This window comes from Candidatus Binatia bacterium (assembly GCA_036563615.1).
Lineage (GTDB): Bacteria > Desulfobacterota > Binatia > UBA12015 > UBA12015 > DATCMB01.
In genome coordinates this window covers 115344-173014 of sequence record DATCMB010000004.1, presented here as the reverse complement: position 1 = coordinate 173014, position 57671 = coordinate 115344, and the positions used below count along the sequence as shown (strand labels likewise).

Here is a 57671-nt window from a genome sequence, read left to right as displayed (position 1 = left end):
GCACCTTGCCGATCGCGTCGTCCGCGACGGCGATCTCGGCGTCGTACTGCGAGACGAAGTGGGCGATCATCTCGTCGGTCGGCTTCGTTCCCTGCCAGACGAGCTCGCTCAGCATGACGCCATGCTCGGGGCGGCGTCCGGGGAACCTGGCGTCGAACGGCGGCGGCGGATCGTAGGGCTCGTGCGGATCGATCGCGTTCCACAGCACGAACGAGGGCTCGGGGTGCTTCGCGAGCCAGTCGACGATCCGACCGTAGACGTGGTTCGCGTGCCAGAAGTTGCCGGTGACGTACTCGCCGAAGCCGCGGTGGAAGCCGAACAGCGCGTCCAGATAGGTGCTGTTGCCGATGAAGGCGACGGTGTTCCAGCCGCGCGCCTGCAGGAGCTCCGCCAGCGTCGGCACCGACGGGTTGAGCGGCATCGCCAGGATCTTGTCGCCGGGGACGCGCTGCGCGCCGTGGTACGACGGCCAGCGTCCGGTGAGGATCGAGCCGTGCGAGGGCACCGTCCACGTGCCGGGCGAGATCGCGTTCTCGTAGACCACGGCGTCGCGCGCGAAGCGGGTCAGGTTCGGCGCCGTGTCGCGCTCGTAGCCCCAGAGCGGCAGGTGATCCGCGCGCAGCGTGTCGACGACGATCAGGACGACGTCCGGCTTCGCGTCGGGTGCGGGCTCCTTGCGCGTGCACGCGGGGCCCATGACCACCGCGACGCACAGCAGGGCGAGCAGGGCGAAGCCGCGCTCGCTGCGCACGCGGCGCGCGCAGCGCGGCGAAGCGGCGTCGCTCACTCGCCCTCCACGATCTCGAGCGTGCGGTCGACGGCGACGTCCTCGAGCACCTGCGCGCGACCCGACGGCCAGTGCACCACCAGCCTGTCGACGTTCTCGCACGCGGCGAGCCCGAAACGCGGCGGCGTCACGGATTGCGAGAAGTAGCTCGTGCCGCCGTTGTGGTACCGCATGCGCCGCTCGCCGCAGGCCTCGACCTCGATCCATGCACCGAGGCTGTCGCGGTTCGACTCCCGGCCATGCAGCACGAGCTCGATCCAGTGCCCCCCGGCGGTCGCGTTGCGTAGCAGACGGTACGGACCGCGATCAAAGGGCGGCGCGCCCCAGCCGTTCGTCAAGAACACGTCGACGCGTCCGTCGCCGTCGAAGTCCGCGAAGTGCGCCGCGACGCCGCGGCCGTCGCCGCTGTCGGGAGACGCGCCGGTCGAGCGCGGCATCGCGACGAAGCGCTCGCCGCGGTCGTTCATCAAGAGCACGTTGCGCGCGCCCGCGCCGTCGACGCCGGAATCGACCAGGTAGAGGTCGAGCCAGCCGTCGTCGTCGACGTCGACCCACTGCACCGCCTGGCCGTTCACCGACGCGGCCGACGGCAGGCCGCGGCCGACCTCGAGCGCGCGCTCGAAGACGCCGTCCTGGTTGCGCCACACGACCGCGCCGCGCGGCACGTCCGTGCGCAGCCCGACCGCACGCGGGCGGGAGGCGCCGTGCACGATGCCGCTCAGGTGGTGGTCGCCCGCGCCGCGCCAGCGCAGGCGCCAGACGTCGCGTTCGCCGCCGTCTTCCGCGGGCTCGCGCCAGAGGAGGAAGGTCGGAGCAACGTCCTCCGGAGCGCGCTGCATGGCCTGCGCCGCCGCGCAGGCGAAGCGTCCGGGCGCGCTCGGCGACGCGTCGCCGCAGCGGATCTTCTCCGGCGCCGCGGGCGAGCCGTTCTCGTAGAGCTCGATCTCGACGTCGCTGCCGGCCGTCGTCTCGAAGTCGAAGCCGACGGGCTCGTCGTGCGCGAAGAACGCGAAGCGCAGCGTGCCGTCGCCGACCTCGAGCGCGGTCTCGGTGAAGTCGACGCCGAAGCTGGTCGCGAGATCGAGGTCGCCATCGTTGTCGAAGTCGCCGAACGCCGCGCCCTGCACGGGCTCGGCGATCGGCTCGAGGCCCACCTCGCGCGTCACGTCGCGGAACACGGGACCTTCCTCGTTGCGCAGCAGCCGCAGGCCTTTCGGCGTGCCGGTGAGGAGGACGTCGGGATAGCCGTCGCCGTCGTAGTCGCCCCAGGTGATGCGCGTCGCGGAGTGCGCGGCCATGCCGGACGCGTCCGAGAGGTCCTCGAACGTGCCGTCGCCGAGGTTGCGGTAGAAGCGGTTCGGCGACGCGAAGTTGGCGAGCACGAGGTCGAGCTGGCCGTCGGCGTCGGCGTCGAGCCAGGCGAGCGACCGCGAGCGCCCGCGCGGGTCGATGACGCCGGCCTGCGTGGCGACGTCCTCGAAGGTGCCGTCGCCGCGGTTGCGGTAGAGGTGGTTCGCCTTGGTGCCGAGGCCGCGGTTGGCGCCGACCGAGACGTAGAGGTCGAGCCGTCCGTCGCCGTCGAAGTCGGCGAAGCCGGTGCCGTGCTGGTCGCCGCCCGGCGCGATGCCGGAGCCCGCGAGGACGTCGGTGAAGGTGCCGTCGCCGCGGTTGCGGAAGAGCACCGCGCCGGTGCCGTGGTTGCCGACGTAGAGGTCGAGGAAGCCGTCGCCGTCGACGTCGCCGACCGCCGCGTCGTAGGTCGGCGCGCTGCGCGCGAGGCCCGCCTCCTCGGTCACGTCGACGAAGCGCACGCTCGCGAGCCACGCCGCGCGGTCGCGTCCGTCGCCGCCGCGGCAGGCGACGAGCGCGGCGAGGCACAGGCAGGCAATGGAGCGCCGCATGGGCATCGCGCTGTGTAGTCGACATTCGGCGGCTCGGCCAACGTCCGCGCTCGTGAGGCCTTCTTGTGCACGCGACGCCGTCCGATGCGCGGCATGCACGGCGATCATGGTTTGCGGCGCGCGCGTTGCCTGCGCGAGGTGACGCGGCTACCGTCGCTGCGTGGCCCGGGTCGCGATCGACACGCTCGCGCTCGCGCAGAAGCTGCGCGACCGGGCGGGCTTCACGAGCGAGCACGCCGAGGAGACGGCGCGCGCGATCGCCGAGGCGCTCGACCCGGAGGTGGCGACGCGGTCGGACATCGAGGCGCTCGCAGCGGTGATGCGCTCGGAGATCGCGGAGCTGCGGGGGGAGCTGCGAGCCGAGATGAGTGCCCTCGCGGGTGAGCTCCGTGCGGAGATGAGTGCCCTCGGGGGTGAGCTCCGTGCGGAGATGAGTGCCCTCGTGGGTGAGCTCCGTGCGGAGAGGAATGCCCTCGCAGGCGAGCTGCGCGGCGATCGGGCGGCGCTCCGTGGTGAGCTCGAGAGCGACATCAGCGCGCTGCGTGGCGAGCTGAAGAGCGACATGGCGGCGATGAAGTCGGATCTGACGCGCCTCGTGCTCACCGTGGCGACCGGACAGATCGCGCTGCTGCTCGCGGCGATGTTCTCGCTGCAGCGTCTCGGCGGGTGAGGCGCACAGCGGCGGGCGCTCGCTCCCGAGCCGGCGGCCACGCGAGCGCAATCCTGCGCGCGCGAGCGCGACGCGCTCCGCAACGGCGCATTTGTGCGCGCGCGGACGCGACCGTATAACGCCGCCCCGTGACGCGGTGGACGCGGGGGCTGCTCGGCGCTTGGACCGGGCTCGTGCTGGTCTTCCTGTACCTCCCGCTCGCGGTGCTGATCGCGTACTCGTTCAACCGCTCGCGGCTCAACATCCTCTGGGAGGGATTCACCCTCGAGTGGTACGCCGCCGTCTGGCGCGACGCCGCGCTGGTGCGCTCGCTCGAGAACAGCCTGATCGTCGCGCTCATGACCACGCTCGCTTCCGTGGCGCTCGGGACCGCCGGCGCCTGGCTCCTCCACCGCCATCGCTTCCGTGGCGCGCGGCTCCTGCAGACGCTGCTGCTCGCACCGATGGTCGTGCCCGAGGTGATCCTCGGCATCAGCCTGCTGCTGCTCTTCGTCGCGCTGCGCTTCGAGCTCGGGTTCGCGACCGTCGTGATCTCGCACGTCACGTTCTGCGTGCCGTTCGTGATGGTCGCGGTGCAGGCGCGGCTCGCCGATCTCGATCCTGCGCTCGAGGAGGCGGCGCTCGACCTCGGCGCCACGCCCGCACGCGCGTTCGCGCGCGTCGTCGTGCCGCAGCTCGCGCCCGCGCTCGTCGCCGGCGCGCTGATGGCGTTCACGCTGTCGCTCGACGAGCTGATCGTCACCTGGTTCACGGCGAGCGCGTCCTCGCGCACGCTGCCGCTCGAGATCTTCGGCCGCGTGAGGAAGGGACTCGATCCGACGCTGAACGCGATCTCGACGGTGTTCGTCGTCGCGAGCATCGCGCTGGTCGCGGTGAGCGAGCTCGCGCGGCGCAGCCGGCCGGGGCGCCGCGGCGCGGTCGTCGTGCTGCTCGCCGCGCTGCTGACCGCGTCGGGGTGTACGAGAAGCAACGCGCCGCAGGAGCTGAACCTGTTCGCCTGGTCGGAGTACGTCCCGCAGCGCGTGCTCGACGCCTTCACCGACGAGACCGGCATCAAGGTCAACTACGAGTCGTACGCGTCGAACGAGGAGATGCTCGCCAAGCTGGTCTCGGGGGCGACGCAGTACGACCTCGTGCAGCCGTCGGATTATGCCGCGGAGGCGCTGATCGCGGAGGGCCGGCTGCAGCCGCTCGACTGGTCGAAGATCCCGAACTTCGAGAACATCGCGCCCGAGTACCGCAACCGGCCGTTCGACCCCGAGCAGAAGTACACCGTGCCGTGGATGGCGGGCACGGTCGGCATCGTGATCAACAGCGAGCGCGTGCCGGAGGACGTCGACAGCTACGCCGAGGTCTTCCAGGACAAGCACAAAGGACGCATCGTCGTGGTCGACGACCCGCGCGAGATGGTGAGCTGGGCGCTCGCGACGCAGGGCATCCCGATCAACGACATCAACCCGACGACGCTCGCCAAGGTGAAGCCGGTGCTCGCGCGCTGGCTGCCGCTCGTCAAGGTGTTCGACTCCGACAGCCCGAAGACCGCGCTGCTCAACGGCGACGTCGACCTCGGCATCGTCTGGTCGGGTGAGGCGGCGCTGCTCTACAACGAGCACCCGAAGTTCCGCTACGTACTGCCCGAAGAGGGCGCGCACGAGTTCGTCGACACGCTGGCGATCCCGGCGAACGCGCGGAACCCCGACGCCGCGCACGCCTTCCTGAACTACGTCCTGCGTCCCGAGGTGAGCCGCGAGATCTCGCTCGACTTCCCGTACACCAACCCGAACCTCGCGGCGCGCAAGCTCTTGACGCCGGAAGAGCTCGCCAACCCGGCGAGCTACCCGCCGGGCAACCCGAAGCTCGACGGCTTCCGCGACATCGGCGAGCAGGCGGTGGCGGTGGACCGGCTGGTCACCGACCTCAAGGCGGCGGGTAGCTGACGTGTCCGCGCCCGCGGACGTTGCGCTCGGCGGCGGCGTGCGCGGAGGGCGGCGTGCGACGTCGCGCGCGACCACGTGGCTCTTGCTCGCGCCGCTCGTCGTCTGGGTCGCGGCCTTCGTCGTCGCGCCGGCGGCGATCATGCTGCTCTACAGCTTCGCGCGCCGCGGCACGCTGGGCGGCGTCGTGCTCGAGCTCACGCTCGACAACTACGCGGCGGCGTTCCGCGGCGCGTACGCGGTCATCCTGCTGCGCTCGGTCTGGTACGCGGCGCTGACCACCGCGATCTGCCTCGTCGTCGGCTACCCGGTCGCGTGGACCATCGGGCGCGCGAGCGAGCGCTGGCGCGGACGGCTGCTCGCGCTGCTCATGATCCCGTTCTGGACGAGCTTCCTGATCCGCACCTACGCCTGGGTGACGCTGCTCAAGAGCGAGGGGCTGGTGAACGCGCTGCTCTTGCAGGTCGGCCTGATCGCGGCGCCGCTCGAGATGCTCTACACGCCGGGCGCGGTCGTGCTCGGGCTCGTCTACACGTTCCTGCCGTTCATGATCCTGCCGATCTACGCGAGCGTCGAGCGGCTCGACCGCTCGCTGGTGGAAGCTGCGTTCGACCTCGGCGCGCGTCCGCTCGCCGCCTTCGTGCGCGTCGTGCTGCCGCTCACGACGCCGGGCATCGCGGGCGGCGTGCTCTTGGTGTTCGTGCCGGCGCTCGGGCTCTACGCCGTCAACGACATCCTCGGCGGCGGCCGCGTCGACATGATCGGCAACGTGATCGAGAACCAGTTCCGCGGCACGGCGCGCAACTGGCCGTTCGGCGCGGCGCTCGGAACGCTCCTGCTCGCGCTGTTCGCGCTCGCGGCGTGGCTCACCCGCGCGTGGCGGTTTCTCGATCGAGACCGAGATCGAGCGCCAGCCGTCCGCGCCTGACCTTGCCGGTCGGCGAGTGCGGGATCTCGTCGACGCGGAAGATGCGCTTCGGCCGCTTGTAGGGCGCGAGCCGCTCGGCGAGCCACGGCGCGAGCTCGTCGGCGTCCGCGTCGCCGACGATGGCGGCGCAGACCATCTGGCCCCAGCGCTCGTCGGCGAGCGGGAAGACCGCCGCCTCGCGCACGCGCGGGTGCTCGAGCAGCACGCGCTCGACCTCGAGCGGGTAGACGTTGACGCCGCCCGAGATGATGAGGTCGTCGCGCCGGCCGTCGAGGTAGAGAAAGCCGTCCTCGTCGAGGCGGCCGAGGTCGAAGACGCTGAACGCGTCGCCGCGCCAGGCGCGCGCCGTCTTCTCCGGGTCGCGCCAGTACTCGAAGCGCGCGTGGCGCGGCACGGTGCACCAGATGGTGCCGTCGGGGTCGATCTCGATGCGACGTCCGCTGCGCGCGCGTCCGACGGTGCCGGGACGCGCGAGCCACTCGTCCGGCGAGCAGGCGGTGAACTGGCCCTCGGTCGAGCCGTAGAACTCCCACACCGAGCCCTTCGGGAAGCGGCGCAGCGCCTCGCGCTTGAGAGCGTCGGGGCAGGGCGCGCCCGCGTGCGCGAGCAGGCGGAACGACGACAGATCGGTGCGCGCCTCCGGGTCGGCCGCGAACAGACGCTGCAGGTGCGCCGGAACCATGAAGGCCGAGGTCGGCCGGTGCTCGTGGATCGCGCGCACCAGGCGCTCGACGTCGAAGCCGCCGAGCAGCACGACGTCGCCGCCGGCGAGGAGCGCGCCGGTCGAGAAGCGCAGCGGCGCCGAGTGGTAGAGCGGCGACACGACGAGGTGCACCTCGTCCCGCGAGAAGCCCCAGAGCTCGCGCTCTTCCAGGATCAGCGCGCGGGCGTCGTCGTCCGCGAGCACGCCCGACCAGACGCCCTTCGGCTTGCCGGTCGTGCCCGACGTGTAGAGCATCGGGCGCGCGAGCGGCACGTCGGCGATGTCGATCGGCGGACCTTCGAGCAGCGCCGGCAGGTCGGCGTCGCGCAGCACGAGCGAGGGCTGCGCGTCGTCGAGCAGCGCCTGCTGCTCGAGCGGCACGAGCGCGGGGTTCAGCAGCACCGGCACGACGCCGCTGCGCAGCGCGCCGAGCGCGGCCGCGAGGTAGGCGGACGACGAGTGCGCGATGATCGCGACGCGGTCGCCGCGCCGGAGCCCGCGCGCGCGCAGCGCGCCCGCGGCCCGGCGCTGCGCCGCCTCGGCGTCGCGCGCGGACACGCGCTCGACGCGCACGTTGCGATCGGTCGGCATGGGCTTGCGTCGTAACGCACGGCGACCAACGGCGCCCGCCGAGCCGCTTTCGTCCCCGGCCGATTTCTCCTTCAATCGGAGGTGGAGGACACGATGGGCACACGAGCGACGATCGATCTTCCCACCGGGCTCGCGATCGACGGCCAGTGGCGCGACGCCAGCGACGGTGCGCGCATCGAGGTGCGCGACCCCGCGACGGGCGAGCTGCTCGCCGAGGTCGCCGACGCGACCGTCGAGGACGGCCTCGCCGCGGTCGCGGCGGCGCACGCCGCGCAGCCGAAGTGGGCCGCGCGAGCGCCGCGCGAGCGCGCCGAGATCCTGCGCCGCACCTTCGAGCTCATGCTGCGCGACGCGGAGCGTATCGCGGAGCTGATCGTGCGCGAGAACGGCAAGCCGCTCGTGGAAGCGAAGGGCGAGGTCGGCTACGCGGCGGAGTTCTTCCGCTGGTTCTCGGAGGAGGCGGTGCGCAACCACGGCACGCTCGCCACCGCGCCGAGCGGTGCGAACCGCATCCTCGTCGTGCACCAGCCGATCGGCGTCGCGCTCTTGATCACGCCGTGGAACTTCCCGGCCGCGATGGCGACGCGCAAGATCGCGCCCGCGCTCGCGGCGGGCTGCGCGGTGATCCTGAAGCCCGCGACGCAGACGCCGCTCACCGCGCTCTACGTGCAGAAGCTGATGGAGGAGGCCGGCGTCCCGCCCGGCGTGGTCAACGTCATCCCGACCACGCGCACGTCGGAGGTGGTGAATGCGATCCTCGCCGACCCGCGCGTGCGCAAGCTGTCGTTCACGGGCTCGACCGCGGTCGGCAAGGTGCTGCTCGCCGAGGCCGCGAAGCGCGTCGTCAAGTGCTCGATGGAGCTCGGCGGCAACGCGCCGTTCGTCGTCTTCGCCGACGCCGACCTCGACGCCGCGATCGAGGGCGCGATGGTCGCGAAGATGCGCCACAACGCCGAGACCTGCACGGCGGCGAACCGCTTCTACGTCGAGCGTCCGATCGCCGAGGAGTTCGGACGGCGGCTCGCGCGCGCGATGTCGGCGGTGAAGGTCGGGCACGGGATGGAGGAGGGCGTGCAGCTCGGCCCGCTGATCGACCGCAAGTCGCGCGACAAGGTCGAGCGCCTCGTGCGGGCCGCGAAGGAGCACGGCGCGCGCGTCCTCACCGGCGGCGAGACGCCCGCGGGCGACGGCAACTTCTATCCGCCCACCGTGCTCGCCGACGTCGCACCGAACTCGCCGATCCTCGGCGAGGAGATCTTCGGCCCGGTCGCTCCGATCGTCGCCTTCGACACCGAGGAGGAGGCGATCCGGCTCGCGAACGCGAGCGAGCACGGGCTGATGGCCTACGTCTACACGCGCGACCTCGCGCGCGGGCTGCGGGTGTCCGAAGCGATCGAGTCCGGGATGGTCGGGCTCAACCGCGGGCTGGTGTCCGATCCGGCGGCGCCGTTCGGCGGCGTGAAGGAGAGCGGGGTGGGGCGCGAGGGCGGCCACCACGGGCTGCTCGAGTTCACCGAGACCAAGTACATCGCGACGTCGTGGTGACGCGCATGCGGTGACGCGCTTTGCCCCGGACGGCGCCTGGCGAAGCACGGGCGCTTGCGCCGGCGCGCGCGTTGCGCGATCGGGAGGGCGTGCTGCGGTGGCTGGGGCGCCTCCTGTTCGGGGCCTTGCTCGCGTCGGTCGCCGTCGTCGGGCTGTTTCGCTTCGTCGATCCGCCGCTCACGCCGCTGATGGTGATCCGCGCGGTGCAGGGCGCGCTCGACGGACGCTGGGTCGGCATCCAGCAGCGCTGGGTACCGCTCGAGGAGGTGAGCCCCGCGCTGCTGCGCGCGGTGATCGCGGCGGAGGACGCGCGCTTCTTCCAGCACCACGGCTTCGACTTCGAGGAGATCGAGCGCGCGCGCGCCTACAACGAGCGCCACGGCGGACGCCGCGTGCGCGGCGCGAGCACGATCAGCATGCAGACCGCGCGCAACGTCTTCCTGTGGCAGGACCGGACATGGGTCCGGAAGGGGCTCGAGGCGTACTTCACGCTGCTGATCGAGCTCCTGTGGAGCAAGCGGCGGATCCTCGAGGTGTACGTCAACGTCGCCGAGTGGGGCGACGGCGTGTACGGCGTCGAGGCGGCGGCGCAGAACGCGTTCGGCAAGCCGGCGGCGAAGCTCGGCGCGCGCGAGGCGTCGCTGCTCGCGGCCGTGCTGCCGTCGCCGCGGCGCTGGAGCGCGCGTACGCCGTCGAGCTACGTGCAGTCGCGCGCGGCGCGCATCGCGGCGCGCGCCGCACAGGTCGACCTGCGTCCGCTCGGCTAGCGGCCGCGGCGAGGGCAGCGGCGTTCCCTCGAGGACGCCGCGCCCACGCGCGCGTACGCGCTCGCGCGCGTCACCACACGCCGGTGTTTGGCATCGACTTCCACGGCTCGCGCGGCGGCAGCGCCTCGCCCTTCTGCAGGAGCTCGATCGAGATCTCGTCGGGCGAGCGGATGAACGCCATGCGGCCGTCGCGCGGCGGGCGGTTGATCGTCACGCCCGCGTCCATCAGCCGCTGACAGGTCGCGTAGATGTCGTCGACCTCGTACGCGATGTGGCCGAAGTTGCGCCCGCCGGTGAGCTTCTCGGGATCCCAGTTGTAGGTCAGCTCGATCTGCGCGGACTCGTCACCGGGCGCCGCGAGGAAGACCAGCGTGTAGCGCCCGGCCTCGTTCTCGTGGCGTCCGAGCTCCTTGAGCCCGAGCTTGTTGCAGTAGAAGTCGAGCGATTTCTCGAGGTCCGAGACTCGCACCATCGTGTGCAGGTACTTCATGTGCGACGTCTACCACGCACGGGCGACGAAGGGAGAGCGTCGGGCGTGGTGTCGGCGTGCAGGTGCGTTCGAGCGCGCGGCGCGCGCGCTCAAGGCGCGTTCGGCGGCAGCGTGACCTCGCTCGCGCGCTTGTCGTCGCGCAGCCCGAGGAACACCGGCTGACGCAGCTTCCGGTCCGCGGTCCACTCGGTGTAGGCGACCTGCGCGACCAGCTCCGGCCGCAGCCAGGTGATGCCGCGTCCGCGCGGCGGATCGGCGAATGCGGGCTTCGCGACGACGAGCGGCCGGAAGGCGCGCCACAGGCTCTCGAGGCGCGCCTCCGAGAAGCCGGTGCCGACCTTGCCGACGTACCATAGCTTGCCGTCGCGCCAGCCGCCGACGAGCAAGGCGCCGAAGCGCGAGCGCGCGCCCGACGGCTCGGTGTAGCCGCCGATCACGAACTCGTCCTCCTGCTTGACCTTGACCTTGAGCCAGCGCCGGCTGCGTCCCGAGACGTACGCCGAGCTCGCTTCCTTCGCGATCAGCCCTTCGAATCCCTTCTCCTTGGCGATGCGATGGGCGGTGAGACCGTTGGTCGCGAGACGACGCGCGGGAAAGATGCGCTCGCTGCCCTCGATCACCCGCTCGAGGATCTCGCGGCGCTCGGACAGCGGGCGATCGCGGAGGTCGTGCCCGTCGACGTAGAGGCAATCGAAGGCCGCGAAGACGACCGGCGCCTCGCCCTGCTGCAGGAGCTGGAAGCGTGACACGAGGTTCTCGTCGAACGCGACCGCTTCGCCGTCAAGCAAAAGCGTGCGCGGCCGGAGACGCGCGACGTCGTCGGCGATCGCACGGAACGACGCGGTGCGGTCGAGCCCGTTGCGCGACAGCAGAGTGACCTTCGCGCCCTCCTTGTAGGCGAGGATCCGGTAGCCGTCGTACTTCTCCTCGTAGACCCAGCCCGGCCGGTGGAAGGGCTCGTCGATCAGCGTCGCGAGCATCGGCTGCACGCGGAACGGGATCGTGTCGCCGTGCGACGCGTGCTCCTTGCTCGTCGCGGCGCGAGAGCGCGTCGATCGCGTCGTGCGGGCGCGTCCGGCGCCGCGTGGCTCGGGCGGCCCCTGCGAGCGACGCCGCGCGCGGGACCGGTCGACCGCCACGGTGCGCTCAGCCCGAGCGTCGCGAGCGCGCCGCGCGCGCCGACGTGGCGCGGCTCTTCGCTGCGCGTACCGGCGGCTTGCGCGTGCCGGCGCGCGTGGGCGTCGCGTCGTCGCCGCCCGCCACGGCCGCCGCGAGCGGCGCTTCGGCTTCCTCGCTGGCGGCGCGCGCGGGCGCGCGCTTCGGCGTCTTCGGCGCGGCGAGGCTCTGCTTGAGCGCCTCCATCAGGTCGATCACCTGCGCGCGCGGCTGCCGCTCGGGCACGGTGACGACCTCCTTGCCCTCGATCTTGCGCTCGATCATCTCGAGCGCCGCCTTGCGGTACTCGTCCTCGTACAGCTCGGGCTGGAACGCGTCGGTCGCGAGCTGATCGATGAGCTTGACGGCGAGGTCGACCTCGACGGGCTTGGTCACGACGTCCTCGCCCAGGTCGACGTCGTCGAAGCTGCGCACCTCGTCGGCGTAGAAGAGCGTGTGCAGCATGAGGCCGCGGTCGGTCTGGCGCAGCAGGACGAGCTGCTGCTTGCCACGCGTCGAGAAACGCGCCACGGCGCACTTGCCGCTTTCGCGCATCGCCGCGGTGAGCAGCTTGTACGGCTTGTTGCCGCCCTTGTCGGGACCGAGCAGGTACGCCTTGTCGAAGTACACTGGATCGACCTTCTCGATCGGCACGAACTGCTCGATCTCGATCGACTGGTCGCTCTTGATCTCAAGCGCGCGCAGCTCCTCGTCGGAGAGCACCGCGTACTCGCCCTTCGCGTACTCGTAGCCGCGCACCGTGTCGTCGCGATCGACGATCTCGCCGCACGCCGAGCAGACGTACTGCTGGCGCAGGCGCGCCTTGTCCTTCTTGTGCAGCATGTTGAAGGACAGCGACTTCGGACGCGTCGCGGGGTAGAGCTTCACCGGAACGGCGACGAGGCCGAAGCTGATGGTGCCCGATGCGATGGGCCTTGCGGCCATGGCTTCTCTCCTCACCCGTGGCTCGCAGCGTCAAACAACGGCATGCGCGACACGGCTCTCGCTTCCTCTTCTCGGTCGACCCGCGACGCGGGTTTACGACCGACGCAACCCGTCGAGCCTACTCCGATGCCTGTTTCGACGCCATCGTGCTGCACGTCGCGCGCTCGATGTGTATGCAGCGTCGCGCCGTTCGCGCCATGAGTTGTAAATGGATCTTATACATCGAATGCGTGAAAGGGGGCTTGTGCTTACGTTTCCTGAAGCTACAGTGGGCCAGGCATGGCGGCGGGAGCCCTCGGTCGATCGACGGCGCGTGGAGCGGTCGTGAAGTCCGTGCGGGCTTCGTGGAGAGCTGAGTAGCCGGAGCGAGGCGACGTGCAGGTCTTTCACCGCAGTACCAACGTCCTGGCGAGGTTCACCATCTTCGGTGGACTGTTCGTGGTCGGAGCGCTGGTCTACGCGCTCGCGCTCGTGAACCGCTCGCCATACGTCACTGGGCAAGGGATCCAGGTCGAGCAGCCGATCCAGTTCAGCCACAAGCACCACGTGGGCGAGCTCGGGATCGACTGTCGCTACTGTCACACCACGGTCGAGAAGCTCGCCTACGCGGGCATGCCGCCGACCAAGACCTGCATGAACTGCCACTCGCAGATCTGGGCGAACAGCGAGTACCTCGAGCCGGTTCGCGAGAGCTGGCGCACCAACGAGTCCCTCCGCTGGATCAAGGTCTACGACCTGCCCGAGTACGTCTACTTCGATCACAGCATCCACGTGAACAAGGGCGTCGGCTGTGCGTCGTGCCACGGACGCGTCGACCTGATGAACGCCGTCTCGCAGTACCCGACGCTGCAGATGGAGTGGTGCCTCGACTGCCACCGGGCGCCCGAGCGCCATCTGCGCCCACGCCAGTTCATTTTCAGCATGGACTATCAGCAGCCGCCGGACCAGCTCGCCCTCGGCGAGCAGCTCAAGAAGGAGTACGAGGTCGCGACGCGCGTCCAGTGCTCCGCGTGCCACCGGTGAGGAACGAAAGACGGTGTCCGTGATGGATGGACGGGATCCGGTGGCGCTGCAGCAGCGCCAGCAAGGCGGCCGCGCGTACTGGCGCGGTCTCGAGGAGCTCGCGCAGAGCGAGGAGTTCTTCGAGTGGCTGCGCGCCGAGTTCCCGCAGCAGGCGCAGGCTCTCGACCACGTCGACCGCCGACAGTTCCTGAAGCTGATGGGCGCGTCGATGGCGCTCGCGGGCCTCGGCGCCTGTACGCGGCAGCCGACCGAGGAAGTGGTGCCGTACGTCCGGCCGCCCGAGGAGCTCGTCCCCGGCGCGCCGGTGTACTTCGCGACCGCCATGCCGCTGCGCGGCACGGTGACGGGTCTCCTGGTCGAGAGCCACACGGGGCGTCCGACAAAGATCGAGGGGAATCCGCAGCACCCGGCGAGCCTCGGCGCGAGCGACCCGTGGTCGCAGGCCTCGGTGCTCCAGCTCTACGATCCGGACCGCGCGCAGGTCGTGCGCCGCGTCGACGAGATCCTGACCTGGGACGCGTTCGCGCAGGCGCTCACGACGGCGCTCGAGGCGCAGGCGGAGCGCGGCGGGGCAGGGCTGCGCATCCTCACCGAGACCGTCTCGTCGCCGACGCTCGCGGCCCAGCTCGAGGCGCTGCTCGAGCGCTTCCCGCAGGCGCGCTGGCACCAGTACGAGCCGCTCGCGGCGGACAACGAGGTCGCCGGCGCGCGACTCGCGTTCGGCACCGACGTCAACACGGTCTACAACTTCGATCGCGCGGACGTCGTGCTGTCGCTCGACGCGGACTTCCTGTCGTACGGCGGCGCCCACGTCCGCTACGCGCGTGACTTCATGACGAAGCGCCGCCTCACCGACGGCGCGCGCGACATGAACCGCCTCTACGTCGTGGAGAGCACGCCCTCGAACACCGGCGTCAAGGCGGATCAGCGTCTCACGCTGCGTCCGAGCCGGATCCCGGCGTTCGCGCGCGCGCTCGCTTCGGCGCTCGGCGTGCGGGTCGCGGCTCCGACCTTCGACGGCGAAGCGGCGACCTGGCTCGCGGCGGTGGTGCGCGACCTGCAGAGCCACCGCGGCCGCAGCATCGTGATCGCCGGCGACCAGCAGCCGCCCGAGGTGCACGCGCTGGCGCACGCGATCAACCACGCGCTCGGCAACGTCGGCAACACGGTGGTCTACACCGAGCCGGTCGTCGCGCGGCCCGAGCTGCAGCTCGCCTCGCTGCGCGAGCTGGTGAACGACATGAACGCCGGCAACGTCGAGCTGCTGCTGATCCTCGGCGGCAACCCGGTCTACGACGCGCCGGCCGATCTCGACTTCGCGGGCGCGCTCGACAAGGTGCCGATGCGCGTCCACCTCTCGCTCTACGACGACGAGACCTCGGCGCTCTGCCAGTGGCATCTGCCGGAGTCGCACTACCTCGAGTCGTGGAGCGACGGGCGCGCCTTCGACGGAACGGCGAGCATCATCCAGCCGCTGATCGCGCCGCTCTACGACACGCGCAGCGCGCACGAGGTGCTCGCGATGTGCCTCGGGCAGCGGCCGCGCGCGTACGACATCGTGCGCGACTACTGGAAGCGTCAGCGCGGCGGCCTCGACTTCGAGCGCTTCTGGACGCGCTCGCTGAACGACGGCCTGATCGCGGACAGCGCGGCGGCGCCGAAGCAGGTGTCGCTGCAGCCGTTCACCGCGTCGCTGCCGCCGCTTCCCGACGCGCAGGACGAGAACACGCTCGAGCTGCTGTTCCGTCCGGATCCGACGATCCTCGACGGTCGCTTCTCGAACATTGGCTGGCTGCAGGAGCTGCCGAAGCCGCTGACCAAGATCACCTGGGACAACGCCGTGCAGCTCGCGCCGCGCACGGCGCAGCGTCTCGGCGTCGAGAACGGCCAGGTCGTCGAGCTCGAGGTCGGCGGACGCAGCGTTCGCGGTCCGGTGTGGATCACGCCCGGGCAGGCGGACGGCGCCGTCTTGATCACCCTCGGCTACGGCCGCACGCGCGCCGGACGCGTCGGCAGCGGCTACGGCTTCAACGCCTACCTGCTGCGCACGACCGACGCGCCCGACATGGTGAGCGGCGTCGCCGTCAAGAAGACCGGCGACTGGTACCAGCTCGCCTGCACGCAGATGCACGGGCTGCTCGAAGGCCGTGACATCGTGCGCGTCGGGACGCTCGACGAGTACCGCGAGCACCCCGACTTCGCGCAGCACATGGGCGGTCACGTCCCCCCGCCGGACGAGACGATGTACGCCTGGGAGTACAAGGGCTACGCGTGGGGCATGGCCGTCGACATGCAGGCGTGCATCGGCTGCAACGCCTGCGTGGTGGCCTGCGTCGCCGAGAACAACATCGCGGTGGTGGGCAAGGAGCAGGTCGCGGTCGGACGCGAGATGCAGTGGATGCGCATCGACCGCTACTACGCGGGCAGCCCGGACGAGCCCGAGACCGTCTACCAGCCGATGTTCTGCCAGCACTGCGAGCTCGCGCCGTGCGAGGTCGTGTGCCCGGTGAACGCGACGGTGCACGACGACGAGGGGCTGAACGTGATGGTGTACAACCGTTGCGTCGGCACCCGCTACTGCTCGAACAACTGCCCCTACAAGGTTCGGCGCTTCAACTTCCTGCTTTACACGAATTACAGCGACCCGAGCCTCGCGCTGCAGCGCAACCCCGACGTCACGGTCCGCTCGCGCGGCGTGATGGAGAAGTGCACGTACTGCGTCCAGCGCATCAACTACGCGCGCATCCAGGCGAAGAAGGAAAACCGCAAGGTGCGTGACGGCGAGATCGTGACGGCGTGCCAGCAGGCGTGCCCGACCGATGCGCTGGTCTTCGGCGACGTCAACGACCCGAACAGCCGCGTCTCGAAGCTGAAGAAGGAAGGGCGCAACTACGCCGTGCTCGGCGACATCAACACCCGGCCGCGCACGACGTATCTCGCGGTGGTCCGCAACCCGAATCCCGAGCTCGCGGCGAAGCAGGAGACGGGCGCATGACGACGGAAACGCGTCCAAGCTACGGCGTCTCGCAGGTGCCGCCCGAGATCATCGGTCCGGGCCACACCTTCGAGTCGGTCACCGACAAGATCGCGTCGGTCGTCCTGACCAAGAAGACGCCGCGCGGCTGGATCATCGGCCTCGGGATCGCGTTCTCGCTGCTGATGCTCTTCCTGCTCTCCGTGAGCGTGCTGTTCGCTTACGGCACGGGCATCTGGGGCATCAACATCCCGGTCGGCTGGGGCTTCGCGATCGTCAACTTCGTCTGGTGGGTCGGTATCGCGCACGCCGGTACGCTGATCTCGGCGATCCTGCTGCTGCTCCGCCAGCCCTGGCGAACCTCGATCAACCGCTTCGCGGAGGCGATGACGCTGTTCGCCGTCGCTTGCGCGGGCATGTACCCGATCCTGCACCTCGGACGTCCGTGGCTCGCGTACTGGCTGCTGCCGTACCCGAACACGATGGGCATGTGGCCGAACTTTCGCAGCCCGCTGATGTTCGACGTGTTCGCGGTGTCGACCTACGCGACGGTGTCGTTCCTCTTCTGGTACACCGGCCTGATCCCCGACCTCGCGACGCTGCGTGATCGCTCGAAGAACTTCTTCGGGCAGCGGATCTACGGCCTCCTCGCGATGGGCTGGCGCGGCTCGGCGCGCCACTGGCAGCGCTACGAGACCGCGTACCTGCTGCTCGCGGGCCTCTCGACGCCGCTCGTCGTGTCCGTGCACACGATCGTCAGCTTCGACTTCGCGGTGTCGGTGATCCCCGGCTGGCACGCGACGATCTTCCCGCCGTACTTCGTCGCCGGCGCGATCTACTCCGGCTTCGCGATGGTGGTGACGCTCGCCATCCCGATCCGCCGCTACTACGGCCTCGAGGACTTCGTCACGCTGAAGCACCTCGACAACATGGGCCGCGTCATGCTCGCGACCGGTCTCATCGTGGCCTACGGCTACATGATGGAAGCGTTCATGGCCTGGTACAGCGGCAACGTCTACGAGCGCTACATGATCTGGGCCCGCCTCGGCGGACCGTTCGTGATCGCGTACTGGGCGCTGGTCGTCTGCAACGTCCTGATCCCGCAGCTGCTCTGGTTCAAGGGCATCCGCGCCAACCTGGCCGCGCTGTGGGTGATCTCGATCGTGGTCAACGTCGGCATGTGGCTCGAGCGCTACGTGATCGTCGTGACCAGCTTGTCGCGCGATTACCTGCCGTCGTCGTGGTTCTACTTCTCGCCGACGTTCTGGGATTGGTCGACCTACATCGGCACGCTCGGCCTGTTCTTCACGCTGCTCCTCCTCTTCATCCGTGTGCTGCCGATGATCTCGATCTTCGAGATGCGCACGCTCGTTCCTGCGGCTGAGCTGAAGGAGGAGCTGCACGACACCGTGGAGGGCTCGCGATGAAGGAACAGCATCCGTCGCGACCGCCGATCTACGGCCTGCTCGCGGAGTTCACGGATCCGAACGAGCTGATCGCCGCCATCCGTCAAGCACGCGGCGCGGGCTACCGCCGCATGGACGCCTACACGCCGTACCCGATCGAGGAGGTGGCGGAGGAGCTCGGCATCCACGGCAACCGTCTGCCGCTGATCGTGTTGATCGGCGGCCTCGCGGGCCTGGTCGGCGGCTACGCGCTGCAGTACTGGACGTCGGTCATCAACTACCCGCTGAACGTGGGTGGTCGACCGCTGAACAGCATCGTCTCCTTCATCCCGATCACGTTCGAGACGACCGTCCTCGCGGCGGCGATCTGCGCCGTCCTCGGCATGCTGGCGCTGAACGGGCTGCCGCAGCCCTACCATCCGGTGTTCAACGTGCCGCGATTCGCGCTCGCGAGCCGCGACCGCTTCTTCCTGTGCATCGAAGCGACCGACCCGATGTTCGATCGGGAGCTTACCCGTCGCTTCCTGGAGCGGCTCGTGCCGCGCTCGGTGTCCGAAGTTGAGCATTGACGCGAAAGCCGCGCTCGCTCGCCGCGGGCGCACGGCGCTGGTGCTGACCGTCGCGCTCGTCGCGCTCGCCGGCTGCCGCCAGGACATGCAAGACCAGCCGAAGCTCATGCCCGATGGCGCGAGCACGTTCTTCGCCGACGGGCGGGCCAACCGGCCGCGGGTTCCGGGAACGGTGGTGTACGGCTCGTTCCACGAGGATCCCGCGTACTACGAGGGCAAGGTCGACGGCCGTCCGGTGACCGAGATGCCGGTGCCCGTCACCCGCCAGCTCCTCGAGCGCGGGCGGGAGCGCTACGACATCTACTGCAGCCCCTGTCACGACCGTACCGGCGACGGCAACGGCATGATCGTGCAGCGTGGCTTCCGTCGTCCGCCGTCGTTCCACATCCCGCGTCTGCGCGAGGCGCCGGTCGGACACTTCTACGACGTCATCACGAATGGCTTCGGTGTGATGCTGAACTACAGCGCCCAGGTGCCGGTCGAGGACCGGTGGGCGATCGTCGCGTACATCCGCGCCCTGCAGCTGGCGCAGAACGCGACCGAGAACGACGTCCCGGCCGACGAGCGCGCGAAGCTCGCGGCGTCGACGGGGACGGGAGGCTGAGGTGGAGCTGCTTGCGAGCAAAGCCGCGCTCGATGCGGACCATCCCATCCATCGCATCCAGCGGACCGGGCTGGCGGTCGGCGTCATCGCGCTGGCCCTCAGCGTGATCGGCTGGTTCGTGACGCCCGAGCAGTTCTACCGCTCGTACCTGCTGGGCTACATGTTCTGGTTCGGGATCGCGCTCGGCTCGATGGCGATCCTGTTCATCCACCACATCGCGGGTGGCGCGTGGGGCGCGGTGATCCGCCGCGTCCTCGAGAGCTCGGTCGGCACGCTGCCGATCCTCGCGCTGTTCTTCCTGCCGATCGTCTTCGGCATGCACCACCTCTACGAGTGGACGCACGCCGCGGAGGTCGCGAAGGACCCCGTGCTGCAGGCGAAGTCGGCCTACCTGAACGAGCCGTTCTTCCTGATCCGTGCGGCGATCTACTTCGCCGTGTGGATCGCGCTCGCCACGTTCCTGCGCCGCTGGTCGATCGAGCAGGACACGAGCACGGATCCGCGGACGACGGTGCGGCTCGAGCTGCTGAGCCGTGGCGGTCTCGTGCTCTACGGCCTCACGGCGACCTTCGCCGCCGTCGACTGGATGATGTCGCTGCAGCCGCACTGGTTCTCGACCGTGTACGGGCTGCTCGTCATGGGCGGGCAGGGGCTCGCGGCGTTCGCGTTCGCGATCCCGCTCGCGGTGCTGCTGTCGCGCCAGCGCAATCTCTCGCCGTTCTTCGGCCCGGCGCAGTTCCACGATCTCGGCAACCTGATGCTCGCCTTCACGATGATCTGGGCGTACCTGAGCTTCTCGCAGCTCCTGATCATCTGGTCGGGCAATCTGCCGGAGGAGATCTCGTGGTACCTGCGGCGCTCGGAGCACGGCTGGCCGGTGGTCGGCTACGGGCTCGTCGTGTTCGGCTTCGTGCTGCCGTTCGCGATGCTGCTGTCGCGCCGCCGGAAGCGGACGGGCCAGAAGCTCGCGTTCGTCGCGCTGTGGGTGATCGCGATCCGCTTCGTCGACCTGTACTGGCTCGTCGTTCCTTCGTTTGACACCAGCGCGGTGCCGCACTGGCTCGACTTCGTCGTCGTGATCGGCATCGGCGGGATCTGGCTCTGGTACTTCGTGGGCCGCCTGCTGAGCCACCCGGTTCTGCCGCTGCGCGACCCGTCGCTCCCCGAGGTGGAGGCATGAGCACCGAGGCCACGCGGCGCGATCACCTGGAGATCGGGCGCGACCCCGAGGACCTGCAGGCTCTCGAGCAGGCCATCGCGGCCGGCCACGAGGAGGACGTCGTCCAGACGCGCCTGCTGAACCGCGCGTTGACCGTGGTCGTGGGACTGCTCGTGGTGGGCGGGGCGGTCGCGTACCTGATCCAGCCCTTGTTCACGGCGATGCAGGAGAAGGAGTACCCGCCGGCGAACCCGCTCGCCGCGACGTACGGCCGCAGCGAGCCGCCGGCGCCGCGCCTGCAGGTCGACCCGAAGCTCGACCTCTACGAGCATCGCCTCGCCGAGGAGCGGGTGCTGACCACCTACGGCTGGGTCGACCGCGAGAAGGGCATCGTTCGCATCCCGATCGAGCGCGCGATCGATCTGATCGTCGAGCGCGCGGCGCGGCCGGGGCCGCGGCCCGAGGGGCGCGCCGGCGTGGCGATCCAGGCGCAGCCGGAAGCACAGCCAGAGGCGCAGCCGGAGGCGGCTCCGGCGCCGGGCGAGGAGCCCGCTCCGCAGCCGGAGGAGAACGACGCGACCCGGCAGCCGGGAGGGACGCCGTGAGGCATGCGATGAGGCACAGCGAGCTGGTCGCTCTGGTTCTGCTCGCGTCCGTCGTCGCGGCCAGGCAGGCGAGCTCCGCCGAGTCGGCGCCGTTCGCGGGGCAGCCGTCGCGCGCGGTGCTGAAGCCGGGCGATGAGAGCTTTGGCTTGACGGCGAACGACCGTCCCGAGAGCCTGCGCGAGGTCGGCTTCGACCAGTATCTCGACGCCCAGGTGCCGCGCGACATCCGGCTGCGCGACGAGAACGGCCGCGAGGTGCGCCTCGGCGACTACCTTACCGACAAGCCGGTCATCCTGTCGCTCGCGTACTTCTCGTGCCCGATGCTGTGTGACCTCCACCAGCAGGGCCTCGCGAGCTCGCTCAAGCCGCTCTCGTTCTCCGCGGGCAAGGAGTTCGAGGTGCTGACGGTGAGCTTCGACCCGCGCGACACCCCCGAGGTGGCGCGCGAGAAGAAGCAGCACGTGCTCGCCCGTTACGACCGCGAGGGCGCGGCCGACGGCTGGCACTTCCTGACCGGCGACGCCGGCGAGATCGAGCGTCTCACGCGCGCCGTCGGCTTCCGCTACCAGTACGACGAGAAGCGTGGCGAGTTCGCGCACCCGGCCGGCCTGGTCATGCTCACTCCGGACGGGCGCATCGCACGCTACTTCTTCGGTCTCGAGTTCTCGCCGCGTGACCTGCGGCTCGGGCTGGTCGAGACCACGCAGCGCAAGATCGGCAACGTCGTCGATCAGGTGCTGCTGTTTTGCTTCCACTACGACCCCGCGATGGGGCGCTACTCCGCGGTCGCGCTGAACTCGGTGCGCGTCGCGGGCGCGCTGACCGTGCTCGCGTTGGTCGGATTGATCGGTGGCGCGCTGCTGCGCGAGGGCAGCCGGCGTCGCGCCGAGCGGCACGGGGCCTCCGCCTGATGATCGGCCGGTTTTCCCTGCTTCCCGAGCGCGCGTCGTCCCTGGCGGGCGACGTCGATGCTCTCTACTGGTTCCTCGTCGGCATCAGCCTGTTCTTCTCGGTGCTGATCGCCGTCGCGGTGGTGACGCTCGCGATCCGGTATCGCCGCAGCACCCAGCGTCAGGTCTTTCCGACCTGGGAGGGCATGCTGTGGCTCGAGATCACCTGGTCGGTGATCCCGCTCCTCATCGTGATGGGGGTCTTCTTCTGGAGCGCGCGCGTGTTCATCGCGCAGTACACGCCTCCGGACAACGCGCTCCAGGTCTACGTCGTCGGCAAGCAGTGGATGTGGAAGACGCAGCACGTCGAGGGCCGGCGCGAGATCAACGAGCTTCACGTCCCGGTCGGACGTCCGGTGCAGCTCATCATGACGTCCGAGGACGTCATCCACAGCTTCTTCATTCCGGCCTTCCGCGCGAAGCAGGACGTGGTGCCCGGCCGCTACACGACCATGTGGTTCGAGGCGACCAAGCCGGGCACCTACCACCTGTTCTGCGCCGAGTACTGCGGCAGCCAGCACTCGCGTATGATCGGCCAGGTGGTCGCGATGGATCCGGCCGAGTTCCAGATCTGGCTCTCCGGTGGCGGTGCGACGGCGGGCGACGCCGAGTCGATGGCGAGCGCGGGCAAGGCGCTGTTCGACCAGCTCGGCTGTGCGAGCTGCCACCAGCAGGCGAGCGGCTCCCGCGGCCCGAGCCTGGTCGGTCTCTTCAAGCGTGAGGTCGAGCTCGCCGACGGTCGCCGGGTGATCGCCGACGAGACCTACATTCGCGAGGCGATCGTCGATCCGCAGGCCTCGGTCGTCGCCGGCTACCAGCCGATCATGCCGACCTTCAAGGGTCTCGTCAGCGAGGAGGGCCTGCTGCAGATCATTGCCTACATCCGCTCGCTGCAGCCCGCGAGCGCCACGGAGCAGCCCGCCACGGGCGGCTCGCACGGCGCGGCGGAGGACAGCGAGGCGCGCGTCGACGACGCGGCGCCCGCGGCGGACGAAGTGCTCGCGGACGGCGCGCGCATCTCTGCGCCGGATCGGAGTGGCTCATGACGGAAGCAATCGTCGGCGACCGCCACGGCGGAAGCGCCGTCAATTACCTGAACGCGAACTACGGCATTCGCTCGTGGTTGCTCACCAAGGACCACAAGCGGATCGGCCTGCTGTACCTCGCGTCGGTCACCGCGTTGTTCGCGATCGGCGGCCTGGCCGCGCTGCTGGTCCGCCTCGAGCTGCTGACGCCAGCCGGCGACCTCGTCTCGGACGACACCTACAACAAGCTGTTCACGGCGCACGGCGTCGTGATGATCTTCTTCTTCCTCATCCCGGCGATCCCGGGCGTCATCGGCAACTTCCTGCTGCCGCTGATGATCGGGGCGCGTGACCTCGCATTCCCGCGCCTCAACTTGCTGAGCTGGTACGTCTTCAACGTCGCCGCGATCTTCGCCGCGTGGTCGCTGTTCACCGGCGGCGTCGACACCGGGTGGACGTTCTACACGCCGTACAGCACGATGTCGTCGAACACGAACGTGCTGTCGGCCGCGTTCGCGGGCTTCCTGAGCGGCTTCGCGTCGATCCTGACCGGTCTGAACTTCCTGGTCACGATCCACCGCATGCGCGCGCCCGGCCTCACCTGGGGCCGGCTGCCGCTGTTCGTCTGGGCGATGTACGCGACGAGCCTGATCATCATGCTCGGCACGCCGGTCATCGCCATCACGCTCGTGCTGATGATGGTCGAGCGCGCCTTCGGCCTCGGCATCTTCGACCCGGCGCTCGGCGGCGACCCGATCCTCTTCCAGCACCTGTTCTGGTTCTACTCGCACCCGGCGGTCTACATCATGATCCTGCCGGCGATGGGCGTGATCAGCGAGATCATCACCTGCTTCTCGCGCAACCGGATCTTCGGTTACTCGTTCATCGCGGGCTCGAGCATCGCGATCGCGCTGATCGGCTTCCTCGTGTGGGGCCATCACATGTTCGTCGCCGGGCAGTCGGTCAACGCGGGCCTGATCTTCTCGGTGCTGACCTTCCTGGTCGCGATCCCGTCGGCGGTGAAGGTCTTCAACTGGACCGCGACGCTCTACCGCGGCTCGGTGTGGCTGCAGGCGCCGATGCTGTACGCGCTCGGCTTCATCGGTCTGTTCACGATCGGCGGGCTCACGGGCGTGTTCCTCGGTGCGGCCGCCGTCGACGTCCACCTGCACGACACCTACTTCGTCGTCGCGCACTTCCACTACGTCATGGTGGGCGGCACGCTGATGGGCTACCTCGGCGCGCTCCACTACTGGTGGCCGAAGATCACCGGCAAGCTCTACTACGAGCCGCTCGCCAAGGTCGCTGCGGTGATCGTCTTCGTCGGCTTCAACCTGACGTTCTTCCCGCAGTTCCTGCTGGGCTACCTCGGGATGCCGCGGCGCTATCACGTGTATCCCGACGAGTTCCAGGTGCTGAACGTGTTCTCGACGGCCGGCGCGTCGATCCTCGGTCTCGGCTACCTGCTGCCGATCCTCTACTTGACGTGGTCGATGCGCTACGGGCGCAAGGCGGAGGACAACCACTGGGGTGCGGTCGGGCTCGAGTGGCAAGCTCCGTCTCCGCCGCCGACCGAGAACTTCCACGAGACTCCGGTCGTGACCGGCGAGCCGTACGACTACCGCGAGCCGGTGGAGGTACAGAAAGTTGCGTGACGCTGCCGTCGCGGCGACCGAGCCTTACGTCGCCCACCAGTTCGACGACGCGGAGCAGCAGTATGGCGCCGCGACGCTCGGAATGTGGTTCTTCATCGCGCAGGAGGTCGCGTTCTTCGGCGGCGCGCTCGCGGCCTTCGCGATCTACTTCTACATGTACCACGACGCCTTCGAGGCGGCGAGCAACCATCTCTCGCTCACCCTCGGGCTGGTCAACACCGTGGTGCTCATCTCGAGCAGCTTGACCATGGCGATGTCGGTGCACGCGGCGCAGATCGGCAGCGTGCGAGGGCAGATCGGCTGGCTGCTCGGCACGATCGTCCTGGGCTCGACCTTCCTCGGCATCAAGGCCTACGAGTACGCGCACAAGTTCCACGAGGGACTCGTTCCCGGCCCGATCTTCACCTACCAGGGACCGGACGCCGCGCAGCACGAGCTCTTCCTGTCGTTCTACTTCGTGCTGACCGGGCTGCACGCGATCCACATGATCATCGGCATCGGCATCCTCGCCGTGCTGGTCGTGCTCGCCTGGAAGCGTTGGTTCGGCCCGGGCTACTACACGCCGGTCGAGATCAGCGGCCTCTACTGGCACTTCGTCGACCTGGTGTGGATCTTCCTGTTCCCGCTGCTCTACCTGCTCGGACGGCACTGAGGGTCGCATGTCGCACGAAGCCGAGGTTTCGGTTCGCACCTACGTGATGGTCTTCCTCGCCCTGATGGGGTTGACCGTCGTCACGGTGCTGGTCGCGCACGTCGACCTGGGCGACGGCAACATCGTCGTGGCGCTCGCGGTCGCGATCACCAAGGCAGCGCTGGTCGTCGCGTACTTCATGCACTTGCGCTACGGCCAGAACATGTCGCGCGCCGCGCTCTTCGCGGGAATCGTCGCGGTCTTCATCTTGATCGCGATCTCGCTCGACGACGTCATGACGCGCACGACCAAGACCTTCCAGCCGTTCTACGGCGCCCTCGACGGCCGGCGGCCCCCCGGCGCTCCGGTTCCCCCGCCGCCGCCGATGGAGTAAACCAGCGGAATGGCCGAGCGAGACATCTGGGAGGACCGGCGGCGGTCCTACGAGGCGGAGTACTTCCAGCGCCGCGAGCGCGAGCTGATCGAGAAGATGCGCGAGCGCGCGCGCCGCGAGAAGGAGCGTCAAGAGCTCGCCGAGCGCGCCGGCGTCGCCGACGAGGAGATCCTGCGGCAGCTCGAGGAGCTGGGCTACACGCGCGACACCGTCACGCTGGTGCACCTCGTGCCGCTGCTGCACGTCGCCTGGATCGACGGCCGCGTCAGCGACGCGGAGCGCGAGCGCATCCTCGAGGTGGCGCGCATCCGCGGCGTCGAGCCGGGGAGCGAGGCGTACCGCCAGCTCGAGGGCTGGCTCGAGCGCCGTCCCGCGGAGGGCTTCTTCGAGGACACGCTGCGGCTGATCGGCGACCTGCTGCAGGCGCTGCCCGACGAGGAGCGTGAGCGCAGCCGCCAGGATCTGGTCGAGTACAGCGCGGCGATCGCGCGCGCCTCGGGCGGGATCCTCGGCATCGGCAGCAAGGTGTCGCGCGAGGAGCGCGAGCTGCTCGATCGCATCGCCCGCGAGATCGAGCAGGCGCACGGCGGCGCGACCAAGCAGGTGATCCGCTGAGCGGGCTTCGTCTCCTCGTCGTCCTGCTCGCGCTCGCAGCCCCGCTCGCGGGTTGCGCGCGCAACGGCGCCAGCGAGCTCCTCGAGACGGCGCGTCTCGAGGAGGTGCAGCGCAACCTGCCGCACGCGCGCAAGCTCTACGCCGAGATCCTCGAGCGCTACCCGGACTCGAAGGAAGCCGCCGAGGCGCGGGCGCGTCTCGCGGCGCTCGACGAGCAGCAGAAGTAGCGCGCACCGCTCGGCGCTAGAGCCCGAGCTCCTCGAGCAGGCGCAGCCAGATCTCGCTGACCGTCGGATAGGACGGCACCGCGTGGCGGAGTCGCTCGAGCGGCACCTCGCCCGCGATCGCGACGGTCGCGGCGTGCAGCAGCTCGCCGACCGCCGGTCCGACCAGCGTCGCGCCGACGAGCACCCGTCTGCTCTGGTCGACGACGACGCGCGCCCGCCCGGCGTAGCCGTCGGCATAGAGCGACGCGCCCGCGACGTGGCCGATGTCGTAGTCGGCGACCCGCACGTCGAAGCCGCGCTCGCGCGCCTGCGCTTCGGTGAGACCGACCGACGCGAGCTCGGGCTCGGTGAACACCACCTGTGGCGTGGCGAGGACGTCGGCGGTCGCGGCGAGCTGCGACCAGGCGCCACCGTCGGCGCCCGGATCGCGCACGCGCGCGTGGATCGCGTCGCCGCACACCCGCGCCTGGTACTTGCCCATGTGCGTCAGCAGCGCGCGGTGATTGACGTCGCCCGCGGCGTAGAGCCAGCCGCCGGCGATGCCGCGCACGCGCAGGCTGTCGTCGACGTCGAGCCAGCTCCCGGGCTCGAGGCCGACGGTCTCGAGCCCGATGTCGTCGGTGCGCGGCGCGCGTCCGGCCGCGACCAGGATCTGGTCGCACTCGACGGCATCGCCGTCGGGCAGCACGAGTCGGAATGCGTCGCCGCGCCGCTCGACCGCGGTCGCGCTCGTCTTGGTGCGCACGCGCACGCCGCGCGCTTCGAGTGCCGCGCGCAGGATCTCGCTCGCGAAGCGCTCGAAGCCCGGGACGAGGCGCTCCGCGCGTTGCAGGATCGTCACCTCGCGCGCGCCGAGCGCCCGCCACACGACCGCCATCTCGCACGCCACGACGCCGCCGCCGAGGATCGCGAGCCGCGCGGGCGCGGAGCGGGCGCTCGTCGCCTCGCGGCTCGTCCACGGCTTCGCCTCGGCGAGGCCCGGGACGTCGGGGATGGCGGCGCGGCTGCCCGTGCAGATCGCGACGGCGTGACGCGCCCGCAGCTCGGTGCGGCCTCCGTCCGCGTGCTCGACGACGACGCGGCGTTCGCCCGCGAGGCGCCCGCGTCCGCGCACCAGGTCGATGCCGGTGTCGACCAGCCACCGAACCTGTCCCGCGTCGTCCCACTCTGCGGCGAAGTCGTCGCGCCGCGCGAGGACGGCCGCCACGTCGAGCGCGCCGGTTGCGGCCTCGCGCGCACCCGCGACGGCGCGCGCGTGCTCGAGCGCGTGGATCGGGCGCAGCAGCGCCTTGCTCGGCATGCACGCCCAGTACGAGCACTCGCCGCCGACCAGCTCGGACTCGACGATCGCCGCCGACAGCCCGTGCCCACGGACGCGGCCGGCGACGTTCTCGCCGGTCGGCCCGGCGCCGAGCACCACGACGTCGTACTCGCGCGCCTCCACGTCAGGCCTCGCCGGACGTCGCGCGCGGGGCGCGGATCATGCTGGGTATGCTTGACGCGAGACCGGCAACGGCTGCGCGCGCGGGATGCGGCTTCGGGTGAACGAGCATCGCGACCTCCTGCGCCGGCTTCCCTCCAGCCGCCGACGCTGCCGGGGACGCGTCGAGCCTGCCACGCGCGGTACGCTGATGCAGCTCCCGTCGGAGCGTTGCTTGAGCGTTTGGCGTGCGGGAGCATGAGCGCACGGAACGTCCGCCGATCGCGTCGTGCGTCGCGGCGCCTCGCGCGGCGCCGCGGATGCGAGCGATGGACGGTCAGCAGGTGAGACGCGAACCGGTGTGGCTGGTGGCGGGCGTTCGCACGCCGTTCGTCCGTGTGGACGGCCCGTTCGCGGGCCGCGACGTGCTCGCGCTGTCGGTTCCGGTCGCGCGCGCGATGGCCGAGCGCGCGACCAAGGGCGGCATCGACCTCGGCGTGTGGGGCGCGGTGGTGCTGAACCTCGCCTACAACAATCTGGCGCGCGAGGTGTGGCTCGAGGCCGGTCTCGACCCGCACGTGCCGACGTTCACGACGAGCCTGCAGTGCAGCACGAGCATGGTCGGCGTGCTGCAGGCGGCCTCGATGCTGGGCAACGATCTGCAGCTCGCACTCGTGGGCGGCGCCGACAGCCTGAGCCGCGTGCAAGTCGGACTGGGGCAGGAGCTGTCCGACTGGCTGCGTCGCCTCGTGCAGGCGCGCGACCTGCGCGAGCGCATCGCCGTGGTCAGCGAGATCCGCCCCGGCGACATCCGCCTCTACGTGCCCGCGATCAAGAACCGCACGACCGGCAAGAGCATGGGCGAGCACTGCGAGGACATGGCGAAGCAGTGGCGCATCGGCCGTCGCGAGCAGGACGAGCTCGCGCTCGAGAGCCACCGGCGCGCCGTCGCGGGCTGGGAGCGCGGCTTCTTCGACGACCTCGTGATCGAGCTCGACGGCGTGCATCGCGACGGCTTCCCGCGCGCCGACACCTCGCTCGAGAAGCTCGCCAAGCTGCCGCCGGCCTTCGATCGGACGAGCGGGCAGGGCACGATCACCGCGGGCAACAGCTCGCCGCTCACCGACGGCGCGGCCGCGATCTGGGTCGCGACGGACGAGGGGCTCTCGCGCCTGCCGGGCGAGCTGCCGCGCGCGCGTCTCGTCGACTGGCAGGTGCAGGCGATCGACCTGCGGACGGAAGGCTTGCTGATGGCTCCGGTGGCCGCGATCCCGCGCCTCCTCGCGCGCAACGGGCTCACGTTCGGCGACGTCGCGCTGTGGGAGATCCACGAGGCGTTCTCGGCGCAGGTCGCTTGCCACCTGAAGGCGCTCGCCGACCGCGACTACGTGCGCACCAAGGCGGGCGTCGAGCACAATTTTGGCCCGTTCCCGGTCGAGCGGATGAATCCGAACGGCGGCAGCGTCGCGCTCGGCCACCCGTTCGGCGCGACCGGCGCGCGCATCCTGAGCCAGGCGGTGAAGGAGCTCGCCGCGATGCCGCGCGGCTCGCGCGCCGTGGTCAGCATCTGCGCCGACGGCGGGCAGGGGAGCGTCGCGTTGCTCGAGAGCGCCTGAGGGGCGAGACCGGCGCTCGCGCCGTGTGCGGCGTGGTCGCCGCGCAGGCGACGTCGCGTCACTCGCCTGGGTCACGCCGGCGCGGCGACGTCGCCCGTGCGCGCGGCCGTCGGCATCGCCGGCGTCGTGTGCGCGACGCCGATGCGCCCGCCCGGATCGATCAGGATCAGCCCGCCCTGGTGGCCCGTCCGCGCGCGCATCTCGTCGAGCGCGCGACGCGCGGCCTCGTCGACGCCGACGCCACGGGACACGTGCTCGAGCGCGCGGCGCACGAGCACGACGCGGATGATCGCCTCGCCGGTGCCGGTCGCCGAGCCAGCGCCGAGGCGATCGTCCGCGTAGGTGCCGGCGCCGATCACCGCCGAGTCGCCGATGCGTCCGGCGCGCTTGCCCATGAGGCCGCCGGTCGACGTCGCGGCGGCGAGCGTGCCGCGCGCGTCGCGCGCGACGGCGCCCACCGTGTCTCCGGACGCTGCGACACGCGCCCGCCAGCGCTCGCGGATCGGCTCGGTGACGAGATCGTCCGGCGCGCACAGCCGCACGCCGTGCCGGCGGGCGAGCTCGAGCGCGGTGTCGCCGACGAGCAGCACCTCGCGCGCCTCGCGGCGCACGGCGTCGGCGAGCAGCACGGGGTTGGCGACGCCGCGCACGGCGCCCACGGCGCCCGCGGAGAGGTCGGCGCCGCACATCACCGAAGCGTCGGTCTCGACCACGCCGCACGCGGTCAGCACCGAGCCGAGCCCGGCGTTGAAGAAGGGATCGTCCTCGAGGACGACCACCGCGGCGAGCACCGCGTCGAGCGCGGAGCCGCCGCGCGCCAGAACCTGCCAGCCTGCGTCGGCGGCGCGCTCGACCCCGCGCCGCCGCGGCTCGACCTCGTCGGGGCGCTCGACGCCGGCGCCGCCGTGCACCACGATCGCGGCCTGCACGCGTCGATTGTCGGGCGGCGGGCGGACGCTGTCCAGCGCGCGAGCGTTGCACGAAAGGCAGCGGGAGAGCTGACGCACGCTCGCGCGTGTTCGCCATGCGCCGCCGTTGGCCGTGCCGCGCCGGACGGGTAGGGTGGGCGGGTATGGCGGACGAGTCGAACGAGAGCGCCACCGAGCGCTACAAGCGTCAGCGTGCGGAGCGCCTGGCCGGGCCGCCGGACTACCTCGAGCCCGCGCCGCCGCTCACGCGCGACACCATGTGGCGCGGGCTCACGCGGGCCGGAGAGATCCGTCTGCTGGTCGCCCGCACGACGCAGACCACGGCGCACATCGCGGGCCGGCTGCACGCGAGCCGCGACGCGACGCGCATCCTCGGCGAGCTGATCTCGGCCGGGCTGCTCGTCCGCTCGACGCTCAATCCGTACGCGCAGTTCCAGATGCTGCTGCGCAACCCGGGCAGCGCCGGGCGTCTGGTCGTCGACGTGTGGGAAGGCGAGGAGGGCCTGCGCGCCGCGATCGCCCACCCGGGCGTCGTCGAGGAGCGCGACGGTCCGCTGATCCACGACGGGCTGCTCGAGGTCGTGCGCGTGACGCGCGACTCCGCGGCCTATCGCTCGAGCTTGCAGTACGCGGCCGGCGGAATCGGCGCCGCGGTCACCGAGTACCTGATGCGCAGCGAGCAGATCGTCGCGCTGGTCAACGTCGAGACCGCCTTCGACGGCGGCCGCCTGCTCGCGAGCGTCGGCTACCTGGTACAGCTCATGCCGGAAGGGACGCGGGCCGATCTCGACCGCCTGCTCGCCAACGTCGACGCCGCGGGGCCGCTGCACCTCGGCATGACCGAGGACGATCCCGACGGCCGCGCCTGGGCGTCGCGACTGCTCGACGGCTTCGGCTGGGATCAGGTGGCGCGCGAGACGCCGCGCTTCAAGTGCCGCTGCTCGCGCGAGCGGCTGCTCGCGGCGCTCGCGACGCTGCCGCGCGAGGACATCGAGGAGCTCGTCGAGTCCGGCGAGCCGACGGTGTCGACCTGCGAGTACTGCAACGAGACCTACACGCTGAGCGTGCCCGAGCTGCAGATGCTCTTGACGCCGCAGCAGTAGGCGGCGCGCTGCGCCGTCACTCGTCCTTGGGCGGACGCGCGGTGACGCCGATCGCGTTCGCGAGCGCGCGCTGGATGATGCCGACGCGCTCGACCTGGCCGCGCGCGGCGAAGCGCTCGTAGAAGCCTTCCTCGCGGAAGTCGGGGATCATCGCGCGCCACGGCTCGAGCAGGCCCTCGAACGCGCGCTGGCGCTCCGCAGCTTCGAACGTCCGCGGCCCGCGCGGGCTCTTCAGGTAGTCGCCGAGGACGCGCAGCATCGCCATCAAGGTGACGTCGGTCGTGATGCGGTAGCGCGGGTTGTCCCACGCCTCGCCGAGCACGCGGCGCGCGGCGCGCAGGAAGTCGCGCGTCACCTCGTACAGCGCCTTCGGCTTCGGCTCCTCGCCGAACAGCCGCGGGTTGCGCTCGGCGACGCGGCGCAGCTCGCGGAACAGGCTCGCCTGGCGAATCCAGCGCTCGGTGCGCCGGTGCCGGCCGAGCATGTCGACCTTGCGGTGCAGCGGCGAGTCGGTCTCGGTGTAGTGCATCTGCACCGCCTTCGCCGCCGCCTTGTCGAGCGGCGTTGCGCGCTGCAGGCGCTCGTAGAGGTCGATCAGGTGCGAGCGGTTGAGACGCGTCGGCGTCGAGTTGATGATGACGAACATCTCGACCGCGAAATCTTGCTGCGACTTGTCGAAGATCACGCACGGCACGTCGATCTTCTCGAGCGACGCCGGATCCTTGCGTCCGAGCACGTCGAGCCCGGCGAGGCGGTGCTGGCCGTCGATGATCAGGAACGGCTCGCGCGGGTCGTGCAGGTTGCCCATCAGCTCGGAGCCCGACGACGGATCGAACGCGAGGCGCTCCGGCGTGTAGAGCAGCACCGCGCCCGGGATCAGCGGCTGTCCCTTCGGGTCGGAATAAAATTCGACGATCTGTCGCACCTTGCGCGCGTACGGGCGACGCTGGAAGAAGCCGCTGCCCGACTGCACCTTGCGAAAGAACTCGAGCACCGCGTCGTCGGCGCCGCTGTCGGGTTCGACGTCGTCGGCGTAGGACTTGCCGGCGAACTGCACTTTGCGGAGCAAGTCCGACGCCCGGTAGGCCGCCAAGTAGAAAACGCTCTCCTTCTGCCGCAACCGGATGGCAAGCATGTCCGCCTCCTCCCTCCGTCCGACCTAGGGGCGCTTTTCCTTATCGCGAACCGCCACCCGGCTCCATCCCGCGGCGGACGTCCGGAGCCGCTTTTCTCCCCTCGGACTCTGTGCCAAGCAGCGCTCAGGGCCCGCAGCGAAAGGAGTGCTTGTGGCGCGCTACGCATACGAGCGGCTGTCCGCGCTCGACCAGTCGTTCCTGCTCTACGAGGACGGCTGCAGCCACATGCACGTCGGCTCGACGGCGATCTTCGACGCCGGCCCGCTCTCGACGCCCGACGGCGGCATCGACATCGAGCGCATCCGCGAGTTCGTCAACGTCCGGCTGCACCGCATTCCGCGCTACCGCCAGAAGCTCGCCTACGTGCCGCTTGAGCGGGCAGCCGGTGTGGGTCGACGACGACCGCTTCAACCTCGCGTACCACGTCCGCCACACGAGCCTGCCGCGCCCCGGCGACGAGCGGCAGCTCAAGCGGCTCTCGGCGCGCATCGCCTCGCAGCAGCTCGACCGCGGCAAGCCGCTCTGGGAGGTGTGGATCGTCGAGGGGCTCGCGGGTGGGCGCTTCGCGATGATCAGCAAGGTCCACCACTGCATGATCGACGGCGTCTCGGGCGTCGACCTGCTCGAGGTGCTGCTGTCGATCACGCCGGAGAGCGAGCTCGAGGAGCCGCCCGCGTACATCCCGCGCGGCGTGCCGGACAAGATCGAGCTCTGGCGCGACGACCTGCTCGACAAGCTCGGCGCGCCGCTGCAGCTCGCGGGACGGCTCGTGCGCGACCCGCTCGGCCTGGCGAGGTCGGCCAGCGAGGGCGCGCGGGCGCTCGCCGAGACCGTGCTCGCCGGCATGACGATGCCGTCCGAGACGCCGATCAACGAGGACATCGGTCCCTACCGGCGCTTCGACTGGCTGACGATCGACCTCGACCGGATGAAGGAGGTCAAGAACCAGCTCGGCGGCTCGCTCAACGACGTGGTCCTGGCGACGGTGGCGGGCGCGATGCGGCGCTTCCTCGGGCGCCGGCGCGTGAACCCGTCGAGCCTGCGCTTCCGCGTCATGGTGCCGGTGAGCGTGCGCACCAGCGACGAGCGCGGCACGCTCGGCAACAAGGTGTCGGCGTGGTTCGCCGACCTGCCGATCGCCGAGGGCGACCCGCTGCGGCGCTACGCGCTCGTGCAGGAGACCTGCGCGCGGCTCAAGCACTCGAAGCAGGCGATGGGCGCCGCGGTGCTGGCGGCGGTCACCGAGTGGACGCCGTCGACGCTGCTCTCGCTCGCGGTCCGGCTCGCGCACCGCGGGCTGCCCTTCAACATGGTGGTGACCAACGTGCCGGGGCCGCAGATCCCGCTCTACCTGCTGGGCTCGCGGATGCTCGAGATCTATCCGCTGGTGCCGCTCTTCGGGCGGCTCGGCCTCGGCGTCGCGCTGTTCAGCTACGCCGGACGGCTGCACTGGGGCTTCAACGCCGACTGGGACGTCGTGCCCGACCTGCACGACGTCGTCCGCTGCGTCGAGGACTCGTTCGCCGAGCTGCACGCCGCGGCGCGCGCGGACCGCGGAGCAGGGCGCGTCACCGGCGCGCCGTGGGAGCCGACGCCGCAGGTGGCGCGCGAAGCGGCTTCGCCGCCGACGTGACGCTCACCACGCCGGAGAGCGTCAGGTCGAGGAGGAGCTGCTCGCCGTCGGCGAGCTCGAACCGCTGCCGCAAGGGCCGCAGCGGACGGGAACCGCCGGCCGTCAAGCGATAGGCCCCCGCAGGCAGGTGCTCCGCACGGTAGCGGCCGTGCGCGTCGCTGCGAACGACGACGAAGGATCGATGCGGGGCGCCGCCGCTCAGCATGATCGTCGCGTCGGCGACCGGTGTCCCGAGCGCGTCGCGCACCATGCCGTACACGCGGCCCGTGCCCGGTGCCGCCTTCCCATTCGTCGCCGCGACCAGCGGCGTGTAGGTGCCGAGCGCGTGCAGGGGCAGGTCGAGCGGAACCTTGTACCAGAGCGGCCCCCAGCGCAGTCCCTTCGCCCCGCGCAGCGCGGTCAGCTGATAGCTGCCGTGCGGCACCGCGGCGAACACGAACTCGCCGCGCGGGGAGGTCTGCACGCGCAGGCGCACGGGCTTGCGGTCGTGCGTGCGGCCCCGGAGCTGCAGCGTGACGCCGCCGAGCGGACGGCCTTGCAGGTCGGTGACGCGACCGGCGGCCTCGAGGCGCTGCGGCCCGTGCGTGAGCGCGGCCTCCCAGGCGTCGATTCGACCGCGCATCTCCTCGAGCACGTCGGGACGCTCGCCCGCGATGTCGAGATCCTCGTACGGATCGGTCGCGATCGCGTACAGCTCCTCGCGCCCGTCATCGAAGCGGATGTAGCGCCAGGTCCGCGTGCGGACGAAGTGGCCGCGGTTCGCCGGCTGCGTGCCGTTGTAGCGTCCGACGATCGCGTCGCGCCCGACCGGGGTGCCGCTGGTGATCGCGTCGACCAGGCTCAGGCCAGGGCGGTCGTCGAGCGGTTCCGCGCCGGCGAACTCGAGGATCGTCGGCATGACGTCGAGCAGCGAGACGAGATCGTGGCGCACGACGCCCGCCGGCACGCGTCCCGGCCAGTTGAAGACCAGCGGCGTGCGGAAGCCGAGCTCGTACAGCGTCCCCTTGCCTTTGCCGGCGCCGGCGATCGGCTGCGTGATGCCCCAGCCGTTGTCCGAGAGATAGATCAGCAGCGTGTCGTCGCGCAGGCCGCGCGCGTCGAGCTCCGCGACCAGCTCGCCGACGAGCGCGTCGAGCCAGGTGACGTTGGCGTAGTAGGCGATCTCGGCCGCGCTGAGACCGAGCGCGACGTACGGCGCCCGCAGCTCGTCCGGCGCGTCGAACGGTGTGTGCGGCAGCTGCGGCGCGAACCAGAGGAAGAACGGCCGGTCGGAGGCCTCGTCGAGGAACTCGCGCAGCGGGTCGAGCGCCTTGCCTTCGGTGAAGCCCGTTCGTCCGAAATCGCTTCCCACCGCGGCGAGCAGCTCGCCCGGGCCGGTTGCGAGCCCGTGCGTGAAGCCGGCGTTCGCGTAAGTCGACTCCCACATCTTGCCGCCTTCCCACGACAGGTAGCCGTGCCGCGCGAGCTCGCGCGGCAGCGTGCGGACGTGCGTGACGCCCTGGCGGAAGCCGAACGGACCGATCCGCGCTTCGACCGCGGCGACCTCCGCGTCCCACTGCTGGGGATGAAGGCCCGCGAGCACCGAGCGCAGCGACGGCACGCAGGTGCTCGCCGTCGCGTGCGCGTTGTCGAACACCGTGCCGCCCGCAGCGAGCGCGTCGAGGTGCGGCGTCTGGACGTAGGGGTCGCCCATGAAGCCGGAGTACGGCCAGCCGTGGTCGTCGCCGATGATCAGCACGACGTTGGGCGGCCGCTCCTGGGAGGCTGCGGGCGCGACGACGCCGGCGAGCAGCGCGAGCGCGAGGAGCGCGAGCGCGAGCGCGCGCCGCAGCGGGCTCGGCGAGCGTCGGGGAAGGGAGGCTCGGTCGCTCGAGAAGTCGGGTTCCGGGTGGCGCACGTCGTGTATAAAACAGGAAAGACACGAGGCAGACAAGCCGTCGTGAAGAGATTTTGTAAGCCGAGACAATGCGCCAGATCGATTCGGCGCGCACAGCCGTCGTGGTCGCGGGCGAGAGGCGAACCCGAGCATGTGCTCGAGCGCAGGTGGCTCGGGCCAGAGACATCGCTCGCTGACGGAGGCGTCGCGCGCCGACGCCCGGATGCGATTCCGCGAGCGCGGGCGCCGACACTCCGATGCTGCGAGCGCGCGGTTGACGCTGCGCACCGCCGTCCTCCATGATCGCGCCGATGTCCCGGACGACCGACGCGCGCTGCAGGAGGGCGGACCGCCATTCGCGGTGACGACCTTCTCCGTCCGCGCGCTGGCGCGCGACGCCGACGCGACGACCATCGCGCCGGCGCGCCACGGGCAGAGCACTCGGCGCTCCGCGGCGATCGCGCGCACGGACGCGCGCACGCTCGCGCGACCAGGCTCCGCGCTCTGAGCGGCGTCGCGCTGGCGCTCGGCGTCCTCCTCGCGACGCCGCAGCCCGCGCCGGCCGAGGACCCGCCGCCCGCGGCGTCGTTCGCGGCGCTGGTCGCCGAGCTCGACGAGGCACTGGAGCACGCCGAGAAGGTCGCGCCCGCCCTCGGGATCGAGCCCAGCGTGCAGGCCGCCGTCCGCGCGTGCGCGCCGCTGCGCGCCGCACCGGACGCCTGCAAGCTGCCGGACGACGCCTGCGCGGCGGCGCTCGTCGAGATCTACCGTGCGCTGCGCGACGCGCGCGCGCGGCTCTCGCCGCGTCGCGCGGCGGCGGCGGACGTCGTGGTGAGCGACGTCGTCGCCGTGGCGACGCGGCTCGCCGACGCCCGCGCCGCGCTCGGACGCGGCGCCTGCGATCGCATCGCGCCGCCCGGCGCCGTCGCGACGCAGATGCTGCTCGGGGACGACGCGCGCACGGTCCTCGTCCGTCCGCTGGTCGCGCTGCGCGCGGGGCGAAAGTACGCGCTCGTCGCCTACGGCGCCGGCGAGCAGGAGATCGGGGCGCTGCGCGCGTCGGTCGTGCCGCGGCCGGAGGGCGAGGCGATCGCGATTCCGGAGGAGGCGTTCGCGGGCCCGGCGGCGTCGGCGTTCGCCGGCGACGTCGGCGGCGTTTCGGCGGCGCGCACCGAGCAGGTCGTCCACCGGCTCGAGCGCGAGGCCGCGGCGATGCCCGGGCTCGGGCCGTTCTCGGGCGTGCGCGTCACCTTGCCGGAGCCGCTGCGTCCCGAGCAGATCGGGCGGCTGCGCTTCGCGTTCGTTCCTGCCGACGAGGCACCCGCCGCGTCGATCGTTGCGGTCTACCGCGTGCTCGATGCGCGCCGGAGCCTGCTCGACTACCGCGCGCGGCTCGGCGCGCTCGAGTGCGCGGCGTCAACGGTCGAGGACCGCGACGTCAAGCAAACCCTCGGTGCGGGTCTGCCGCACGTGGCGCGGCTGCTGCGCGGCACCTACCGCTCGCTCGACCTCGGCGACGCGGAGGGCGGGGCGGCGCGCGCGCTCGGCCTGCCGGCGGGCGACGCGGCGCTCGTCGAGCGGCCGTATCTCCTGGCGCTGCCGGCGAACGTCGGGCCGGAGACGCCGCTCGTGATCGCGGTCGACGGCCACGCGGGCAGCGCGGCGCGCATCCTGAGCCGCCACGCCGACGCGCTCACCGAGCGCGGGATGGCGGTGCTCGCCGTCGAGCTGCCGTACCACGGCGAGCGTCGCGTCGAGGGACGCGCGTTCCTCGACGTCCTCGATCCGGCGGCGCTCGGCCGCAACATCCGTCAAGCAGCGGTCGACGTGCTCGCGGCCGTGCAGGCGGCGAGCCGCTGCGGGGTCGGCGAGAAAGACGGCGAGGCGCTGCGCTTCACCGATCTGCGCTACCTCGGCTACTCGCTGGGCGGCATGGTGGGCGCGATCGCGCGCTCGGTCGAGCCGCTGCTCGGCACAGCGGCTCTGGTCGCACCGGGCGGCGACATCCTCGGCTGGCTCGTCCTGCGCATCGGACCGGAGCTCGGCGCGCCGTACGTGACCTGCCTCGGCGGCGCGCAGGAAGGGCGGAGCTGCCTCGAGACCCGGCAGTGCGCGCCGCCCGGGGCGTGCATCCCGGACCCATACTTCGAGCGGCTCCTCGTCCTTCTCGCGCTGCCGTACGAGATGGCGGCCGCCGGCGGCGACCCGCTGAGCTACGTGACGCACCGGACCGGCAGCGCGAGCAAGGGGCGGTTGCTGCTGGTCACTGCCGGGGAGGACGCGGCGCTCTACCCGGCGCTCGCGACGCGGCTCGCCGACGCCTACGGGCTGCGTCCGACCGCGCCGCACCGCCGGCGCGGACCGCGCACGCAGATGGTGCAGTGGCCGCAGTACGCGCACGACCTGTTCGACTATCCGGGCGTGCGCGCGCAGGTCTACGAGTTCCTCGCCAGCGACGGGCGTCGGCTGATGGTCGCGCAGCCCGCGCCGAACGGGGCAGCGAGGTAGCTCGCCGTCGAGTGTTCGGGCCCGGCGCCGCCGGGTGTGGCGTCTGCGCGCTTCCACCCGCGCGTCGAACGTGGTTGGCTGAGCCGAAGCAAAGGAGCGGACGATGGAGATCCGCATCGAGGAGGATGCCGCGGCGGTGGCGCGCGCCGGCGCGGAGCTCGTGGCGCGGGCGGCGCGCGAGGCGATCGCGGCGCGGGGCGCGTTCCACTTCGCGGTGAGCGGCGGACGCACGCCGTGGGAGATGATGCGCGAGCTGGTCGGCGAGGACATCGCGTGGGACAAGGTGCACGTGTTCCAGGTCGACGAGCGCATCGCGCCCGAGGGCGACCCGGACCGCAACATGACGCACCTGCGCGCGAGCCTGCTCGCGTACGTTCGGATCCCACCGGGAAACGTGCACGCGATGCCGGTCGAGCGCGACGATCCGGAGGCCGCGGCCGCAGACTACGCGCGCACGCTCGCCGAAGTGGTCGGGTCGCCGCCCGTGCTCGACCTGGTGCACCTCGGCCTCGGACCCGACGGCCACACGGCGTCGCTCGTGCCCGGTGACGCGGTTCTCGAGGTCACCGACCGCGACGTCGCGGTGACGTCGAGCGTCTACCAGGGCCGGCGTCGGATGACGCTCACGTACCCCGTGCTCGAGCGCGCGCGCGAGGTGATGTGGCTGGTCGACGGCGCGGCCAAGGCGGAGATGCTCGCTCGCCTCGTCGCCGGCGACGAGACGATCCCCGCCGGTCGCGTGCACGCGGTCCATGCCACCGCGATCGTCGACACGCTCGCCGCGAGCCAGCTACGTCAGAGCTGAATCTGCTGGTCCGAGTGCGTGCCGCGAAACGCGCTTCACGCGCGGTCGCGGATGCTCGACTCGCCCATGCTCCGGGCGCAGCTCGCGCAGCAGAAGTAGTGTCCGCTCGCCTCGACGCCGTGGCCGAGGATCATGCAGCCGCAGTGCTGGCAGCGCGGCGCGAGCGCGTGCGCGGCGCACTCGAAGCTGTCGAAGACGTGCGTCGCGCCGGCGGCGATGACCTCGAACGACTTGTCGTAGTCGTTGTGGCACACCTCGCAGCGGGCCATCTCAAGCCCCCAACGCGAGCGCCGGCTCGGACACCGCCTCCATCACCTCGATGACGTGCTCCGCAGGGCCCTTGGTCGCGAGGTCGGCCTGCGCGAGCATGCCGCAGCACAGCCCGTCGTCGTCGACGACCGGCAGGCGGCGCACCTGGTGCTGCTCCATGAGCTCCGCGGCCTGATCGACCGTCATGTCGGGCCGCGCGGTGATCACCGGGCGCGACATGCAGCGCGATGCCGGCGTCCCGATCGGGTTCGTGCCCTGCGCGACCATGCGGCAGACGATGTCGCGGTCGGTGACGACGCCGATCGGCCGTCCCAGCTCGTCGCACACCGGGATCTCGCCACAGTCGAACTTCACCATCATGCGCGCGACCTCGCGCAGGTCGGTGTCCGGTCCGCAGTAGACCGGATCCGGGCTCATGATCTCCTCGACGAGCATGCTTCACCTCCCTCGTCAGACGAGCACCGTGGTTGAGGGTCGGTGCGTGAGCACCGAGCCACCCAGCTCGACGTGCAAGACGGCGGCCGCCGCGCGTCGCCCCGGCATTGCGCGCGGGATCGAGCCGTCGACCGGCGGAGCGAGGGCGTCTGCAACAATCGGCCGGCAGCTTTTGCAACGCGGACGTTTCGTGGGTGCGCCGGTCGGCGTCTTGACGGTGGCGGTCGCTCCGTCCGCGGGGCGTGGTTTGACTCGCCGCAGTGCGACCTGCATCCTCGCACGCGGGATGAGAGGCCGCGTCCTGCCGCTGCTGCTGATCGCGCTCGTCGCCGTCGGGCTGACCAGCGAGTCGTGCCCGCGCTGGCGCTGCGCCGAGCGCGCGGCGGACGTGGCCCTGGCGACGGCGCACGAGCACGCGGCGCACGCGCATCAGGGCTCGCAGCACGCGGACCACGCCGCGCAGCACGCTCGCCACGCTGGGCACGGCGCGCACCACGCGGCGCACGCCGACGCCACGACGGCCGAGGCGCCGCACCTCGCGCGCGCCATGGCGCACGACTGCTGTGCGCACGAGGGCCTGACGAATCCGCCCTGCTGCCCGACCATCCAGATCGGGCCCGAGCAGGCGCCGCCCGCGGCCGGACGCGCCGCCGACGCCGTCCAGCTCGCCGCCGCGCCGCCGCTGCCGCTCGTGCTCGCCGCGCCGAGCGCGACCTCCCATCCGTCGCCGCGCCGCTTCGACCCCGGAGCGCCGCCCCGCACGCTCTTCGCGCAGCAGACCTCGCTCCTCATCTGAGCCGCTTCGCGCTTCGCGAAGCCCGGTTCGGAGTTCACCCGGCCGACGTGCGTCCCGCGCACGCGGCCGTGCTGGAGGAGAGAGATGTCCCGACATACGAGCCTCGTCGCGGCGCTGCTGCTCGCCGGCTGCACGCTGACGACGCAGGAGGCCGCGCGCGAGCGCGCCCGCATGGAGAGCGCCGGCGCCGTCTACGAGCACGACGACGATGCGGCGCGGCGCAGCGCTCCCGAGCTGCCGCCGCGGCCCGACTGGCGCGACGTGCTGCGCCACGCCTTTCTCGCCAACGGCGAGCTCGAGGCCGCGTACTACGCGTGGCGCGCGGCCGTCGAGCGCATCGACGTCGCGGCCGGCTACCCGAACACCAACGTCGAGCTCGGCTTCGAGTACCTGTTCTCGGGCGGCAACCTGACCGGCTGGGATCGCACGTCGCTGTCGGTTGGCTTCGACCCGATGCAGAACCTGTCGTTCCCGACCAAGGTGATGGCGGCGGGGCGGGTCGCGACCGAGGAGGCGCGCGCCGCCGGCGAGCGCTTCGCGGCGGCGAAGTTCGCGCTGCAGCGCCAGGTGCTGACGGCGTGGCTCGACTACGCGCTGCTCGCCGAGCAGATCCGCGTGCAGCGCGAGCTGCGCGATCTGCTGGCGATCGCGGCCGAAGGCGCTGCGGCGCGCGTCGCGGGAGGACGCCCGCAGGACGAGCTGCTCGCCGCCGACGTCGCGCACGGCCACGCGGAGCACGAGCTGCTCGAGCTCGAATCACAGCTCCCCGCGGCGCGCGCGCGGCTCAACGCGCTGATCGGCCGCTCGCCGGACGCGCCGCTGCCGCCGCCGGACCTGCCCGAGCCGCGGCCGCTGCCCGACGACGCGCTCCTGCTCGCCGTCGGGACGCGCGCCAACCCAGAGCTCGCGGCGCTCGGGCGCGACGTCGCGGGACGGGCCGAGGCGCTCGATCTCGCGCGCCAGCAGTACCTGCCGGACATCAATCCGTTCGCCGGCATCACCGGCAGCATGGAGCAGGTGGTCGGCGCCGCGATCACGCTCGCGACGACGATCCCGCAGATCCAGGCCGGCATCCGCGAGGCGCGCGCCAACCTGCGCGCGAGCGAGGCGCTCGCGCGGCAAGGCGAGCTCGATCGCGAGGCGGCGTTCGTCGCGGCGCTGCTCGCGCTGCGCAGCGCCGAGCGCCAGCGCGCCGTCCTCGAGCGCCACGTGATGGCGTCGGCGCAGCAGGCGGCGGCCGCCGCCGAGCGCGCGTACGCGACCGGCAGCGGCGACTTCGCCACCTGGCTCGCGGCGCAGCGCACGCTGCTCGAGCTGCGCTTGACGATCGCCGAGACGCGGGTCGCGCGCGAGCGCCGCGTCGCCGAGCTCGAGCTGCTGGCCGGCGTCGACGCCGAGCGGCTCGCGGCGCTGGCGGAGAGCGAGGAGGGCAGGCTCGCGCTGGTCGGTGGTACGGAGGCGCTGGCGCTCACGTCGGCTGCGGGAGACGACGCCGCCACGCTCGCATCGGCGCACGGCGCGGCCGGGGAGGTGGCGCGATGAGCGCCGCGAGGTGGGCGCGGGGTGCCGTCGCGGCCGCGGCGACGTGTCTGCTCGTCCTCGGGACGCTCGCGGCGCGAACCGCCGCGCGCGCGGGCGAGACGCACGTGCACGACGCGGCGACGTCGCACGCGCACGAGGCGTCGCCGCCGAGCGCGCACGCCGCACAGACGCCGCACGCACACGAGGGCTCGTCGGCGCACGCGCCCGACGCCACGGCGGCGCACGCGCACGACGCGACACCCGCACACGCGCACGACGCGACATCTGCACATGCGCACGACGCGGCATCGCCGCACGCGCATGGCACCTCGTCCGCGGACTCCGCTGCGCCCGCCTCGCCGCCCGCGGCGCGGCGCCTCTACACCTGCGGCATGCACCCGCAGGTGATCCGCGACCAGCCGGGCAGCTGTCCGATCTGCGGCATGGAGCTGACGCCGATCGAGCGCGGCGCGCCCGCCGTGGTCGGCGAGGCGACGGACACGATCACCATCGATCCGGCGATCGTGCAGAACATGGGCGTGCGCACCGCCGAGGTGACGGTGGGACCGCTCGTGCGCACCGTGCGCGCGACCGGCGTCCTCGCCGAGGCGCAGCCGCGCCAGCACGACGTGAGCCTGCGCGTCTCGGGCTGGATCGAGAAGCTCTACGCCGACGTCGAGGGCATGGAGGTCCGCGCCGGCGATCCGCTGTTCGAGCTCTACAGCCCCGAGCTGCACGTCGCGATCGGCGAGCTGATCGCGGCGCGACGCGCGCGCGGGATGCAGGGCGGCGCGTCGCTGGTCGCGACCGCCACCCAGAAGCTCGAGCTGCTGGGCGTGCCGCGCGCCGAGATCGAGCGTCTCGCGCGTCTCGCGGAGCCGCCCCGGACGGTGACCTTCCGCAGCCCGATCTCCGGCCACGTCGTCGAGAAGCCGATCGTCGAGGGCGACGCGGTCGAGGCGGGGACGCGCGCGCTGCGCATCGTCGACCACAGCGAGCTCTGGCTCGACGTGCGCGTCTTCGAGCAGGACGTGCCGGCGCTGCGCCTCGGGCAGCGCGCGCGCGTGACGTTCGTGAGCCGGCCAGGACGGACGATCGAGGGCACGATCGACTTCGTCTACCCGCACGTCGACCCCAAGACGCGCACCACGGTCGCGCGCATGACGCTGCGCAACCCCGGCATGCAGATGCGCCCGGGGATGTATGCGACCGTCGAGATCGAGAGCGAGCTCGCGCCGTGGGCGCTGCTCGCGCCGCGCGAGGCGGTGATCGACACCGGCGACGAGCAGCTCGTGTTCCTCGCGCGCCCGGGCGGCCACTTCGAGCCGCGCCGGGTGACGCTCGGACCGAGCGGCCGCGACGGGCAGGTCCAGGTGCTCGACGGGCTCGCCGCCGGCGACGTCGTCGTCACCAGCGGGCAGTTTTTGCTCGACGCCGAGAGCAACGTGCGCGAGGCGCTGCAGCGCTTCCTCGGCGCGCCGGGCCACGTCCACTGAGCAGCCCGTCGAGGCGTCGCCATGATCGCGCGGATCATCGAGCTCTCCGCGGGCAACCGCATCCTCGTCCTGCTGCTGACCGCAGTCCTGGTCGGCCTCGGCGTCTGGGGCGCGTACGGCATCCGCCTCGACGCGATCCCCGACCTCTCCGACGTGCAGGTCATCATCGTCACCGACTACCCCGGCCAGAACCCCGAGGTGGTCGAGGACCAGGTCACGTACCCGCTCGCGAGCGCCATGCTCGCGGTGCCGGGCGCGACCGTGGTCCGCGGCTACAGCATGTTCGAGCTGTCGTTCGTCTACGTGCTGTTCGAGGACGGGACCGACATCTACTGGGCGCGCAGTCGCGTGCTCGAGTACCTGAACTTCGCGCGCGACCGCCTACCGGAAGGCGTGCAGCCGAAGCTCGGACCGGACGCGACCGGCGTCGGCTGGGTGCTGCAGTACGTGCTCTTCCCCGGCTGGTACTGTCCGGAGCAGCCGAACGGGCTGTGGCACGACGTCGAGCAGGACCGCTGGTACGCGCGCCCCGACGACGCGCCGGAGGAGCGCCGCGAGCGCCTCGCGCACGTGCGCGCGTTCCGCGAGCCCGGGCGCTGCCCGCTCGGCGGCGGCGAGCTCGCGTCGTCGAACCAAGACCTCGCGACGCTGCGCGGCCTGCAGGACTGGTACGTGCGCTATCCGCTCACCGCGGTGCCGGGCGTCGCCGAGGTCGCGTCGATCGGTGGCTTCGTCAAGCAATACCAGGTCGTCCTCGACCCGCAGAAGCTGCTCGCCTTCTCGCTGCCGCTCGCCGACGTCGTCGAGGCGATCCGGCGCTCGAACAACGACGTCGGCGGCTCGGTGATCGAGATGGCCGAGCACGAGTACATGGTGCGCAGCCGCGCCTACTTGAAGGGGCTCGAGGATCTCGGCGAGGTGGTGGTCGGGACGGATCAGGACGGCACGCCGATCCTGCTGCGCGACGTCGCCGTGCTGCAGATCGGCGGCGAGGCGCGGCGCGGCATCGGCGAGCTCGACGGCATCGGCGAGGCGGTCGGCGGCATCGTCGTCTCGCGCTTCGGCGAGAACGCCTTCCAGGTGATCCAGGACGCGAAGGCGAAGCTCGCCGAGCTCGAGAAGGGTCTGCCGCCGGGCGTGATGGTGCTCATCACCTACGACCGCTCGGCGCTGATCGAGCGCGCGGTCGGCACGCTGCGGCGCGCGGTGATCGAGGAGCTGGTCGTCGTCGCGATCATCTGCGTCGTGTTCCTCGCGCACCTGCGCAGCGCGCTGGTCGCGGTGTTCGTGCTGCCCGTCGGGCTGCTGATCTCGATCGTGGTCATGCAGGTGATGGGCATCAACGCCAACATCATGAGCCTCGGCGGGCTCGCGCTCGCGATCGGCGTGATGGTCGACTCTGCGGTCGTGATGATCGAGAACGCGCACAAGCACGTCGAGCGCGAGCGCTTGCGGGTCGCGCGCGGCGAGCCGCCGCGCGGTCAGGTGCGGGTGATCGTGGACGCGGCGGTCGAGGTCGGGCCGACGCTGTTCTTCTCGCTGCTCGTGATCACGGTCGCGTTCCTGCCGATCTTCGCGCTCGGCGAGGCGTCGGGAAGGCTCTTCAAGCCGCTCGCGTACACCAAGACGCTCGCGATCGCGGCCGGCGCCATCCTCGGCATCACGGTGGTGCCGGTGCTGATGGTCTACCTGATCCGCGGCCGCATCCCGGACGAGGAGCGCAACCCGGTCAACCGGCTGTCGATGCGCCTCTACGATCCGCTGTTCCGCCTGGTGCTGCGCCACCCGTGGGCGACGCTGGTCGTGACGCTGCTCCTCGGGCTGTCGGCGATCTATCCCGCGACGCGCCTCGGCTCGGAGTTCATGCCGCCGCTCGAGGAGGGCGACCTGCTGTACATGCCGACCACCGACCCGAGCATCAGCGTCGGCGCGAGCAAGGCGCTCTTGCAGCGCACCGACAAGCTGATCCGCACGTTCCCCGAGGTGGCGACCGTGCACGGCAAGATCGGGCGCGCGGAGACCGCGACCGATCCGGCGCCGCTCTCGATGATCGAGACCGTCGTGCAGCTGCACACCGATCCCGAGCGCTGGCGCACGCGCAAGGTGAGCTACCCGTGGAGCTTCCTGCCGGACTGGCTCAAGTGGCCGCTGACCTCGACCTTCTGGCCGGAGTCGCGGCGCATCACGACCGAGGAGCTGAAATTTGGCTGGACGGATCCCGACGGCACGCGGCACCCCGGGCTCAACGAGGTGGTGAATTTCCCCGGCGTCGCGAACGCCTGGCCGTACCCGATCGAGAACCGCATCAACATGCTCGCGACCGGCATCAAGACGCCGGTCGGGATCAAGATCATGGGTCCGGATCTGGCGGTGCTCGCCGACCTCGCGGCGCACACCGCGTCCGCGGTGCAGACGGTGCCGGGCACGCTGAGCGCGTACCCCGAGCGCACGGTCGGCGGCTACTACCTGGACGTCGACATCGACCGCACCGCCGCCGCGCGCTACGGGCTCACGACCGGCGACGTGCAGGACGTCATCCAGACGGCGATCGGCGGCATGAACATCACCACGACCGTCGAGGGCCTGCAGCGCTACCCGGTGAACGTCCGCTACCTGCGCGACTTCCGCGACGATCCGGACGCGCTGCGCGAGGTGCTGGTCGCGACGAAGGACGGCCTGCAGGTCCCGCTCGGTCAGCTCGCGTCAATCAAAATCACCCCCGGGCCGCCGATGATCCGCAGCGAGAACGCGCAGCGCACCGCGTGGATCTTCGTCGACATCGCCGGTCGCGACCTCGGCGGCTACGTCGCCGAGGCGCGGCGCGTGGTCGACGAGCAGGTGCCGCTGCCGCCGGGCTACACGCGCGTCTGGTCGGGGCAGTTCGAGTACCTCGAGCAGGCGAACCGGCGTCTCGCGGTCGTCATCCCGATCACCATCGTGCTGATCGTGTTCCTGCTCTACGTCGCGAACCGGAGCTGGTTCCGCGTCGCGGTGGTGATGCTCGCCGTGCCGTTCAGCCTGATCGGCGCGCTCTGGTTCCTGTGGGCGCTCGACTACAACATGAGCCTCGCGGTGTGGGTCGGCATCATCGCGCTGCTCGGCGTCGACGCCGAGACGGGGCAGGTGATGCTGCTCTACCTCGACGGCGCCTACGAGCGCTTCGTCGCCGAGGGACGCATGCGCACGCCGCAGGACCTGTTCGAGGCCGTGCACGAGGGGGCGGTGAAGCGCATCCGCCCGAAGACCATGACGGTCGCGACCGACATGATCGGGCTCCTGCCGCTGCTCTGGGCCACGGGGACGGGCGCCGACGTCACGCGGCGGCTGGTCGCGCCGCTCGTCGGGGGCATCGCGGTGAGCTTCGTGATGGAGCTGCTCGTCTACCCGGTGATCTTCTACCTGGTGAAGCGTCGCCGGCTGCCGGCGGCGGCGTGAGCTCGCGAGCGCGCCGCGGGCGGTGCAGCGCAGCGGCGCGCGTCCTTCTCAGCCGAAGGTGCGCTTGAACAGCCCCTCGATCGCGGCGCGGCCGTTGTCGGCGAGGAAGCGCGTGCCGGTGCCGGTGAAGTGCGGGTGCTGGATGACGGGATCCTGGATCGGCTCCCAGCGGTCGCCCGCCCAGCGGAACCAGCCGTCGCGCTCCTGGTCGAAGACGTAGAGCGGCTTGTTGCACAGCTTCGCGAACTCGGCGCCCCAGCCGGTGCCGCCCTTGACGGTGTCGTCGGGCAGGATCTTGCCGACGACGAAGATCTCCTGGCCGTTGTTCACCTGGTGCCAGATGCTCTGCAGCACCTTCTTGAACAGCGGCGTGTCGGGGTAGCGACGGTGCATCAGCTTGCTGACGTAGGCGAGGCTCACGTCGCCGTGCGCGAGCTCGCGCTGCGTGAGGACGCGGATGCCGCGCGTGCGCGCGTCGCTGTGGCCTTCGAACGTGAAGTTGACCTCCTCGATGCCGTACCGCTCGGCGGCGGCGCCGAACTCCGCCTCGGCTCCCTGGGCCGCGCCGCTGAAGAGTGTGCAGTCCTCGCGCTTCACCGTGTTCCCCTCCGCCGGTCTGTGCGTCGATTCTCTCCTAGATACGCTTTGCAGGCGGGCATTACGAGCGCTCCCGTAGCAGGGCGCGCGAGCGCCGCTCAGCCGTGCGCGGCCGGCGCGTCCGCGTCGCGCAGCGCCGCGAGGAACGCCGCCCCGTAGCGCGCGAGCTTGACCGCGCCGACGCCGGGGATCGCCAGCAGATCCTCCTCGCTCCTCGGCCGGCGCACGGCCATGGCGCGCAGCGCGGCGTCGGTGAACACGACGTAGGCCGGCACGCCGCTCGCCTCGGCGATCTCCTTGCGCAGCGCGCGGAGCCGTCCGAAGAGCTGCTGCGCCTCGTCGTCGAGCGCCTCCGTCGCGCCCGGCTTCGCGGCGCCGGCTGCGGCCGCGCTCGCGCGCCGGCCGGCCGTCGCGCTCTCGGCGCGCGCCGCGGCGCGCGCTTCCGCGACGACGTCGACCGCGAGGCAGGCGTCGCACGAGCCCCCGCAGTCCGCGACGTGCTCGCCGAAGTGGCGCACGAGCTCGCGGTGCCGGCAGCGCCCGGTGTCGGCGAGGTCGAACATCTGTCGTGCTTGACGCCGGGCGCGCGCCGCGACCTCCGGCTCGGCCTCGTCCGCGAAGCGGTCGTGGCTCACGACGTCGGCCCACGAGTAGAACAGGATGCAGTCGCTCGGGGCGCCGTCGCGTCCGGCGCGGCCGATCTCCTGGTAGTACGCGTCGATCGAGCCCGGCATGTCGCGGTGGATCACCCAGCGGATGTCCGGCTTGTCGATGCCCATGCCGAAGGCGATGGTCGCGACGATCGCCTCGACGTCGCCGCGGCGGAACGCCTCGTGCGCCGCGGTGCGCTCCTCCGGCTCCATGCCTGCGTGGTAGGCGAGGGCGCGCACGCCGCGCGAGACCAGGAATGCGGCGGTCGCCTCGACCGAGCGCCGCGACAGGCAGTACACGATGCCGCTCGTGCCGCGTCGCGCGTGGATGAGCGCCACGATCGCGTCGCGCAGCTTGCCGCCCGCGACCTTCTTGTGCGCGAAGAGCCGCAGGTTCGGACGGAAGAAGCTGCCGCGCCAGCGCGCCGGCGACTCCATCGCGAGCTGCTGCACGATGTCGTCCATCACCTGTGGCGTCGCGGTCGCGGTGAGCGCCAGCACCGGCGGTCCGCCGAAGCGCTGCTTGAGCCCGGCGAGCTTGCGGTACGCCGGGCGGAAGTCGTGGCCCCACTGGCTGATGCAGTGCGCCTCGTCGACCGCGATCAGGCGGAGGTCGGCGCGGGCGAGCGCGTGCCCAACCGCGCCCTCGATGCCCTCGGGCGCGGCGTAGACCAGCTCGTACTCGCCGCGTGCGAGCGCGGCGCTGCGCCGCGCGCGCTCCTCGGGCGCGAGGCTCGAGTTGAGGTAGGTCGCGCGCACGCCCTTCGCGGTGAGCGCGTCGACCTGGTCCTTCATCAGCGCGATCAGCGGCGAGACGACGAGCGTCGTGCCGCCGAGCACGCGCGCCGGGAGCTGGTAGGTGAGCGACTTGCCGGCGCCCGTCGGCATGACCGCGATGCAGTCGCGCCCGGCGAGCACCGCGGCGACGACCTCCTCCTGTCCGGGACGGAAGCTCGCGTAGCGGAACACCTTCTCGAGCACCTCGCGGGCGCGCGCGAGGACGTCGCCGCTCGGCTGTGGCGTCGGATGGCGCTCGAACGCCGTGTCGGCGGCATCGCTCGGCTGCGGTGCGGAACGACGCTCGAGCCGACGCGCGACCTCGCGCAGCGCGGCGATCGCCTGCGGCGAGAACGACGCCGGCGACGCGCGCCAGGCGTCGCGCAGCTCGGCGAGGCGTCGCGTGCAGCGGAGGTGCAGCGCCGGGTCGGCCTCGGCCCGCGTCGCGAGGTCCTGCAGCTCCGCGACCGCCGCCTCGACCTGCGCCGCGCTGCCGAGCTTCGCCGTCATCCCGCAGGCAGCCTCGACGACCGCGGCGCGCCGCGCAAGGGCACGCGGCGCATGCGTCGCACGCGCCGCTGGTGCAGCGTCACGCGCGCCCCGCACGCCGCGCCTGGTGCGCGCGCGCGGATCCCGGTATCGTGCCGCGGCGAAGGAGAGAGGATGGCGAACGACGCTGGCCAGCACGCCGCGGACGCGGCTTCCCCAGAGGCGCAGATCCCCGAGCCGCCCTTCGCCGAGCGCGCGCGCACGCTCGTGCACGTCGGACGCACCGGCACGCTGTCGACGCACTCGCGACGCGCGACCGGCTATCCGTTCGGCTCGGTCGCGCCGTACGGGGTCGACGCGCGCGGACGCCCGACGTTCCTCATCAGCGCGATGGCGGTGCACACGCAGAACCTGGCCGCCGACGCGCGCGCGAGCCTGCTGGTCACGCAGCCCGGCGCCGGCGACGATCCGCTCGCGCTCGGACGGGTGACGCTGCTCGGCGACGTCGCGCGCGTCGCCGACGACGAGGTCGCGGCGGTGCGCGAGGACTACCTCGCGCGTCACGAGAGCGCGCGCTCGTGGGTCGACTTCGGCGACTTCGCGTTCTATCGGATGGAGGTGCGCGACGTGTACTTCGTCGCGGGCTTCGGCGCGATGGGCTGGATCGACGCCGAGGCGTACGGCGCCGCCGAGCCCGATCCGCTGGCCGACGTCGCACCAGGCATCCTGAACCACATGAACGAGGACCACGCTGATGCGCTGCAGCTCTACGCGCGCGTGTTCGCGGGCGTCGAGGCGTCCGAGGCGACGATGACGAGCGTCGACCGCCTGGGCTTCCACGTCCGCGTGCGCGAAGGGGAGCGGCTGCGCGGAATCCGGATCAACTTCCCGCGCGAGGTGCGGAGCACGGGCGATGCACGCGCGGTTCTGGTCGAGATGGTGCGCGAGGCGCGCCAGCGCGTCGGAAATGCGGGCGCCTGAGCGGCGCGGGCCCGTGACGGGCCGCGCGCACGCGTCGCGCCGGCGCTTCCTCGCGCTCGGCGCCGCCTGCGCCGGTGCCGCGCTCGGGTCCCGCTTCGGCGTCTTCCGACCGCAGCACGCCTGGGCACAGGAGCCGAGCCCGAACCCGACGCTGCGTCCGGGCGAGGAGATGCTGCTCGTCGCGCGCCGCGAGGTGTCGCCCGCCGGCCAGCGGGTGAAGGGCATCGTCGCGAACCAGACGTTCCCCAGCTACGAGCTGCGCGCGCGTCAGGGCGAGCTGCTGCGCGTCACGGTGGAGAACGAGCTCGACCAGCCGACCGCCGTGCACTTCCACGGCGTGCTCGCGCCGAACGCGATGGACGGCGTTCCGGGTCTCACGCAGCCGCCGATCGAGCCGCGACAGAGCTACGTCTACGAGCTGCCGCTCGTCGAGCCGGGGACGTACTTCTACGAGTCGACCTGGAAGCTGCAGCGCCAGCTCGGTCTCGTCGGCGCGCTGGTGGTCGAGGCGCGCGACGAGCCGCACGAGGTGAAGCACGACCTGGTGCTGCTGCTCACGGACTGGACCAACTCCGATCCGGCGCGCATCGTCGGCGAGCTGCGCAACCCGCCGACCCCCGTGCCGGGCGAGGCGCAGGCGCAGCGGCTGATCAACCTCTTGCCGGGCGACGCGCCGTTTCCGATCGACGTGCGCTACAGCGCCTACCTCGTGAACGGGCGCAGCCATCGCGACGCGTGGACGCACCAGGTGTCGCCGGGCGAGCGCGTGCGGCTCCGTCTGATCAACGCCTCGTCGGCGACCTTCTTCCGCTTCATGGTGGAAGGTCATGCTCTGCAGGTGGTCGCCGCCGACGGGCGCGCCGTCGAGCCGGTCGAGGTCGACGACCTCGTGCTCGGCACGGGCGAGCGCTACGACGTGATCCTCACCATGGGCGCCGCGGGCAGCTACTCGCTGCGCGCCGCGGCGCTGGGCGCGCCGGGCGGCGCGATCGGCGTGCTGCACACGCCGGGCGTGCGTCCCGTGGTCAGCACGCGGCCGCCGCGCTGGGGCGAGCGCCACCTGACCTACGCGATGCTGCGCGCGCCGCAGGACACCGCGTTCTCCGGCGCGTCCAAGGCGAAGCGCATCCGCATGCGGATCGGCGGCGACGTCGCGCGCTACCTCTGGAACGTCGACGGCTTCACGTACCCCGGCGAGTTCGTGAGCGGCGAGCCGAAGAGCGAGCCGCTCGCGCTGTCCGCGGGCGAGCGCGTCGAGCTCGAGCTCGTCAACGAGACGACGCTCTGGCAGCCGCTGCACCTGCACGGCTACCGCTTCCGGCTCCTCGCGGGGCAGGGCGCGCGCGCGCCGTGGAAGGACACGGTCGCGGTCGCGCCCGGCAAGTCCGTCAAGATCGAATTCCTCGCCGACCGGCCCGGGCGCTGGCTGCTGACCTCGTGCAACGTCTACCGCGCGCAGTCCGGGCTCGCGCGGCTGCTCACGGTCGAGGGCTGAACGCAGGGGAGGGCGCGGTCGCACGTACGTCGGCCGCGCCCTCGACGTCCTCCGGCGTCAGTAGCCCGCGAGCTTGCGCAGGCGGAAGTAGAACGGCGTCGGGCTGTTCTCGTTCTTGAGCTTCACCGGGCCGTTCATCAGCGGCAGGTACATGACGCGGCGCTGGCTCGCGTCGCCGGTGACGGTCGCCTGCGCGACGCGGTGCCAGAGGCGTCCGTCGTGGATCGTCAGGTCGCCCGCCTCGGCCTCGATCGCGACCTCGTTCGGATCCGGCTCGTGGTCGAGGAAGTGCCACTTGTGGGTCAGCATCGACCACAGGCTCTGCTCGTGCGTGCCGGGCAGCACGCGCACGCCGCCCTTCGTGAGCGGCGAGTCGTCGAGGTAGAAGCCGACGTTCAGGTAGCGGCGCGGCTTCTCGAAGTAGAAGATGTCGCGCAGGCTGTCGGTGTGCCAGCCGAGGCTCTGGTAGACCGAGCCCTCCTCGCGCCGGTAGTGATTGACGACCAGCCCGTCGCGCTCGCGCTCGGCGATGCGGTAGCCTTCGCCCGCGACCTCGAGGATCGCCTGGAAGCGCGGGTCCTTCAGGAACTCGTGCAGGCGCGGGCCGAAGGTCGATGCGAACACCATGCGCTGCACGTAGCGCGTGCCGTCGGCGCGCGTGCCGATGATCAGCGGGATGCCGTTGATCTGCGTCCGACCCTCGGCGATCAGTCGGCGGTCGATCTCCTCGACCTCCTCGCGCAGCTCCTGCACGAGCTTCGGTGGCGCGAAGCGGCGGAAGCGGATGAAGCCGTAGGTGTCGAGGAACTCGATCTGCTCGCGCGTCATGCGCTCGCCGAGCTCGAAGGTGGGGATTTGTTCGGGAACGATGGCGGCGGCGGTCATGGTTCAGGCCTTCGGAACGTCGAGCGTCAGCGTGCGGCGGTGCAGCAGCCAGCGCCCGTCTTGCTTGACGACCTCGTCGTCGTAGAAGCCCGTCGTGCGGGTCGGGTTCGCCTCCGAGCCGGTGACGGCGACGACGTAGGACTCGACGTGCGCGCGCTCGCCGTCGCCGTCGATGACGACATTGGTCACCAGGTGTCGCATGAAGATGCCGAGCGGCTTCATGGTGTCGACGAACGCCTGGAGGCCGGAGCGTCCCTCGTAGAGGCCCATCACCTGGCTCAGATCGAGCCGGCAGTCCTCGGTGAAGAGGTCGGGAAACGCGTCCCAGCGGCCGCGGTCGATGCAGTGACAGTACCGGGAGAGGAGCTCCTGGATCTCGAGGCGGTCGGCGACGCTGAGCTGGCTCATGGCCGCCATGGTTAGCCCTCGCGTGCGCGCTCCTGCAACCACGTGGTGCGGGCGGAGCGCCGCGTGCTACGGCAGAGATGCCGGCACCGAGCGGCCGACGGGCGGAGAGTAGAGACGACGACCACGGCGATCAGCGGACGAGCGATCTTCGACGAAGCGATGCGCGAGCGGCTCGCGCGCAACCTCTCGGGCTTCGAGCGCGTGCCGCATCCGGGCGGCGAGCTGGTGCGCGCCGCGGTCGCGGTGACCGTGGTCGACGACGACGCCGGCAACGCCTGCTTCGTGCTGACCCGTCGCGCGCCGCGGCTCGCGAACCACGGCGGCCAGTGGGCGCTACCGGGCGGGCGGCTCGACCAGGGCGAGACGCCGGTCGAGGCCGCGCTGCGCGAGCTCGCCGAGGAGGTCGGCCTCGAGTGCCCGGAGTCGCAGGTCCTGGGCCTGCTCGACGACTACCCGACGCGCTCGGGCTTCGTGATCACGCCGGTCGTGGTGTGGGCCGGCGCGGCGTGCGAGCTGCGGCCCGATCCGCGCGAGGTCGCCTCCGTGCACCGCGTGCCGCTCGCCGAGCTCGACCGCCCCGACGTGCCGCGGCTACGCCGCATCCCGCAGAGCGACCGTCCGGTGATCTCGATCCCGCTCATCGGCACGCACATCCACGCGCCGACCGCGGCGGTGGTCTTCCAGTTCCGCGAGGTCGCGATGCACGGCCGCGCGACGCGGGTCGCGCACTTCGAGCAGCCGGTCTTCGCCTGGCGCTGAGTCGGGACGCCGCGCCCCCGAGGCGGGGCCCTTCGCGCCGAGCGCGGCTCAGGCGCCCTCGCGCGTCGGCGAGATCTGCTTCGCCGGCGACGACGGCAGCGTCAGCACCTCGCGCGGGAAGAGCTCGACCAGGAAGTCGACCACGCTGCGCATGCCGACGAGCCCGGTCGGATGCCCGTCCTCGTCCACCAGCGGGACGTGACGGAAGCCCCCGACGCTCATCTTGTTGAGCGCATAGGCAATGCTGTCGTCGAGCGTCAAGCACTCGGGATCGCGCGTCATGACGTCGGCAAGGCGCGTCGTGTCGATGTCGCGCGCGCCAGCGACCTTGGTCAGGAGGTCGCGCTCCGTGAAGATGCCGACGAGCTTTCCGCCTTCGGCGACGAGCACGCAGCCGACGGTCGCACGGTTCATCACCCCGAGCGCGTCCCGCACCGTCGCGTCCGGACCGAGGACGATCGGTGGCTGCAGCTCCGGCAGGGTGCGGATCGGCCGACCCAGTATGGACTCTCCCGGCCACGTCCCCTCACGCGTTCGCTCGAGAGCGATCGCCTCCTCCTCCAGGATGATCTCCTCGACCATGACGTCCTCCTGGCGCTTCGGTGGGATCGGGATCGAACGCGCGCCTTCTATCCCCGGGCTCGAGTCGTGACAAGCCGGGACGGGCGTGCACAAATGAGCTCGAGCATGGGCGCGCAGCTCGCACGTACGGCGACCTGGCCACGACGGGCGTGGAGGATCGCCGTCGCCACCTTCGAGCGCTTCTACGCCGACCGCTGCCTCGAGGCCGCGGCGGCGCTGACCTACACCACGCTGCTCTCGGTGGTGCCGCTGTTCGCGCTGATGTTCGCCGTGCTGAAGGGGCTCGGCGCGCAGGGCCGCCTCGAGCCGCTGCTGCTCTCGCGTCTCGCGCTCGACCCGCAGGTCACCGAGCGCATCATGACGTTCATCGACAACATCAACGTCAGCACGATCGGGGCGATCGGCGCGGCATTTTTGATCGTGACGGTGATCTCGGTCCTCGGCAGCGTCGAGGCGAGCTTCAACCTCATCTGGCGCGTGGTGAAGGGTCGCTCCTGGTGGCGGAAGGTCACCGACTACGTCGCGGTCGTGCTGCTGATCCCCTTCCTGCTGCTGCTCGCGGTCGGCATCACGTCCGCGGTGCGCGAGCAGAGCTTCTTGCAGCGTCTGCTGCAGGAAGAGGTGCTGCACGGCGCCGTGCTGCTCGGGCTGCGCCTGGCGCCGATCGCGATGAACGTGGTCGCGATCGCGCTCCTCTACGCGGTGATGCCGAACCGCCGCCCGCACCTGAAGTCGATCGTGATCGCGGCGCTGTTCGCGGGTGTCGCGTGGCAGGTCGTGCAGGTCGCGTACGTGACGCTGCAGATCGGCGTCGCGCGCGCGAGCGCGATCTACGGCGCGCTCGCGCAGCTGCCGGTCACGCTGGTGTGGATCTACGTCAGCTGGACCGTGGTGCTCGCCGGCGCCGAGCTCGCGGCGGTGATCGAGTACGGTCCGGAGCCCGAGGACGAGGCGTCGCGCGACGTGTCGCGCTGGGCGGTCGCGCTGCACGTGCTGGTGCGCGCGGCGGAGCGCTTCCGCGGCGACGGTGGCGCGGTCGAGCTCGGCGAGATCGGCCAGGAGCTCGACGTCTCGAGCGAGACCGTCGCCGAGGTCGTCGCCAAGCTGTGCCAGGCGAAGGCGATCGTCGTCGTCGAGGACGAGGACAAAGAGAGCTTCGTGCTGGCGCGCGATCCGTCCACGCTCGCGCTGTCGCTGCTCGCCGACGAGTTCGGCGAGGGACGCCCGCCGGAGGGCGCCGATCCGCGCGTCTGCGCGCTGCTGCACGGGCTCGAGGAGCAGCGTCGGCGCGAGCTCGCCGCGCACACGCTAGGCGACCTGCTCGACGCGCCGAGCGAGGAGCTCGCGAGCGGCAAGGCGGGGATCGACTGGGCCGCGGGCGAGCGGACAGCGCGCGACGAGGCCGCGAGCGTCGCGAGCGCGACCAGCGCCGCCGGCGCCTCGGCGCCGGCGCGGTCCGAGCGCGTGCGCTCGGCGCGCTGACGCCGCTCACGGCAGCGGCTCAGGGCCGCGGCTCACGTCGGTCGACCCACACCGATCGACTCACACCGGCCAACGCACGCCGGCAATCTCGTTGCGGCCGCCTCACATCGGCGCCGACCTGCGGTCGTCGCGCGGCAGCTCGCTGCTCGCCTCGAGGCGCGTCGGCAGCACCTCCGCGCACAGGCGCACGAAGGCGCGCAGCGCCTGACGCGGGCTCGACTCCTCGAGGAAGCCCACCGCCCACGCGCGCGACAGCCCGCGCGGGCCGATCGGCACGGCCACGACCTCGCCGGCGGCGATCTGCGTCGCGACGGCCCAGCGCGGCACGACCGAGACGCCCATCCCGCGCGCGACCAGCGCGCACAGCGCGCCCAGCTGATCGACCTCGATCGCGATGCGCGGGAACACGCCGGCCTCGAGCAGCACGCGCTCGACGAGCTGGAACGTGCTGCTGCGCCGCCCGCAGATCACCAGCGGCTCGCTCGTGAGGTCGGCTGGCTCGATGCGCGTGCGGTTCGCGAGCGCGTGCGAGGGCGGCGTGATCAGCACGAGCTCGTCGCGTCCGAGCTCCGTGAGACGCAGCTTCGGGTGCGCGACCGGCATCGGCAGCAAGCCGACGTCGATCTCGCCGTCGACCAGGCGCTCGAGGGTGAGGTCGCCATGGCTGCTGCGGACGTGCAGCTCGAGGCGCGGGAACGACGCGCGTAGCGCGCGCAGCACGTCGGGGAGCAGCAGCTCGCAGGCGCTCGCACCTGCGCCGATGCGCAGCAGGCCGCCGGGCGACGCGTCGAGCTCCGACAGCAGCCGGCGCGCGTTGTCGATCCGCGCCAGGATCTGCCGCGCGTGCTCGACGAGCAGCTCGCCCGCCGGAGTCGGCTTCGCGCCCGTCCCCGAGCGGCGCAGCAGCTTCACGCCGAGCTTGCGCTCGAGCGCGCCGATCTGCTGGCTGATCGCCGACTGGCTCAAGCCCAGCTTCAGCCCGGCGCGGGTGAAGCTCGACAGCTCGACGATCGTCACCAGCGTGCGAAGGTGCTTGGTCTCCATGCCGTGCGCTCTCCTGGGTTGTGCTCACGCCTGCGGCAGGCGGCTGCCCGCTTCGCGTGCAGCTCGGCGACGCCACGGCGGCGAAGTGCAACGTCTGCCGCGCTCGTGCGTCGCTCGCGTGTCACGTCGCGTGTGGTTGAGCACGAGCGATGCCACCGCGCGCCACACGCCCATGGAGCACCTGCGCGGGCTTGAGTGCGACGCGTCGCGCGCGTGCCACGCGCGGCACGCAGCGCCGGCGATCAGTGGCTGACGATCAGAGCCCGACGATCGACGCGATGCGCGCGACC

50 protein-coding genes and 1 pseudogene (2 of these 51 cut by a window edge) are annotated in these 57671 nt (G+C 71.5%); 32 read left to right on the top strand and 19 right to left on the bottom strand.

Going from position 1 to position 57671, the window contains the following annotated elements:
- Both VIS07_00755 and VIS07_00750 read right to left on the bottom strand, forming a co-directional pair.
- On the bottom strand, nt 1–787 hold the 5' portion of the coding sequence (locus tag VIS07_00755) for a sulfatase (protein HEY8514024.1). Its footprint begins 572 nt before the window's first position; 787 of the gene's 1359 nt are visible here — the first part of the coding sequence; the start codon lies at nt 785–787; the stop codon falls past the left edge of the window.
- Nucleotides 784–2688 (bottom strand): CRTAC1 family protein, encoded by a 1905-nt coding sequence (locus tag VIS07_00750; GenBank protein ID HEY8514023.1) that lies wholly within the window; start codon nt 2686–2688, stop codon nt 784–786. Before VIS07_00750 ends, VIS07_00755 begins: the two co-directional genes overlap by 4 nt.
- 160 nt (nt 2689–2848) lie before the next feature.
- Between VIS07_00750 and VIS07_00745 the strand changes: the two genes are divergently transcribed.
- From VIS07_00745 to VIS07_00735, 3 genes are all read left to right on the top strand, one after another.
- Entirely contained in the window at nt 2849–3358 is a 510-nt protein-coding gene (locus VIS07_00745; protein HEY8514022.1) for a coiled-coil domain-containing protein, read from the top strand.
- A 128-nt stretch (nt 3359–3486) separates the two neighbouring features.
- The gene (locus tag VIS07_00740) at nt 3487–5295 is read left to right on the top strand and encodes an extracellular solute-binding protein (protein HEY8514021.1); all 1809 of its coding nucleotides are present in this window, start codon (nt 3487–3489) and stop codon (nt 5293–5295) included.
- 1 nt (nt 5296) lies between these two features.
- Complete coding sequence (locus VIS07_00735) at nt 5297–6220, top strand: ABC transporter permease (GenBank protein HEY8514020.1); 924 nt, start codon at nt 5297–5299, stop codon at nt 6218–6220.
- Here VIS07_00735 and VIS07_00730 read toward each other — a convergent pair.
- Nucleotides 6159–7514 (bottom strand): AMP-binding protein, encoded by a 1356-nt coding sequence (locus tag VIS07_00730; GenBank protein ID HEY8514019.1) that lies wholly within the window; start codon nt 7512–7514, stop codon nt 6159–6161. The genes VIS07_00735 and VIS07_00730 overlap by 62 nt on opposite strands.
- Before the next feature lie 93 nt (nt 7515–7607).
- Between VIS07_00730 and VIS07_00725 the strand changes: the two genes are divergently transcribed.
- Entirely contained in the window at nt 7608–9059 is a 1452-nt protein-coding gene (locus VIS07_00725; GenBank protein ID HEY8514018.1) for an NAD-dependent succinate-semialdehyde dehydrogenase, read from the top strand.
- A gap of 89 nt (nt 9060–9148) precedes the next feature.
- Nucleotides 9149–9826 (top strand): monofunctional biosynthetic peptidoglycan transglycosylase, encoded by a 678-nt coding sequence (gene mtgA / locus VIS07_00720; protein ID HEY8514017.1) that lies wholly within the window; start codon nt 9149–9151, stop codon nt 9824–9826.
- Nucleotides 9827–9896: 70 nt separating this feature from the next.
- Here the strand turns inward: mtgA and VIS07_00715 are convergent, their stop codons facing one another.
- The 3 genes from VIS07_00715 to VIS07_00705 form a co-directional block, all read right to left on the bottom strand.
- Nucleotides 9897–10316, bottom strand: a complete 420-nt coding sequence (locus tag VIS07_00715; protein ID HEY8514016.1) for a VOC family protein — start codon at nt 10314–10316, stop codon at nt 9897–9899.
- Between the two features lie 89 nt (nt 10317–10405).
- Nucleotides 10406–11296 (bottom strand): non-homologous end-joining DNA ligase, encoded by an 891-nt coding sequence (gene ligD / locus VIS07_00710; GenBank protein HEY8514015.1) that lies wholly within the window; start codon nt 11294–11296, stop codon nt 10406–10408.
- Between the two features lie 166 nt (nt 11297–11462).
- Nucleotides 11463–12416 (bottom strand): Ku protein, encoded by a 954-nt coding sequence (locus VIS07_00705; protein HEY8514014.1) that lies wholly within the window; start codon nt 12414–12416, stop codon nt 11463–11465.
- Between the two features lie 375 nt (nt 12417–12791).
- Here VIS07_00705 and VIS07_00700 point away from each other — a divergent pair, with 375 nt between their 5' ends.
- Genes VIS07_00700 through VIS07_00635 form a run of 14 tightly spaced genes read left to right on the top strand, consistent with a single transcriptional unit; the run spans nt 12792 to nt 26253 of the window.
- Nucleotides 12792–13439 (top strand): cytochrome c3 family protein, encoded by a 648-nt coding sequence (locus tag VIS07_00700; GenBank protein HEY8514013.1) that lies wholly within the window; start codon nt 12792–12794, stop codon nt 13437–13439.
- A gap of 22 nt (nt 13440–13461) precedes the next feature.
- Complete coding sequence (locus tag VIS07_00695) at nt 13462–16434, top strand: TAT-variant-translocated molybdopterin oxidoreductase (protein HEY8514012.1); 2973 nt, start codon at nt 13462–13464, stop codon at nt 16432–16434.
- Complete coding sequence (gene nrfD / locus VIS07_00690) at nt 16431–17840, top strand: NrfD/PsrC family molybdoenzyme membrane anchor subunit (protein ID HEY8514011.1); 1410 nt, start codon at nt 16431–16433, stop codon at nt 17838–17840. The genes VIS07_00695 and nrfD overlap by 4 nt, the downstream gene beginning before the upstream one ends.
- A complete protein-coding gene (locus VIS07_00685; GenBank protein HEY8514010.1) occupies nt 17837–18388 on the top strand; it encodes a DUF3341 domain-containing protein in 552 nt (183 codons plus the stop codon). Before nrfD ends, VIS07_00685 begins: the two co-directional genes overlap by 4 nt.
- A complete protein-coding gene (locus VIS07_00680; GenBank protein ID HEY8514009.1) occupies nt 18378–18992 on the top strand; it encodes a cytochrome c in 615 nt (204 codons plus the stop codon). Before VIS07_00685 ends, VIS07_00680 begins: the two co-directional genes overlap by 11 nt.
- 1 nt (nt 18993) lies before the next feature.
- Nucleotides 18994–20172 (top strand): hypothetical protein, encoded by a 1179-nt coding sequence (locus VIS07_00675; GenBank protein HEY8514008.1) that lies wholly within the window; start codon nt 18994–18996, stop codon nt 20170–20172.
- Entirely contained in the window at nt 20169–20756 is a 588-nt protein-coding gene (locus VIS07_00670) for a hypothetical protein (protein HEY8514007.1), read from the top strand. The genes VIS07_00675 and VIS07_00670 overlap by 4 nt, the downstream gene beginning before the upstream one ends.
- A gap of 8 nt (nt 20757–20764) precedes the next feature.
- Nucleotides 20765–21667: an SCO family protein gene (locus VIS07_00665; GenBank protein ID HEY8514006.1), complete on the top strand. Its 903-nt coding sequence runs from the start codon at nt 20765–20767 to the stop codon at nt 21665–21667.
- Complete coding sequence (gene coxB / locus VIS07_00660) at nt 21667–22752, top strand: cytochrome c oxidase subunit II (GenBank protein HEY8514005.1); 1086 nt, start codon at nt 21667–21669, stop codon at nt 22750–22752. The genes VIS07_00665 and coxB overlap by 1 nt, the downstream gene beginning before the upstream one ends.
- Nucleotides 22749–24386, top strand: coding sequence for a cytochrome c oxidase subunit I (ctaD, locus tag VIS07_00655; protein HEY8514004.1), 1638 nt, complete (start codon nt 22749–22751; stop codon nt 24384–24386). Before coxB ends, ctaD begins: the two co-directional genes overlap by 4 nt.
- Nucleotides 24379–25038, top strand: a complete 660-nt coding sequence (locus VIS07_00650) for a cytochrome c oxidase subunit 3 family protein (GenBank protein HEY8514003.1) — start codon at nt 24379–24381, stop codon at nt 25036–25038. Before ctaD ends, VIS07_00650 begins: the two co-directional genes overlap by 8 nt.
- A gap of 7 nt (nt 25039–25045) precedes the next feature.
- Complete coding sequence (locus VIS07_00645; GenBank protein ID HEY8514002.1) at nt 25046–25411, top strand: cytochrome C oxidase subunit IV family protein; 366 nt, start codon at nt 25046–25048, stop codon at nt 25409–25411.
- A 9-nt stretch (nt 25412–25420) separates the two neighbouring features.
- Nucleotides 25421–26026: a hypothetical protein gene (locus VIS07_00640; GenBank protein HEY8514001.1), complete on the top strand. Its 606-nt coding sequence runs from the start codon at nt 25421–25423 to the stop codon at nt 26024–26026.
- The gene (locus VIS07_00635) at nt 26023–26253 is read left to right on the top strand and encodes a tetratricopeptide repeat protein (GenBank protein ID HEY8514000.1); all 231 of its coding nucleotides are present in this window, start codon (nt 26023–26025) and stop codon (nt 26251–26253) included. The genes VIS07_00640 and VIS07_00635 overlap by 4 nt, the downstream gene beginning before the upstream one ends.
- A 16-nt stretch (nt 26254–26269) precedes the next feature.
- Here VIS07_00635 and VIS07_00630 read toward each other — a convergent pair whose 3' ends face one another.
- The gene (locus VIS07_00630; protein HEY8513999.1) at nt 26270–27697 is read right to left on the bottom strand and encodes an NAD(P)/FAD-dependent oxidoreductase; all 1428 of its coding nucleotides are present in this window, start codon (nt 27695–27697) and stop codon (nt 26270–26272) included.
- Nucleotides 27698–28002: 305 nt separating this feature from the next.
- Between VIS07_00630 and VIS07_00625 the strand changes: the two genes are divergently transcribed.
- Nucleotides 28003–29289: an acetyl-CoA C-acyltransferase gene (locus VIS07_00625; GenBank protein HEY8513998.1), complete on the top strand. Its 1287-nt coding sequence runs from the start codon at nt 28003–28005 to the stop codon at nt 29287–29289.
- Between the two features lie 71 nt (nt 29290–29360).
- On the opposite strand, the gene VIS07_00620 is transcribed toward VIS07_00625, so the two are convergent.
- Nucleotides 29361–30218 carry an isoaspartyl peptidase/L-asparaginase gene (locus VIS07_00620; GenBank protein HEY8513997.1) on the bottom strand — a complete coding sequence of 286 codons (858 nt, stop codon included), beginning with the start codon at nt 30216–30218 and terminating at the stop codon, nt 29361–29363.
- Nucleotides 30219–30361: 143 nt separating this feature from the next.
- Here VIS07_00620 and VIS07_00615 point away from each other — a divergent pair, with 143 nt between their 5' ends.
- Nucleotides 30362–31321, top strand: coding sequence for an Hsp33 family molecular chaperone HslO (locus VIS07_00615; GenBank protein ID HEY8513996.1), 960 nt, complete (start codon nt 30362–30364; stop codon nt 31319–31321).
- 16 nt (nt 31322–31337) lie between these two features.
- Here the strand turns inward: VIS07_00615 and VIS07_00610 are convergent, their stop codons facing one another.
- A complete protein-coding gene (locus tag VIS07_00610) occupies nt 31338–32456 on the bottom strand; it encodes a DGQHR domain-containing protein (GenBank protein ID HEY8513995.1) in 1119 nt (372 codons plus the stop codon).
- A 338-nt stretch (nt 32457–32794) separates the two neighbouring features.
- Between VIS07_00610 and VIS07_00605 the strand changes: the two are divergent.
- A pseudogene (locus tag VIS07_00605) lies at nt 32795–34090 on the top strand (wax ester/triacylglycerol synthase family O-acyltransferase).
- On the opposite strand, the gene VIS07_00600 reads toward VIS07_00605, so the two are convergent.
- A complete protein-coding gene (locus VIS07_00600) occupies nt 34026–35987 on the bottom strand; it encodes a sulfatase-like hydrolase/transferase (protein ID HEY8513994.1) in 1962 nt (653 codons plus the stop codon). The pseudogene VIS07_00605 and the gene VIS07_00600 sit on opposite strands and share 65 nt — an antisense overlap.
- Before the next feature lie 648 nt (nt 35988–36635).
- On the opposite strand from VIS07_00600, the gene VIS07_00595 reads away from it, so the two are divergent.
- Nucleotides 36636–38474, top strand: a complete 1839-nt coding sequence (locus tag VIS07_00595; GenBank protein ID HEY8513993.1) for a hypothetical protein — start codon at nt 36636–36638, stop codon at nt 38472–38474.
- A gap of 103 nt (nt 38475–38577) precedes the next feature.
- The gene (gene pgl, locus VIS07_00590) at nt 38578–39279 is read left to right on the top strand and encodes a 6-phosphogluconolactonase (protein ID HEY8513992.1); all 702 of its coding nucleotides are present in this window, start codon (nt 38578–38580) and stop codon (nt 39277–39279) included.
- Nucleotides 39280–39314: 35 nt separating this feature from the next.
- On the opposite strand, the gene VIS07_00585 is transcribed toward pgl, so the two are convergent.
- Together VIS07_00585 and VIS07_00580 are read right to left on the bottom strand one after the other, a co-directional pair.
- Nucleotides 39315–39548 (bottom strand): hypothetical protein, encoded by a 234-nt coding sequence (locus tag VIS07_00585; protein ID HEY8513991.1) that lies wholly within the window; start codon nt 39546–39548, stop codon nt 39315–39317.
- A 1-nt stretch (nt 39549) separates the two neighbouring features.
- Complete coding sequence (locus VIS07_00580; protein ID HEY8513990.1) at nt 39550–39984, bottom strand: CBS domain-containing protein; 435 nt, start codon at nt 39982–39984, stop codon at nt 39550–39552.
- 286 nt (nt 39985–40270) lie between these two features.
- On the opposite strand from VIS07_00580, the gene VIS07_00575 reads away from it, so the two are divergent.
- The 4 genes from VIS07_00575 to VIS07_00560 all read left to right on the top strand — a co-directional run bounded on the left by VIS07_00575 (nt 40271) and on the right by VIS07_00560 (nt 47232).
- Nucleotides 40271–40780 carry a hypothetical protein gene (locus VIS07_00575; GenBank protein HEY8513989.1) on the top strand — a complete coding sequence of 170 codons (510 nt, stop codon included), beginning with the start codon at nt 40271–40273 and terminating at the stop codon, nt 40778–40780.
- Nucleotides 40781–40864: 84 nt separating this feature from the next.
- Entirely contained in the window at nt 40865–42322 is a 1458-nt protein-coding gene (locus tag VIS07_00570; GenBank protein ID HEY8513988.1) for a TolC family protein, read from the top strand.
- Nucleotides 42319–43797: an efflux RND transporter periplasmic adaptor subunit gene (locus tag VIS07_00565; protein ID HEY8513987.1), complete on the top strand. Its 1479-nt coding sequence runs from the start codon at nt 42319–42321 to the stop codon at nt 43795–43797. Before VIS07_00570 ends, VIS07_00565 begins: the two co-directional genes overlap by 4 nt.
- 21 nt (nt 43798–43818) lie before the next feature.
- On the top strand, nt 43819–47232 hold the full coding sequence (locus tag VIS07_00560) for a CusA/CzcA family heavy metal efflux RND transporter (GenBank protein HEY8513986.1): 3414 nt from the start codon (nt 43819–43821) through the stop codon (nt 47230–47232).
- 48 nt (nt 47233–47280) lie between these two features.
- Here the strand turns inward: VIS07_00560 and VIS07_00555 are convergent, their stop codons facing one another.
- Nucleotides 47281–47829: a hypothetical protein gene (locus VIS07_00555; protein ID HEY8513985.1), complete on the bottom strand. Its 549-nt coding sequence runs from the start codon at nt 47827–47829 to the stop codon at nt 47281–47283.
- Nucleotides 47830–47927: 98 nt separating this feature from the next.
- A complete protein-coding gene (locus VIS07_00550; GenBank protein ID HEY8513984.1) occupies nt 47928–49766 on the bottom strand; it encodes an ATP-dependent DNA helicase RecQ in 1839 nt (612 codons plus the stop codon).
- 153 nt (nt 49767–49919) lie between these two features.
- Between VIS07_00550 and VIS07_00545 the strand changes: the two genes are divergently transcribed.
- Nucleotides 49920–50726, top strand: a complete 807-nt coding sequence (locus tag VIS07_00545; protein HEY8513983.1) for a DUF2470 domain-containing protein — start codon at nt 49920–49922, stop codon at nt 50724–50726.
- 13 nt (nt 50727–50739) lie between these two features.
- The gene (locus VIS07_00540; protein HEY8513982.1) at nt 50740–52221 is read left to right on the top strand and encodes a multicopper oxidase family protein; all 1482 of its coding nucleotides are present in this window, start codon (nt 50740–50742) and stop codon (nt 52219–52221) included.
- 57 nt (nt 52222–52278) lie between these two features.
- On the opposite strand, the gene VIS07_00535 is transcribed toward VIS07_00540, so the two are convergent.
- Nucleotides 52279–53106 (bottom strand): phytanoyl-CoA dioxygenase family protein, encoded by an 828-nt coding sequence (locus VIS07_00535; GenBank protein HEY8513981.1) that lies wholly within the window; start codon nt 53104–53106, stop codon nt 52279–52281.
- Between the two features lie 3 nt (nt 53107–53109).
- On the bottom strand, nt 53110–53514 hold the full coding sequence (locus tag VIS07_00530) for a nuclear transport factor 2 family protein (protein ID HEY8513980.1): 405 nt from the start codon (nt 53512–53514) through the stop codon (nt 53110–53112).
- A 159-nt stretch (nt 53515–53673) separates the two neighbouring features.
- Between VIS07_00530 and VIS07_00525 the strand changes: the two genes are divergently transcribed.
- Nucleotides 53674–54273, top strand: a complete 600-nt coding sequence (locus tag VIS07_00525) for a CoA pyrophosphatase (GenBank protein HEY8513979.1) — start codon at nt 53674–53676, stop codon at nt 54271–54273.
- A 48-nt stretch (nt 54274–54321) separates the two neighbouring features.
- On the opposite strand, the gene VIS07_00520 is transcribed toward VIS07_00525, so the two are convergent.
- A complete protein-coding gene (locus VIS07_00520; GenBank protein ID HEY8513978.1) occupies nt 54322–54855 on the bottom strand; it encodes a CBS domain-containing protein in 534 nt (177 codons plus the stop codon).
- Between the two features lie 105 nt (nt 54856–54960).
- Here VIS07_00520 and VIS07_00515 point away from each other — a divergent pair, with 105 nt between their 5' ends.
- Complete coding sequence (locus VIS07_00515; protein ID HEY8513977.1) at nt 54961–56337, top strand: YihY/virulence factor BrkB family protein; 1377 nt, start codon at nt 54961–54963, stop codon at nt 56335–56337.
- 102 nt (nt 56338–56439) lie between these two features.
- Here the strand turns inward: VIS07_00515 and VIS07_00510 are convergent, their stop codons facing one another.
- Nucleotides 56440–57381 carry a LysR family transcriptional regulator gene (locus VIS07_00510; protein ID HEY8513976.1) on the bottom strand — a complete coding sequence of 314 codons (942 nt, stop codon included), beginning with the start codon at nt 57379–57381 and terminating at the stop codon, nt 56440–56442.
- Between the two features lie 256 nt (nt 57382–57637).
- Nucleotides 57638–57671: the 3' portion of a tetratricopeptide repeat protein gene (locus tag VIS07_00505; protein ID HEY8513975.1), read on the bottom strand. 896 nt of this gene lie beyond the right edge of the window; only the last 34 of its 930 coding nucleotides appear in the window; its start codon lies beyond the right edge, outside the window; its stop codon occupies nt 57638–57640.

Excerpts from the sequence above, each read along its gene's own strand:
- VIS07_00665 (HEY8514006.1), top strand. The coding sequence starts at position 20,765 with ATGAGGCACAGCGAGCTGGTCGCTCTGGTTCTGCTCGCGTCCGTCGTC.
- VIS07_00625 (HEY8513998.1), top strand. The coding sequence starts at position 28,003 with ATGGACGGTCAGCAGGTGAGACGCGAACCGGTGTGGCTGGTGGCGGGC.
- VIS07_00670 (HEY8514007.1), top strand. The coding sequence starts at position 20,169 with ATGAGCACCGAGGCCACGCGGCGCGATCACCTGGAGATCGGGCGCGAC.
- VIS07_00730 (HEY8514019.1), bottom strand. The coding sequence starts at position 7,514 with ATGCCGACCGATCGCAACGTGCGCGTCGAGCGCGTGTCCGCGCGCGAC.
- VIS07_00550 (HEY8513984.1), bottom strand. The coding sequence starts at position 49,766 with ATGACGGCGAAGCTCGGCAGCGCGGCGCAGGTCGAGGCGGCGGTCGCG.
- nrfD (HEY8514011.1), top strand. The coding sequence starts at position 16,431 with ATGACGACGGAAACGCGTCCAAGCTACGGCGTCTCGCAGGTGCCGCCC.
- VIS07_00535 (HEY8513981.1), bottom strand. The coding sequence starts at position 53,106 with ATGACCGCCGCCGCCATCGTTCCCGAACAAATCCCCACCTTCGAGCTC.
- VIS07_00520 (HEY8513978.1), bottom strand. The coding sequence starts at position 54,855 with ATGGTCGAGGAGATCATCCTGGAGGAGGAGGCGATCGCTCTCGAGCGA.
- VIS07_00695 (HEY8514012.1), top strand. The coding sequence starts at position 13,462 with ATGGATGGACGGGATCCGGTGGCGCTGCAGCAGCGCCAGCAAGGCGGC.
- VIS07_00750 (HEY8514023.1), bottom strand. The coding sequence starts at position 2,688 with ATGCGGCGCTCCATTGCCTGCCTGTGCCTCGCCGCGCTCGTCGCCTGC.
- VIS07_00560 (HEY8513986.1), top strand. The coding sequence starts at position 43,819 with ATGATCGCGCGGATCATCGAGCTCTCCGCGGGCAACCGCATCCTCGTC.
- VIS07_00525 (HEY8513979.1), top strand. The coding sequence starts at position 53,674 with ATGCGCGAGCGGCTCGCGCGCAACCTCTCGGGCTTCGAGCGCGTGCCG.
- VIS07_00510 (HEY8513976.1), bottom strand. The coding sequence starts at position 57,381 with ATGGAGACCAAGCACCTTCGCACGCTGGTGACGATCGTCGAGCTGTCG.
- pgl (HEY8513992.1), top strand. The coding sequence starts at position 38,578 with ATGGAGATCCGCATCGAGGAGGATGCCGCGGCGGTGGCGCGCGCCGGC.
- coxB (HEY8514005.1), top strand. The coding sequence starts at position 21,667 with ATGATCGGCCGGTTTTCCCTGCTTCCCGAGCGCGCGTCGTCCCTGGCG.
- VIS07_00615 (HEY8513996.1), top strand. The coding sequence starts at position 30,362 with ATGGCGGACGAGTCGAACGAGAGCGCCACCGAGCGCTACAAGCGTCAG.
- VIS07_00645 (HEY8514002.1), top strand. The coding sequence starts at position 25,046 with ATGTCGCACGAAGCCGAGGTTTCGGTTCGCACCTACGTGATGGTCTTC.
- VIS07_00610 (HEY8513995.1), bottom strand. The coding sequence starts at position 32,456 with ATGCTTGCCATCCGGTTGCGGCAGAAGGAGAGCGTTTTCTACTTGGCG.
- VIS07_00575 (HEY8513989.1), top strand. The coding sequence starts at position 40,271 with ATGAGAGGCCGCGTCCTGCCGCTGCTGCTGATCGCGCTCGTCGCCGTC.
- VIS07_00705 (HEY8514014.1), bottom strand. The coding sequence starts at position 12,416 with ATGGCCGCAAGGCCCATCGCATCGGGCACCATCAGCTTCGGCCTCGTC.
- VIS07_00685 (HEY8514010.1), top strand. The coding sequence starts at position 17,837 with ATGAAGGAACAGCATCCGTCGCGACCGCCGATCTACGGCCTGCTCGCG.
- VIS07_00530 (HEY8513980.1), bottom strand. The coding sequence starts at position 53,514 with ATGAGCCAGCTCAGCGTCGCCGACCGCCTCGAGATCCAGGAGCTCCTC.
- VIS07_00565 (HEY8513987.1), top strand. The coding sequence starts at position 42,319 with ATGAGCGCCGCGAGGTGGGCGCGGGGTGCCGTCGCGGCCGCGGCGACG.
- VIS07_00640 (HEY8514001.1), top strand. The coding sequence starts at position 25,421 with ATGGCCGAGCGAGACATCTGGGAGGACCGGCGGCGGTCCTACGAGGCG.
- VIS07_00725 (HEY8514018.1), top strand. The coding sequence starts at position 7,608 with ATGGGCACACGAGCGACGATCGATCTTCCCACCGGGCTCGCGATCGAC.
- VIS07_00585 (HEY8513991.1), bottom strand. The coding sequence starts at position 39,548 with ATGGCCCGCTGCGAGGTGTGCCACAACGACTACGACAAGTCGTTCGAG.
- VIS07_00715 (HEY8514016.1), bottom strand. The coding sequence starts at position 10,316 with ATGAAGTACCTGCACACGATGGTGCGAGTCTCGGACCTCGAGAAATCG.
- VIS07_00515 (HEY8513977.1), top strand. The coding sequence starts at position 54,961 with ATGGGCGCGCAGCTCGCACGTACGGCGACCTGGCCACGACGGGCGTGG.
- VIS07_00580 (HEY8513990.1), bottom strand. The coding sequence starts at position 39,984 with ATGCTCGTCGAGGAGATCATGAGCCCGGATCCGGTCTACTGCGGACCG.
- VIS07_00570 (HEY8513988.1), top strand. The coding sequence starts at position 40,865 with ATGTCCCGACATACGAGCCTCGTCGCGGCGCTGCTGCTCGCCGGCTGC.
- ligD (HEY8514015.1), bottom strand. The coding sequence starts at position 11,296 with ATGCTCGCGACGCTGATCGACGAGCCCTTCCACCGGCCGGGCTGGGTC.
- VIS07_00545 (HEY8513983.1), top strand. The coding sequence starts at position 49,920 with ATGGCGAACGACGCTGGCCAGCACGCCGCGGACGCGGCTTCCCCAGAG.
- ctaD (HEY8514004.1), top strand. The coding sequence starts at position 22,749 with ATGACGGAAGCAATCGTCGGCGACCGCCACGGCGGAAGCGCCGTCAAT.